This is a genomic window from Lysinibacillus sp. GbtcB16 (genome assembly GCF_019091145.1).
In the GTDB taxonomy this organism is placed as follows: domain Bacteria; phylum Bacillota; class Bacilli; order Bacillales_A; family Planococcaceae; genus Lysinibacillus; species Lysinibacillus fusiformis.
The window spans coordinates 461,372-519,042 of sequence record NZ_JAGXJV010000001.1; the positions used below are offsets into that span (position 1 = coordinate 461,372).

Below are 57,671 nucleotides of genomic sequence, written 5' to 3' on the forward strand. Positions count from 1 at the left end.
AAAAGACTAATCATCAGCAATTGTTTGTCAATATGCGAGGTGGGGAACTTACTCCACGAGGGGTACGTCATGTTTTAAACGAAATGATTGACAAGGCCTCACTCCATACGAAAATTTACCCACACATGCTTCGCCATACTTTTGCCACACATTTATTAAACAATGGCGCGGATTTGCGAACGGTGCAGGAGTTATTAGGCCACTCGCATTTATCTTCTACACAGGTTTACACACATGTAACAAAAGAGCACCTACGTCAAACATATATGAATGCTCATCCAAGGGCATAATAGAGTTAAGGAGGAAAGCAGATGGGACAAATTCATGCGACTACGATATTTGCAGTTCATCATAACGGAGGCTGTGCCATGGCTGGTGATGGTCAAGTAACATTAGGAAATGCAGTTGTGATGAAAGGTACAGCGAAGAAGGTCAGACGTCTGTTTAATGGGCAGGTTCTGGCAGGCTTTGCAGGCTCTGTTGCAGATGCATTTACACTATTTGAGATGTTCGAAGGCAAATTGAATGAATATAACGGTAATTTACAACGTGCTGCAGTAGAGGTTGCCAAGCAATGGCGCGGAGATAAAATGCTACGCCAACTAGAAGCGATGCTATTAGTCATGGATAAAACAACTTTACTACTTGTTTCTGGTACTGGTGAAGTCATTGAACCTGATGATGGAATTTTAGCCATTGGTTCTGGTGGAAATTATGCTTTATCAGCGGGTAGAGCATTAAAAAAATATGCAGGTGAAACGATGACTGCTCGTGAAATTGCTGAAGCAGCATTAGAAACAGCTGCTGAAATCTGTGTATTTACGAATCATAATATTATCGTGGAGGCGCTGAGCTAATGACGCAAAAAAATTTAACGCCAAGACAAATTACTGAGCATTTAGATCGTTATATTGTTGGGCAAAATGAAGCTAAGCGAGCTGTAGCCATTGCGTTGCGAAACCGCTATCGTCGTTCATTGTTAAATGAAGATATGAAGGCAGAGGTTATTCCTAAAAATATCTTAATGATTGGGCCAACTGGTGTCGGAAAAACGGAAATTGCCAGAAGAATTGCGAAGCTTACAAATGCACCTTTTGTAAAAGTGGAAGCGACAAAATTTACTGAGGTAGGTTATGTAGGTCGTGATGTTGAATCAATGGTACGTGACTTAGTAGAAGCTTCTCACCGTCTTGTGAAAGAAGAAATGATGGAATCTGTTAAGGAACAAGCAGAGCAATTAGCAAATGAAGCGATTGTGAAACTTTTAGTCCCGTCATTGCGTAAGAAACAGAGCATGCAAAATCCATTCGAAATGTTATTTGGTGGGAAAGAACAAACTCCAACGGATGATACATCGTCTGAGGAAACAGAAGTACGCTCTAAACGTGCACAAATTGCTATTGATTTACGAAATGGTAAATTGGAAAATGAATGGGTTACGGTTGAGGTAACAGAACAAACTCCATCCATTTTTGATGCATTACAAGGCACGGGAATGGATATGTCTGCTAATAATGGGATGCAAGATATGCTATCTAGCTTAATGCCTAAAAAACAGAAAAAACGCCGTGTGCAGGTAAAGGATGCACGTCGTATTTTAACAATAGAAGAAGCAAATAAGTTGATAGATGCAGATGAAGTGGCACAGGAGTCAATTGTTAGAGCGGAGCAAACTGGTATTATTTTTATTGATGAAATCGATAAAATAGCTAGTAAAGAAGGGAATTCTTCTGCGAATGTATCTCGTGAGGGTGTACAACGAGACATTTTACCAATAGTAGAAGGTTCAACTGTAACTACGAAGTATGGGGCTGTGAAAACGGATTACATGCTATTTATAGCTGCAGGAGCGTTCCATATGTCGAAGCCTTCAGATTTGATTCCGGAATTGCAAGGTCGTTTCCCAATTCGTGTAGAGCTTGAAAAATTAACAAAACAAGATTTTGTCCGTATTTTACAAGAACCAGATCAATCGCTCATTTTGCAGTATAAGGCATTGCTAGAAACGGAAGGTGTGGAAATCAATTTCACATCTGATGCCATTGAACGTATTGCGGAAATAGCCACAGAGGTTAATCAGGAAACAGATAATATCGGAGCTCGCCGTTTGCACACGATTTTAGAACGGTTACTAGAAGAGCTGTCGTTTGAAGCAGCTGAAATTGCACCAGCGAGTATACCGATCAACGCAGCCTATGTAGATCAAAAACTCGCAGGGATTGTAAAAAACAAAGATTTGTCACAGTTTATATTGTAAGATAAAGCTGATCAGTATCATTCAGTAGTAAAAAACTTTAGAATATTAAGTGAATACTCTTCGGATTATTTATAGGAGGAACATATAATGAATTTATTAGGAAAAACACGTAAAATTAACTCAATGCTACAAGCTTCTGCTGGTAAGCCTGTAAACTTTAAGGAAATGGCTGATACACTTGGAGATATTATTGATAGTAATGTCTATATTTTAAGCCGTAAAGGTAAGTTATTAGGTATTTCAATTCACCAACAAATTGAAAATGAGCGTATGAAAAAAATGTTTGAAGAGAGACAATTCCCTGAAGAATACACACATAGCTTATTTACAATCTCAGAAACATCTTCTAATTTAGATATCCATAACGAACATACTGCTTTCCCTGTGGAAAACAAAGATCTTTTCCAAAACGCATTAACAACAATTGTACCAATCGTTGGTGGTGGTGAACGTTTAGGAACATTAATCCTTGCACGTTTATCTTCTCAATTTGAAGATGATGATTTGATTCTTGCAGAGTATGGCGCAACAGTAGTTGGCATGGAGATTTTACGTGAAAAATCTGAAGAAATCGAAGAGGAAGCTCGTAGCAAAGCGGTTGTGCAAATGGCCATTAACTCACTTTCTTACAGTGAATTAGAAGCTATTGAGCATATCTTTGAAGAACTTGATGGTAACGAAGGTTTACTTGTTGCCTCTAAAATTGCAGACCGAGTGGGAATTACACGCTCAGTGATCGTCAATGCATTACGTAAACTGGAGTCAGCAGGTGTTATTGAGTCTCGCTCTCTAGGTATGAAAGGAACTTATATTAAAGTGTTAAATGATAAGTTCTTAAATGCATTAGCTGAAATTAAAATGAAATAATTCTTCTTAAAGAAGGTAATGAAGGCGTCTACGTAAAACTAGGCGCCTTTTTGTATGCATTTCACTAGATATTTAGCGATGTAATTGATTGTTCTTTTTTGTATAAATACAAATTTGGAGAATATTGATGTTTTTTGTTTCTTTTATCCTAATGTCGTTCATAAAATTGTCACTACAATTAGCATATAAAAATGAAATGTGTGTTACTTTAGAATAATGGTGAATAAACTGTTAATTGTCTATATTAGAATATTCAGCCATTTGTCGAACTAGTAAAATGGAACCTTAAATTAATTTCATTTTAAAAGGCGATAAAGCTCATAAAAAGGCAAATTTAATACTAAAATCGTAAACACTGTCGAAATAGTGTAAAATAACTAGATGTTAACCAACCTTTTATGAAGCCTAGAGCTACAAGGGATGCGGAAGTATTGTCCCGGTTGGGACGTTAAAAAAATAGGGCGTATATACTATTAAAAAGTGACAAAAGACAATAGACACTAGGTAGCATCTTAATTACAATTGTATTATTGAATATATTAACAAGTACATAGAATTTAATAAATTGAGGTGAACAGTTTTGAATTTATTTGGAGGAACTATTAGTAGCTTGGAAAATGGACTTTCCTATGCGACTTTGAATCATAAAACAATCGCAAACAATATTGCGAATGTCGATACACCTAATTATAAGGCGAAAAATGTTAGTTTTAAGGATATGTTGGCGGAACAAAAGGATATCTCTATTTCTGCTTATCGAACTGACAATAGACATTATGATTTCACAATTCGACAATCTACACCTGGTGTCAATAATATAGAAAATCTACGATACCGAAATAATGGCAACGCAGTAGATATGGATGCTGAACAGGCAAAATTAGCAGAAAATCAAATTTATTACAATGCTTTAATTGATCGTGTAAACGGGAAATTAAACACATTAAATACAGTTATTAAAGGAGGTAAGTAATAGATGTCTATTTTTCATGGGATGAATACCACTGCCTCAGCCTTAACTGCACAACGCCTACGCATGGATGTTATTTCTTCTAATATGGCAAACATGGATACAACTCGAGCTCGTCAAGTTAATGGGGAGTGGGAGCCATATCGACGGAAGTCCGTAACGTTTACAGCACAAGAAGGACAATTTTCAAAGTTTATGAATGTAGCACTTGGGAAAGACGCCAAAAGCGGTGTTGGTAATGGTGTGAAAGTAACTCGTATTGCAGAAGACCGAGAAACACCTTTCAAACTTGTTTATGACCCAACTCATCCAGATGCAAATGCAGATGGTTATGTCAATTTGCCGAATGTCGACCCATTAAAAGAAATGGTAGATTTAATGTCAGCCACTCGTTCTTACGAGGCAAACGTAACAGTATTTAACGCAAATAAATCTATGCTTACAAAGGCACTAGAGATTGGTAAATAAATAAGAAGAAAGGAAGATACATAATGACAATTTCGTCCGTTTCGCTAATGACACCTACTCAGGTTGTAAATGAAACAAATAAACTTAATACGACACCTTATGAAGCCCAACAAAGCTTCGCGAACTCGTTAAAAGAGGCAATAGCCAAAGTTAATGACCAGCAAATCACATCCGATAATTTTACTCAAAAGCTAATTAAAGGTGAAAATGTGGAATTGCATGAGGTAATGATTGCTTCACAAAAGGCGAGCATTACATTAAACGCAACAATTGAAGTTCGCAATAAGGTGATTGAAGCTTACCAAGAAATAATGCGAATGAGCGTTTAATCTTTTATTGAGAGGGAGAGCCCCTCTCAATGCAGATTAATGACTACCTAAATGGTAGGCTCTTGAAGTTCGCAAATTATTGATGGCTAGGTTATTCACTATAACCGGAGGATTCATAATGAATGAACGATTGACGAAAATAAAAAACGACACCAGTCAATTTTGGAAAAGTCGAAGTAAAAAGCAAAAAATAGTTATGATTGGCTCCTTGGTAGGCGTCATCGCTCTTGCGGCAATGGTAACGTTTTTCGCTTCAAAAACTACATATGTTCCACTTTATAAAGATTTATCAACAAGAGAAATTGGACAAGTAAAGGAAGCACTGGATTCACAAGGTGTAACATATCAAATTGCGCCAGGCGGAACATCTATTTTAGTGCCTGAGGAGCAAGTTGACTCCTTATTAGTGCAATTAGCATCAGAAGGATATCCGCAAACGGGTACGATTGATTACTCATTTGCAAACAGTTCAGGGTTTGGGATGACAGATAACGAATTTAATCTATTAAAAAAAGCAGCCACTGAAACTGAAATTGCTAAGCTTTTTAGAAACCTTGAAGGCGTTAAAGATGCAAAGGTAATGATTACTGTCCCTGAAGAAGGGGTCTTCGTAACAGATGTAAAAGAGGATGCAACTGCATCTATCGTATTAAATACAGATCCAGGATATAAATTTACAGAGCAGCAAATTACAACTATGTATAATTTGGTGTCAAAAAGTATTCCGAATTTAAAAACTGAGAACATCGTAATCTCTAACCAATTCTCAGAGTACTTTGACTTGAATGCAGCCACAACAGATGGAACATCTACAGCAACGGCTGAAGGTCAATTACAAATGAAAAAGTTAGTCGAACGTGATCTACAACGTCAAGTACAAAATATGCTTGGTACGTTGATGGGACAAGACAAAGTAATGGTTTCTGTCACTACGGATATTGACTTCAAGAAGGAAAATCGTGAAGAAAATCTTGTGACACCTGTTGATGAAGAAAATATGGAAGGAATCGCCATTAGTGCTCAAAGAATTACTGAGCAATATTCTGGAACAGGGGCGGCAGCAGCTACTGGAACACCTGAAGCTGAAACAACAACTGATAACTTTACTACCTATAATGAAGGTACATCGGGTAACGGTGATTATGAACGTACAGAAGAAACGATTAACAATGACGTGAATCGTATACGTAAAGATATTCAAGAAGCTCCTTATAAGGTGCAAGATATTGGAATTCAAGTAATTGTTGAACCACCAACAGCAACAGATGCAGCGTCATTACCAGACGGTGTTCGCGAAGATATTGAGAAAATTTTAAGCACGATCGTTCGTACAACGATTTCTAAAGACGTAGCAGCTGAGCTTACTCAAGAGCAAATTGATGAGAAAGTAGCCGTATCTGTACAGCCTCTATATGGTAAGGCCACACAGGTTGCTGATGAAAAACCAATGATCCCTTGGTGGGTTTGGGTTATTGGCGGTATCTTATTAGCTGTTATTGTATTGTTAGCATTCTTCATTATCCGTTCTCGTAAACGTGCACAGGAAGAAGAAGAGCTAAGTATCCTAGAAGAACAAGAAGATTTAATGATTGACGATATTAATGAAGAAATTGAAACGGAAGCTACAATGCGTCGTAAGCAGCTAGAAAAAATGGCAAAAGATAAGCCAGACGATTTTGCGAAGTTACTGCGTAGTTGGATTGCTGAAGACTAACTAGGAGGTTCGGCTGTGTCCAAGAAAGATAAGGAATTAACCGGAAAACAAAAGGCCGCTCTCTTGTTAATTTCATTAGGACCTGAAGTTTCAGCTTCAGTCTATAAACATTTAACAGAGGAAGAAATAGAACGTTTAACATTAGAAATTTCAAGTGTTAAAAAAGTAGAATCAAACGTCAAGGAAGAGATTATAGAAGAATTCCACAATATTGCGCTAGCTCAAGACTATATCACGCAAGGCGGTATTGGTTATGCGAAAACAGTATTAGAAAAAGCGCTTGGTGTAGAACAAGCTCAGACGATCATTAATCGTCTGACATCTTCGTTACAAGTGCGACCGTTTGATTTTGCACGGAGAGCTGATCCGGCACAAATTTTTAACTTTATTCAAAATGAACATCCACAAACAATTGCCCTCATTCTTTCTTATTTAGAAGCAGGGCAAGCGGGAGTGATTTTATCTTCATTACCACAGGAAGTACAGGCTGACATTGCAAAACGTATAGCTGTTATGGAATCGACTTCACCAGAAGTAATTAGTGAAATTGAATCGGTGTTAGAGCGTAAATTATCATCTACGGTTACCCAAGATTACACTGAAACTGGTGGTATTGATGCAGTCGTTGAAGTACTGAATGGTGTTGATCGACAAACTGAGAAAACGATCCTTGATGCACTTGAAATTCAAGATCCAGAGCTTGCAGAAGAAATCAAAAAACGCATGTTTGTATTCGAAGATATCGTTACACTCGACAATCGTTCCATTCAACGTGTTATTCGTGATTGTGAAAACGAAGACTTACTGCTTTCAATGAAAGTGTCAAGCGAAGAAGTAAAAGATATTATTTTCCGCAATATGTCTCAACGTATGGCTGAAACATTTAAAGAAGAAATGGAAATTATGGGACCTGTACGTTTACGTGACGTAGAGGAGGCACAATCTCGAATTGTTGCTGTTATTCGTCGCCTAGAGGATGCTGGTGAAATCATTATTGCACGTGGTGGAGGAGATGACGTCATTGTCTAGAATCATCCGTTCAATTTACACTCAATCAGATACCGATAATGTAAAAGAGATACAAATTCGCGATATGTTTGAAGGATTTGATTTGGAAGATGGTGATGATGCTTCATCCCAACATCAATTAACAATAGAAGAAATAATGGCTGAGCGAGACCGTTTGCTTGCAGAGGCTAGAGCTTCTTTACAAGCAGAACGTGAAGCATTTGAGCAAGAAAAGCACATGCATTATCAAGAGATTGAGCATTTGAAGTTAAGTTGGGAAGAAGAAAGACCGAATCGAGTTCAAGAAGCCTATGATGAAGGCTTTGGACAAGGATATGAAGACGGTGTGAATAAATCCACTGAAGCAATGGCCGAGTCACTTCAAACTGCGAATGAAGTCATTAATCAAGCAAAAGAAAACGCAAAAAAATATATTGATGAACAAGAAGCTGTGGTGCTAGAGCTTGGCCTAACGACAGCAGAACGAATAATGGGCATTTCTTTAGAACGTGATCCAGATCTATTTGTGTCGATTGTTCGTAGAGGCTTAAAAGAAGCTAGAGAGATGAAAGAAATTAAAATTTATGTGTCGCCAACCTACCACGCTTTAATTACTGCTAATCGTGATGAATTAGCGGAAATGTTCCCGGTTGATGTACCATTTATGATTTTTGTTAATGAAGATTTAAACAATGAAACAGATTGCTATATCGAAACAAATCATGGACGTATAGTAGTGAGTATCGATGAGCAATTGAACGAACTAAGATTAAAGCTTCATGAAATATTAGAAAGTAGGGAATGATCTAGATGAAGACGGCTCAATTAATCGAACATATTCCTCATATGCCAACTTTTAAAAAGTTTGGTAGAGTCACTAGAGTTGTCGGCTTGATGATTGAGTCGCAAGGTCCAGATAGTTCCATAGGTGATGTTTGTAAAATTCATGTGGAAACTGTAAACAATGGTCACCAAATCATTTTAGCTGAAGTGGTGGGCTTTAAAGATGAAATTGTTGTTTTAATGCCTTTCACTTCTTTAAGAGAAATATCTATTGGCTGTCTTGTTGAAGGGACGGGGGCTCCGCTAGAAGTAAAAGTGGGCCCAGAGCTAATAGGAAAAGTGTTGGATTCAATGGGAAATCCTATTGATGGCACCTTATTACCAAAAGGGCTAATGACGGTTCCGACAGAGCAAGATCCGCCAAATCCACTAACACGTCCGCCAATTAATGAAAGACTTGAGGTCGGCGTTAAAGCTATCGATGGAATGCTAACGGTTGGAAATGGCCAACGCGTCGGGATTTTCGCTGGTTCAGGGGTCGGGAAAAGTACGCTTCTTGGAATGATTGCGAGAAATACGCAGGCAGATTTGAATGTAATTGCGCTGATCGGAGAACGTGGGCGTGAGGTTCGTGAATTTATTGAACGTGATTTAGGTCCTGAGGGTCTAAGTCGCTCTATTGTTGTTGCTGCTACCTCTGACCAACCAGCATTAATGAGGATAAAAGGGGCGTTTACTGCAACAGCAATTGCCGAGTATTTTAGAAATCGTGGATTAAATGTCATGTTGATGATGGACTCTGTAACACGTGTTGCCATGGCTCAACGTGAAATTGGACTTGCTACAGGTGAACCACCAGCACAGAAGGGGTATACACCATCTGTATTTGCGATTTTACCTAAATTATTAGAACGTACAGGTACTAATGAAAAGGGCTCTATCACTGCGTTTTATACGGTCCTAGTAGATGGTGATGATATGAATGAACCAATCGCTGATACGGTGCGAGGGATATTAGATGGTCATATTGTGCTTGATCGAAATTTAGCTAATAAAGGTCAATACCCTGCTATAAACGTCTTAAAAAGTGTTAGTCGTTTAATGAACCATGTAGCAGAGCCAGAGCATAAAAAAGCTGCAGAACGATTAAGAGAACTTTATTATACATACGACAAATCTGAGGATTTAATCAATATAGGTGCTTATAAACGAGGGACATCTAGAGAAATTGATGAAGCCATACATTATGAACCGCTTATTACTACTTACCTTAAACAGGGCTATTTGGATAAAGTGACCTTGGAAGAAAGTGTAAATGAGCTAATATCCTTATCGAACGGTGGTGTGAACTAGATGGTCAGCTATGTGTATCGTTTTGAAAAAGTATTAACAATTCGTGAGCAAGAAAAAAACGAAACTGAAATGGCCTATAAAGAATCTGTCCGATCTTTTGAGGAAGTGGCTACGAAGTTATATGACTTGCTTAAAAAGAAGGAAGATTTAATTGCCTTCCAGCAGGATCGTTTAACGGTTGGTTCATCTATTGATGAAATTCATCACTACGCACGTTTTATTGATAGTCTGGAAAAAACAATTGCAGATGTTCAGCAGAAAGTGATACAAGCTCGTGCAAAAATGAATTGGCACGAAGATAAATTATTAGAAAAAAACTTGGAAGTACGTAAATTTGAAAAAATGAGAGAAAAGGATTTTAAGCTTTTCCAACAAGAGCAGGATCGTATAGAAAGCCTTTTTTTAGATGAAATTTCATTATTAACGTATAACAAGAGAGAAATCAGGTGATTTCATGGTGAGAAAAGACAATCGATTGAAAGCGGAATTAGTAGAACAGCCGCCTAAGAAAAAAACGGGAGGCTTTCTAAAGTTTTTTACTTGGATCGTACTGCCACTTATGTTTGTCGTAGCAGTTTTACTTGTTGTGGCTACATTAATGAATACAAATGTTTTTGACTTAGGTAAAAAGGCAATTGGCAGTTTACCTTTTGTTCCGTCAGAAGAACAGCAAGCAAAAGATGCTGTCGTAAACAATGACTCGAAAATAGTTAATTTACAGGCAGAAATTCAAGAAAAAGAAGCAGAAATTACACAGCTGCAAAAAAAGCTAGATACGACAACAACTGAAAAAGAGAAGCTCACGATAGAAAAAGAACAGCTTCAATTTGAAATTGAAAAATTAAATCGACAGCAAGATGATGTGAAGCGCGATTTCAACGATATTCTATCGACTTTCGATAAAATGTCTCCGAAATCTGCAGCACCTGTATTAATCAATATGAGTGATACAGAAGCATTACGAATTTTAACTAATTTGAAACCTGATAAACTAGCAGCAATTTTAGAGAAAATGGATGCTAAAGATGCAGCGAAATATACGGAACTCATGGCTAAACAATAAAGTTCATGAAAGGAGGTGAAAAGAGTGGATATAGCAATGATGAAAATGATCACTCAATCAGTACCAACTAAAAATGCGGCAGCAAAGCCAACAACGGCAGCTAGTAGCACTGATGGGAAGATCAACGGAACTTCGAAGCAGGATAATTTATCGAAATTCGGCTCTGTTTTTGGACAAGTCCTATCTTCCTCAACTCAATCAAATCAATCTGCTCAAACTACGCCAAATAATGAGCTAGCTGATTTACAGCAGGTTTTAAACGCTGATTCATTGGAAGAGGTACTCGATTTATTAGGAATCCCCCACGATGATGGTTTGTTAATCCTACAACTGGGAGAAGACGGTAAAGCAGTATCTATGGACGAAATGCTGGATCTGGACAATATATTAAATGCATTAGGTATTGATGATGAACAGCTTCAAAAAATAGTCCAGCAGCTATTAGGAGAAGAAAAAGAGGCTAGTGATGTTTGGGAGCTATTATCCTTAGTAGATGCCCAAGCGCCAATACTTCAAGCGCAAATAGGTGCTGCATTACAAGGAGAAGGTCAAGTAACACCAAAAGAAGCAACACAATTACTGCAAGTGTTAAAGCTAGCACAATTAGTAGGACAGAAATCGGACTTAACAGCGCCACAAGAAAATTTGTTAACAACCGTTAAAAGTCTTTTAACGACATTACAAGCCCAAGTAGAAACAATACAAGTAACAACAACCAAATCAACAGGAACATTGTCATTACAAGGCTTCCAGCAAGTCCAAATGACGAAGCAAAGTGAGACAAGCTCTAATGAAGTGGTAACACCACAAACGGTGCAAACCAAACCGGATACGTTCCAAGTAACATTACCGACTGCTAAACCTGCACAGTCAGAGGCTTTATTAAAAGAAATGCAAGCCATTATCAATAGAGCTCAAATTTCTAATGCACAGGGGATTACACGATTAACGATTAAGTTGTATCCAGAAAATTTAGGAACAATTCGTATAGAGCTTGTGCAAAATGATGGTGTACTGACAGCTCGTCTACTAGCTTCTACAGCTCATGGACGTGAAATGCTTGATAGTCAAGCACATCAGCTAAAGCAGGCGTTTGTGCAGCAAAACATTCAAGTAGACCGTCTTGATATTGCCCAATCATTACAGGATGCAGATCGCCAGCAACGTGATCAAAACTTCTTTAATAATTTCTTTAGACAGCAACAGGATGAAGATCAGCAACAAAAAGCTGAGGATGACGATGAAGAGATGTCATTTAGTGACTATTTATTAAACGAGGAGGTGTAATTGATGGCGGATGCAACATCTAAAGCAACCAATACATCCATAACGGACGATCTTTACTATTCTAATTATAGAAAACCAACCAAACAAACTGGGAATAGTGAACTTGGTAAAGATGCCTTTCTTCAACTGTTAATTACCCAATTACAGCATCAGGACCCAACGAATCCGATGAATGACCGAGAATTCATTTCTCAAATGGCACAGTTTTCTTCTTTAGAACAAATGCAGAACATGACAAAGGCAGTAGAATCATTATTAGCATCACAGCAACAAACGCAAATGATGAATTATGCAACCTTTGTTGGTAAAGAAGTCAAATGGCATGAAATTACAGATAAAACAGATGAAAAAGGAGATCCAGTTGTAAATGAAGGATCAGGTGTGATCGAATCCTTGAAATTTGTAGATGGTAGTGTTGTCTTCAAATTAGCAGATGGAAAAGAAATAACGCCTGGTAATATTTCTGGAATCCTTGGCTCTGGAGCAAATGGGAATAATCCTGTGCCAGAAACGCCACTTGTTCAGGCGAGTAAATTGATAGGTAAAAAAGTTACATATCAAGATGGCGAGCAGGAATTACAAGGAAGAATCGTCTCTGTTTCCAATAAAGATGGCGTTATTTATTACGTATTAGATAATGATAAAAAACTTACGGATAAAGATTTTACAGTTATTAGCGAATAAAGGTGGGGAAAAGTGATGGATAAATTTTCAATTCATCGTGTACCCTTGCATCCATCTATTCGTGCAACTCAACCTACGCCCATTCATTCACAGCAATCCTTTAAAGCCCATTTACAGGAAGCATCAAAGCAAGAGCTGAAGGTGAGCAAACATGCGCATGAACGTATTATGGAGCGTAAAATTGACATCTCTGAACAAGAATGGCAGGTTGTCTCGGATAAGGTATTTGAAGCTCACTCAAAAGGTGTTAAACAGCCATTAGTCTTGATGGATCAAGCAGCTTTAATTGTCAGTGCTAAAAACGCTACTGTCATTACAGCAATGGATCGCACGGAAGCAAAACAACAATTATTTACAAATATTGATGGCACAATCGTGCTTTAAAGGCTGGACCTTCTTATGAAAGGAAGCCTTCGTGATGCTGATTGATAGAAGCACACAAATAAAAAATGAAGGGAGAACGAAAACTTATGTTACGTTCTATGTATTCAGGTATTTCAGGTCTTAAAAACTTCCAAACAAAGCTAGATGTTATTGGTAACAATATTGCAAATGTTAATACTGTTGGCTTTAAAAAAGGACGTGTTCTTTTTAAAGATTTAATGTCTCAAACGCAAGCCGGTGCATCTGCAGCAACAGCTACACGAGGTGGTGTGAATCCACAACAAGTTGGTTTAGGTACACAATTAGCTGCCATTGATACGATTCATGGGGGCGGTTCCTTACAAAGTACAGGACGTGGTCTTGACTTAGCAATTGAGGGTGATGGCTTTTTCATGGTAGCTGATGCAAATGGTGCACCTGATCCAGATAGTGGTTTCATCGACGAAGAAGGCTTCAACAATACTCTATTTACTCGTAATGGTGTTTTCTATATGGATAGCAATGGCTATTTAGTGAATGCTGATGGTAAATATTTAGTAGGTGTTTCTGCTGGAGATGAAATCGTCATGGAAGCGGATGATGATGGTATCATTCCAGAGGATGCACCAAATACTTCAGGAGATGAAGGTGCAAACTTATTTGATGATGATGGTGTACTAGCACCTGGTGAGGGAACTGTGGGACCAATTCGTATCCCAACAACTGCTAAAGAGATTAGCATTGGACCTAATGGTACGGTTGAATATGTAGACCTAAACGGTGAACGTAAATGGGCAGGGCAGTTGGTTATGGCTAAATTCCCTAATGCTGGTGGTCTTGCTAAGAATGGTGGGAATTACTATCAACAAACAGCGAACTCTGGTGCTGCGTATGCACAAGTAGCAACTGTAGCAGGGATGGGGAAAGTAGTACCTGGAGCTGTAGAAATGTCGAATGTTGATTTATCTGAAGAGTTTACGGAAATGATTGTTGCTCAACGTGGTTTCCAGGCGAATACTCGTATTATTACAACTTCAGATGAAGTGTTACAAGAGCTAGTAAACTTAAAACGTTAATGATTGAATAGTCCTTTCATTCATAACGGACGTTTTAACAAACATATTTTCATATGAGGGAGGGTCGGGCCGGCTCTCATGCTAGACCCGGCCCTAATTCAATGATTGAACTAACACGTCTTAATGGCAAAGCATTTACATTAAATGCTTTATACATAGAAACAGTCGAATCATTTCCAGATACGACTATTACTTTAACAACTGGAACAAAATTAATTGTTTTAGAGAGTGAAGATGAGGTGCGACAAAAGGTAACTGCCTTTTATAACAATATACAAATACTATCCAACCCGCATCTACGAGGTGAAAAAGATGAAGAATAATAAAATGTTAACAATGATTATTATTTTGCTAGTAGCAGTCATACTGATCGGGGTTATCTTGTTTGTATTGCTTACACAATTTAATAAACCGACAGGAGCTATTGAACCAACCATTGATGAAATTGTAGAGGCAACAGTGGAGATTCCGGAAATCACAACGAATCTTGCAGATAAAAGAGTAGTACGCTTGTCATTAAAAGTTCAAACGACAAGCAAAGATGCTGCTGCAGAATTAACAAAGCGTGTTTTCCAAGTGCAAAACATTGCTATACAAGAGCTTTCTGAAATGGAGCAAAAAGATTTAGAAGGTAAGCAAGGGAAGCAAATTTTCCAAAAATCATTAAAAACTAGAGTAAATGAATTGATGCAAGAGGGAGAAGTCCAGGAAGTATATTTTACCTCCTTCATCACTCAATAAAATAGAAACTGCTTGAAATGGAGGTGGGCAAATGGCAGGAGATGTGTTATCTCAATCCGAGATAGATGCGCTGCTTTCCGCTATATCGACTGGGGAAATGTCAGCAGATGACATAAAAAAGGAGGATGAGGGACGTAAGGTTAAAGTTTATGACTTTAAACGAGCGCTTCGATTCTCAAAAGATCAAATCCGAAGTTTGACCCGAATACACGAAAATTTTGCACGACTATTGACAACCTTTTTCTCTGCACAGCTTAGAAGCTATGTGCAAATTACGGTTGCATCAGTAGACCAAATACCATTTGAAGAGTTCGTTCGTTCGATTCCGAATATGACGCTCATTAATGTGTTTGAAGTGCCACCATTAGATGGTAATATATTGATGGAAATAAATCCGAACATTGCCTATTCCATGCTAGATCGTTTAATGGGCGGTAGTGGGGCGAGTCATAGTAATGTAGATAATCTAACAGAAATTGAAACAAAAATTATGACAAACCTTTTTGAACGCTCATTCGACAATTTACGCGAGGCGTGGGAAAATGTAGCGGAAATTGATCCGATTTTAGTGGAGCTTGAAGTTAATCCACAATTTTTACAAATGATCTCACCTAATGAAACAGTAGTTGTCATTTCATTAAATACGATCATTGGTGAAACAAGCGGTATGATCAATATTTGTATTCCGCATGTTGTATTGGAGCCGATTGTTCCAAATCTTTCTGTTCGCTACTGGATGCAAACAAATACGAAAGAAATGTCTCCAGAGCAAACAAAAATGCTTGAAACACGCGTAAAACAAGCAAAATTACCGCTTTCGGTTGAATTAGGGCTAACGGATATCACGATCGAGGATTTCCTTACAATGCAAATTGGTGATGTTATACAGTTAGAGCAAAAAATTAATGATCCACTTCTATTAAAGGTAGGAACATTACCAAAATTCACTGTTCAACCAGGTAAGCAAGGCAAAAAATTAGCAATCCAGATTATCGACCCTTTGAAAGGAGGAGACGAAGATGAGTGATGAAATGCTCTCCCAAGAAGAAATTGAAGCGCTATTAAGGGGCGAGACGTTGGAAGATAAAAACAGCGGCACTGAAGCTTCTTCAATTGATGAAACAAATGATATACGAGTAGAGGATTACCTTGATTCGTTTGCACAAGATGCACTAGGTGAGGTAGGCAATATTTCCTTTGGTAGCTCTGCCACTGCACTTTCGGCATTATTAGGACAAAAAGTAGATATTACTACCCCAAGTATATCAATGATTAATCGAAATAAATTAGAAGAGGAGTTTCCACATCCTTATGTAGCTGTACAAGTGGAATATACGATTGGCTTAACAGGTATGAATTTACTTGTTATTAAACAATCGGATGCAGCAATTATTGCAGACCTTATGTTAGGTGGCGATGGATTAAATCCGAAACCTGACTTAGGAGAAATTCAATTAAGTGCTGTTCAAGAGGCCATGAATCAAATGATGGGCTCAGCAGCTACATCTATGTCGACAGTATTCAACAAAAAAGTGGATATTTCGCCACCGACAATAGATTTAATGAATATTTCTCAAAATGAAGGTCGAGAAAATATCCCTGAAGATGATTTACTAGTCAAAGTATCGTTTAGATTAAGAATTGGTAATTTAATTGATTCGAATTTAATGCAATTATTACCGCTTAAATTTAGTCAAAACATCGTAAAATCTCTACTAGGTGAAACTGAATCAATAGAAGAACCTGTGGCTGCAACGATTGCGCCTGAGGCACCCCCAATTGCAGCACCACCTGTTCAACAACAAGCGCCAGTTATGCCACCGCCTGCACAGCCTGTTTATCAGCAGCCGGAAGCAACTATGCAGCAACCAGTTTATCAGGAACCACAGCAGTTTGCGCAACCAGCGAGACCTGCACAGCCAGTGAATGTTCAACAAGCACAATTTGCTAGCTTTGATTCAAATGTAATCTCTCAATCTGAAGCTAGAAATTTAAATATGCTACTTGATATTCCATTGCAAGTTACTGTAGAGTTAGGACGTACGAAACGTTCTGTTAAAGAGATTTTAGAACTATCAAGTGGTTCGATTATTGAGTTAGATAAATTAGCTGGGGAGCCTGTTGATATATTAGTTAATAGTCGTTTAATCGCTAAAGGTGAAGTCGTTGTTATTGATGAAAACTTTGGTGTACGTATTACAGATGTTTTAAGTCAAGCAGAGCGTTTAAATAATTTAAGATAGTTTCAATTGGAGGAGTTAACCATGTCTAAAAGAATTTTGATTGTAGACGACGCTGCATTTATGCGTATGATGATCAAGGATATTTTGTCGAAAAATGGATTTGAGGTTGTTGGAGAAGCGGCAGATGGATTACAAGCTGTTGAAAAGTACAATGAATTAAAACCAGATTTAGTAACAATGGATATCACAATGCCAGAAATGGATGGTATTGCGGCTCTTAAAGCAATTAAGGGGTCAGATCCAAGTGCAACTGTAATCATGTGTTCAGCAATGGGACAACAAGCAATGGTAATCGATGCAATTCAAGCTGGTGCGAAAGACTTTATTGTTAAGCCTTTCCAAGCAGATCGAGTAATTGAAGCGATCCAAAAAGCGCTAGGATGATTGCATGAAAATGTTAAAATCATTTCGTTTCACGATGATTTTTGCATTTCTTGTATCCTTCCTGTTTTTGTACCCGACACCAACTTCGGTCTATGCAGACTCTGATACGAATAGCGTGACAGATTGCATTAAAGACCCAGAAGCTTGTTATGGAGATACTACCGATCCAGCTGCTAAACAAGAACCAAGTGTATCAGCAGCTGGAGATATATCTGCATGGGAATACATAAAAATGGTTTTAGCGCTTATTTTTGTTGTAGCTTTGTTTTATGGTTTAATGAAGTTTTTAAATAAACGAAATTTAAACTTTCAACGTAATCAACTGATACAAAATTTAGGCGGTTTATCGTTGGGTGCACAAAAATCAGTACAGCTTTTACAAGTAGGTAAAACCATGTACTTAGTGGGTGTCGGTGAAGACGTTCAGCTATTACGTGAAATTACTGATCCTGAAGAAATAGAAGCACTGTTAGCACTTTATAACGAAAGGCAAGAACTTGCAGCAACATCACCGTATATCGCAGAAGTATTTTCTAAGTTTAAGAAAAAAGATAGAGTGAATATGCAAAATGAACAAAAGCAAGAGACATTTGGCAAACTCTTTGAAAAAAAGATATCCGAAATTAAACAGGAGCGCAGTGAAGAGATTGAGCGATGGAAGCAAAAGGAGAAGGATGATAAATGAATGATTTAGTCAATATTTTTTCCAATAGCGATCCAACCAACGTCTCAACATCCGTTAAGCTCTTACTACTATTAACCGTTTTATCACTGGCACCAAGTATTTTAATTTTAATGACATCCTTTGCTCGTATTGTCATTGTTTTATCCTTTGTGCGTACAGCACTGGCTACACAACAAATGCCACCTAATCAGGTGATTGTTGGTTTAGCCTTATTTTTAACGTTCTTTATCATGGCCCCAACCTTTCAAGAGGTCAATAAAGAGGCTTTGCAACCACTATTTTCTGAAGAAATTGGTTTAGATGAAGCTTATGATCGGGCAAGCTTGCCATTTAAAGAATTTATGAGTAAGCATACAAGACAAAAAGATCTTGACTTGTTTTTATCGTACAATCAAGCAGAAAAACCAGCATCAGTGGAAGAAATCCCACTGACAATGCTTGTGCCAGCATTTGCTTTAAGTGAAATTAAAACAGCATTTCAAATAGGTTTTATGATTTTTATTCCATTCCTAGTGATCGATATGATTGTTGCGAGTACATTAATGTCGATGGGGATGATGATGTTACCGCCAGTAATGATTTCATTGCCATTCAAAATCTTATTGTTTGTTCTGGTCGATGGCTGGTATCTCGTCATGAAATCGCTACTACAAAGTTTTTAGGGGATGATACAGTATGACAGGTGAATTGGTTATTTCCGTTGCAGAACGTGCCATTATGATTATCCTTCTAACAAGCGGTCCGTTATTATTAGTAGCTTTAATCACTGGTTTGGCTGTAAGTATTTTTCAAGCTACCACTTCGATTCAAGAGCAAACATTAGCATTTGTACCGAAAATTATCGCCGTCTTTGTGGCCATTGTGTTCTTTGGCCCATGGATGTTATCTCAAGTTACTAGCTATGCGAGAGACATTTTTGAGAATTTAACACGTTATATAGGGTGAGTCCATGAATGAATTAATTCCGCATTTAACGGTTTTCTTATTGGTGCTTGTGCGTGTTTCAGCATTTTTTGTTACGGTTCCTTTTTTTTCCTATAGAACCATACCACCACAAGTCAAAATTACTCTCGCACTGGTTTTAGCTTGGATGATGTATTATACAATTGATGTTGAGCCATTTGCATTCAATGATGAATACATATTATTAGTGATGAAAGAAGCACTTGTTGGGCTGTTACTCGGTCTAGTAGGTTATATAATCATGTCTGCCATTCAAATTGCAGGGAGCTTTATTGATTTTCAAATGGGTTTTGCCATTGCCAATATTATTGATCCGCAAACAGGAGCTCAAAGTCCATTAATCGGTCAGTTTTTTAATATGTTAGCATTCCTTTTACTGTTAGCAATTAATGGCCATCATATGATTCTTGATGGAATTTACTATAGTTATCAGTTTTTGCCTATGGATCAATTCCCTAGTTTTACAAATGAGGGCTTTCCCCAATTTATCATCACAACATTTACAGCTGTTTTTGCTATTGCATTTCAGATGGCTGCACCTGTTGTGGCTACCTTATTTTTAGTCGATTTAGCTTTAGGAATAACTGCGAAAACAGTACCACAATTAAATATATTTGTTGTTGGTTTTCCTATTAAAATAGCCGTTAGTTTTTTAGTGTTATTTACAATGATGGCTGTAATGATTCAAGTCATTCAAAAGTTGATCACTATTATGATTTACGGCATGCGTGATTTAATGGCCATTTTAGGTGGTGGATAATATGAAACTACTACTGAATTTAGATATCCAGTTTTTTTCAGGTGAAAAGACTGAGAAGGCGACGCCAAAGAAACGTCAAGATGCTCGAAAAAAGGGACAAGTTATTAAGAGTCAAGATGTAACTAGTGCCATCGTTATGCTGATGGTCTTTATCTTCTTAATTTTCTTTGCAGGTTCTTTACGGGATGAGCTATTAGCGTTTTTTAGACAAACCTTTATCCATAACATACGCATTGAAACACTAACGATTGATAGTGTGATGCACTTATTTATAGAAACATTAATACAAATGGCTTTCATTATTGTACCGATTATGGCGATAGCTGTTGTTGGAGCACTTGCAGGTAACTTTTTGCAGTTTGGCTTTTTATTTACCCTGGAGCCAATGAAGTTTGATTTGAAAAAGATGGACCCTATCAAAGGGTTGAAAAGGATTTTTTCGGTTAAGGCAATTGTTGAGTTGCTGAAATCGGTGTTAAAGATTGGCTTTATCGGTAGTGTAACGACAATTATTATTTGGACAAACTTGCCAGAAGTTTTAGCTTTATCCTTTAAAAGTCCATGGATGACGCTCATTACTGTCGGAAAGCTAGTCGGCATTATGGGCATAGCGGCATCTTTAGTTTTACTTTGTGTATCCATTTTGGATTGGATGTATCAAAAATTTGATTATGAAAAAAATCTTAAAATGTCTAAGCAAGATATTAAAGATGAATATAAAAATAGTGAGGGTGACCCGCTCATTAAATCGAAAATCAAACAACGTCAGCGCGAAATGGCGATGCGTCGTATGATGTCAGAGATTCCAAGTGCAGATGTGGTAATTACCAACCCTACTCACTATGCGATTGCGCTCAAATATGACGAGGAAAATATGGATGCACCTCGCGTAATTGCAAAGGGTACAGACTTTATCGCTCAAAAAATAAAGCTGATTGCCAAAGAGCATGACGTCATTATGGTGGAAAATAGACCTTTAGCTCGCGCCATGTACGATCAAGTTGAAATTGGTGATCCCGTACCAGAAGAATTTTTCAAAGCAGTAGCAGAAATACTCGCTTATGTTTACCGTATTAAACGTAAAATTTAAAGCTTTTTAGTAGGAGGGACACAAATGAAAGTTCGCGATATTGGGGTTTTAGGTGCGGTTATTTTAATCGTTGCGATGCTCATCATCCCTCTTCCTCCGTGGATGTTAAGTTTCTTAATTGTCATTAATATTACTTTAGGATTAATTGTACTGCTAACAGCAATGAGTATGAAGGAAGCATTAGACTTTTCTATTTTTCCTTCTGTTATTTTACTGTTAACCTTATTCCGATTAGGACTGAGTGTTTCCACAACCCGTGCGATCTTAGCAACTGGGGACGCGGGCTCTGTCGTAGAAACGTTTGGTGATTTCGTAGTCGGGGGAAATATTCTCGTAGGTTTAGTTGTCTTTTTAATTCTAGTATTAATTCAGTTTATTGTTATTACAAAGGGTGCAGAGCGGGTAGCTGAAGTAGCAGCTCGTTTCACACTTGATGCGATGCCAGGTAAACAAATGAGTATTGATGCTGATTTAAATGCAGGAGTAATTTCCGAAAAGGAAGCACGCGAACGACGTGAAAAAGTAGCGGGTGAAGCGGACTTCTACGGAGCGATGGATGGTGCCACGAAATTCGTAAAAGGGGATGCCATTGCCTCAATGGTCATGGTTATTATCAACTTATTATTCGGAATCATCATCGGGGTAGTACAAATGGGACTTCCATTTGCTGAAGCAGCAACTCATTTTTCTAAGCTAACCGTTGGGGATGGTATAGTTTCGCAAATTCCTGCCTTGCTTATTTCAACAGCAACAGGGATTGTGGTAACTCGCGCCTCTTCTAAAGGAAGTCTTGGTCAAGATATAACAGGACAATTATTTGCTCAAGCAAAGTTACTCTATGTAGCTGGAGGTACCATAGTATTACTAGGGCTATTTACACCAATCCCTAACTGGGTAACACTTCCAATAGGTCTTTCCCTAATTGCTGGGGCTTATATGATGGAACGTAAGAAACCAGAGGATGAAGAGGAATTACTTGAAATTGAAGAAGAAGTGGCAACAGATGGCATGAAGAGCCCTGAAAATGTTGTGAATTTATTAAATGTGGACCCAATCGAATTTGAATTTGGTTATGGATTAATTCCGTTAGTAGATGCTGCTCAAGGTGGGGACTTATTAGATCGTGTCATTATGATTCGTCGACAGTTAGCACTAGAATTAGGAATTGTCATCCCGGTTGTTCGTATTCGAGATAATATTCAGCTTCAACCAAATGAGTATCGAATAAAAATAAAAGGGAACGAAATGGCAAGAGGCGAACTTTTACTAGATCATTATTTAGCGATGAGCCCAGGTGATGATGATTCTATTGAAGGAATTGATACAGTGGAGCCATCATTTGGATTACCAGCTAAATGGATTACTGAGCAAGTGAAAGAGGATGCTGAAATTTATGGCTACACCGTTGTAGACCCACCAAGCGTGGTATCCACGCATTTAACTGAAATAATCCGTGCGAATGCTCATGAATTATTAGGTCGTCAAGAGACGAAGCAGTTAATAGATCACTTACGTGAAACCCATCCTATTTTAGTAGAAGAGCTGACACCGGCACCTTTATCAACTGGAGAAATCCAAAAGGTACTTGGTAAATTACTACGTGAAAATGTTTCTGTTCGTAATTTACCCATTATTTTTGAAACGTTAGCAGACTATGCAAAGGTAACTAGCGATACAGATATTTTAACTGAGTATGTTCGTCAATCATTGGCTCGTCAAATTACTGCCCAATATGTGGGAGATAGTTCGGCATTAAAAGTTATTACAGTTTCAGGTAAAGTAGAAAAAATGGTTGCTGATAGTATACAGCAAACAGATCACGGAAATTATTTAGCAATGGATCCTCAAGATTCTCAAACGGTACTAGAGACGATTGCAGCAGAAATAGAGCGTGTGTCCTTTATGGAACAATCCGCTATTATTTTATGTTCTCCGGCTGTGCGCATGTATTTACGACAACTGACGGAGCGTTATTTCCCGCAGATTCCAGTTCTCTCATATAATGAATTGGATGCTTCTATTGAAATTCAAAGTGTTGGGGTGGTGAATGTTTAATGAAAATGAAAAAATATTATGCATCTTCCATACCAGAGGCTATGAAGCAAGTGCGTGCAGAACTAGGCGAGGACGCTGTTATTTTGAATTCTAAAGTAGTCATCACGAAGAAATTTTTCGGTATGATTAAACAGAAAAGTTTTGAGGTAGTTGCAGGAGTGGATGGAGTGGAGCCAAATCAAGTGGCTCCAGTACCAACGCCTGTAGAATTACCTATCGCAACTAAGGAAAATGCGAGACTACAAGATATTACAAATGCGATTCAAGAGAAAATTCATCAAGATCAATCATCGCATGATGTAGTTAAACACGAGGACACTGGCATTTCTGAAGAATTGAGGAAGGAAATTGCAGATTTAAAATCTTTAATGCAATCGATGCATAAAAAGACTACCCAAGCTCAATATCCCGATGAACTCTTCCCCTTCATTGAATACTTAAGACAGCAAGAGCTAAATGAAGAGCTCATCACAACGATAGGTGATGAGCTTTTTATGCATTTCAAAGAAGCATCAGAAATCAATTTCTCACAATGTAAAATGGTCACGAAAAATTTACTTCGTAAGAGATTAGAAAGCCTACCTATCGGAGGATTGTCCTATGAAAGAAAATACATCAACGTATTAGGTCCTACAGGTGTGGGTAAAACAACGACGATCGCCAAAATGGCAGCTAGAGCAGTTTTAGAAAAGAAGAAGAAAATCGGATTTATTACGACAGATACGTACCGAATCGCAGCAATTGAACAGCTAAAAACGTATGCGGGTCTTTTACAGGCACCCGTTGAAATTGCTTACAACGCAACAGATTTCGAACAAGCTATCCAAAGATTATCGCATTTAGACTTAGTGTTTATCGATACAGCTGGTCGAAATTATAAAGAGGTCAAGTATGTAGATGATCTCCAACGTCTCATAAAATTTGATGATCAAGCAGAATCCTACTTAGTACTCGCGATGACTACAAAAGAAAAGGATATGGCGAACATTATCGACCAATTTAATCAGCTACCAATTGAAAAATTTATCTTCACGAAAATTGATGAAACAAATTCTATTGGCACAATGCTCAATTTAATGATTAAATATAATAAAGGACTTGCTTACTATACGAATGGTCAAGAAGTACCAGAAGATATTGAAGAAGCTGATTTAGAAGCAGTGCTTAATTTGTTTTTTCAAGGTGAAGAGAAATGAGAGACCAAGCTGAAACATTACGCTTGAAAATGATGAGGCAGCAAGGCGATTTAGGTCGAGCAATTGCAGTGGTTAGTGGCAAAGGCGGGGTTGGAAAAAGTAACTTCACGATGAATTTCGCCTTGTCTTTGGCCCAAAAGGGAAAAAAAGTTGTCATTGTAGATATGGATATTGGGATGGGAAATATCCATATTTTAATTGGGAAAAATGCTTCCAATAGTTTGAAAGATTACTTAGAAGGAAATAAACTACTAGATGAGGTAATATTTGAGGGACCCCATGGTTTAAGGTATATATCAGGTGGGTCGGGTATGACAAATATTTTTAATTGGTCAGAGACGATGTTTGAACAGCTTATACATGCATTTGAACAGCTTCAGAAAAACTATGATTATATTTTATTTGATATGGGGGCGGGTGCGACAAATTGGTCGCTAGATTTACTCACATCAATAGACGAAATTATCGTTATTTCAACTGCAGAGCCGACCGCAATTACGGATGCCTATTCGATGATGAAATATATTCATATGCGGGATGCTGATAAGCAATTTTATGTCCTTTGTAACCGTGCATTTAGTAAAGAAGAAGGCATCGAAACAAACGAGCGTTTAAAGTTAGCCATGAAACGTTTTTTAGACAAAGAAGTCACGATACTCGGTTCATTACCCGAAGATTCGATTGTGCGGAAGGCTGTGCGTGAGCAAGTCCCATTTTCACTTGCTTATCCAGACGCACTGATTTCTAAAACATTACAACTCATAGTGATTCGTTTTATGGAGCATCGTGTGGAGGAAGTACATGCACATGATCAGACAGCAAAGAAATTTTTAACGAAACTAAGAAGTATTTTTTCGAAAGGGCGTGATTAATTGGACTTTTTACATAAAAGCAAGCTATTAGTTGTGGATGATTCTGCTTTTATGAGAAAGCTAATTAGTGACTTTTTTGTTGGCAACTCGAAGGTGGAAGTAGTTGGAACTGCACGAAATGGAAAAGATGCAATCAAAAAGATACAATCATTGAAGCCATCAGTTGTGACAATGGATATTGAGATGCCTGAAATGAATGGGCTAGATGCATTAAAAGAAATAATGATACAATGTCCAGTTCCTGTAATCATGCTCTCTAGTACCACTCAGCGTGGAACAGAAAATGCTATAGCAGCTATTGAAAGTGGCGCTGTAGATTTTGTCGCAAAGCCAAGCGGAACAATATCTCTTGATTTACATAAAATCCAAACTGAGCTTGTCCATAAAGTAGAGCAAGCTGCAATGGTGCCAATATCCAAATTGAAAAAACCTTCTGGTAGTAAACGACAACAAGATTCAGTGACAAAAGTGAGTACCGTAATAAAGGATTTACAACAACATGGTCAAATGCCTATTCCCGTGAATGCTACTGCTACTAAAGTAGCTGTAACAAAGGCGCAAAATGAATGGAATAAAGTAGGTAAAAAGATTGTGCTAATAGGTACATCTACAGGAGGACCTCGTGCGCTTCAGGAGGTCATTACAAAAATTCCTAAGTCTATTCAAGCTCCTATCCTCATTGTTCAGCATATGCCTGCTGGATTTACGAAATCACTCGCTACACGTCTCGATCAGCTCAGTGAAATTGTTGTGAAGGAGGCTGAACAAGGTGATATTTTACAAAATGGGGTTGCCTATATTGCCCCAGGTGGCTATCACTTAAAGCTTAGGAAAGTAGGGACAACTTTTGGTATTGTTCTTGATAATCAAGAAGCACCAAGGTCAGGCCATAGACCATCTGTAGATGTAATGTTTGAAGATGTTAGTCAATATAAGGATTTTGATAAAGTAGCTGTGATTATGACAGGTATGGGGCATGATGGTTCAAATGGACTAAAAGCACTAAAAAAGACCGGTAATGTCATGGCCATAGCTGAGTCAGCAGAAACTTGCATTGTATATGGTATGCCAAAAGCAGCGGTAGAAACGCAACTAATTGATGAAGTTGCCGATGTAGATGATATAGCACTAACAATAATGAAATATTTGCCTTAAAAGGGGTGTCCTCTTATGGAAGTCAATCAATATTTAGAGATGTTTATCGAAGAAAGTAAAGAGCATTTACAAGCATGTAGTGAACATTTATTAGAATTAGAAAAAAATCCAGATGATTTGGCAATTGTTGGGGAAATATTCCGATCTGCCCATACTTTAAAAGGTATGTCTGCCACAATGGGTTTTGAAGATTTAGCCGATTTAACTCATAAAATGGAAAATGTGTTAGATGCGATTCGTAATGAAAAAATCCACGTAACACCAGAAATTTTAGATGTGGTCTTTGAATCTGTTGACCATCTGGAAGAAATGGTCATGGATATTGCGAATGGTGGAGATGGCAAGCGTGATGTGTCAGCAACAGTTGCTCAACTTAAGCGCATAGAATTAGGTGAGGAAGCAGTACCTGAGGTGGCAGCAACCGTTGCAGGACCAGCAGCCGTGGAAAGTGTTTTAGAATATGATAGCTTTGAACAAACAGTTATTGCACAATCATCTGAACAAGGTTTCCATGCCTATGAAATTTCAGTGAAATTACGAGAAGATTGTCTTTTAAAGGCTGCACGTGTATTTATGGTCTTCGAAATTTTAGAAAAAGACGGCGAAGTTATTAAATCGAGCCCATCTGTTGAAAAGCTAGAAGACGAACAATTTGATCAACAGTTTTATGTAGCCTATGTGACAAAAGAATCAGCAGAAGATATGCAGAAAAAGATCATGAAAGTTTCTGAGGTTGAAGAAGTTGTTGTCACAACAATAGACCAAAAGAAATTTAGTGAAAGAGAGTATGAATCACAGCAAGAAGTAGCTGCTACTGCATCGGCTGTAGCGGAAGTAGAGTCTACACCTGCTACTGTACCTTCTAAACCTGAACCAGCCACACAGCCTGCAAAAACAGCCGCACCTGCAAAGGCTGAAAAAAATCACGCGCCTGTTGGAAATAAAACGATTCGTGTCAATATTGAACGTCTTGATATTTTAATGAACTTGTTTGAAGAACTTGTTATTGACCGTGGTCGTTTACAATCTATTGCTACAGAAGTAAACCATGGTGAGCTAAACGAAACTGTGGAGCGAATGAGCCGTGTAATGGGTGACCTGCAAACCATTATTTTAACAATGCGCATGGTGCCAGTTGAAACAGTGTTCAACCGCTTCCCAAAAATGATTCGTCAGCTATCCCGAGATTTAAATAAGAAAATTAATCTTGAAATCATTGGTGCTGAAACAGAACTAGATCGTACAGTTATCGATGAAATTGGTGATCCACTTGTCCACTTAATCCGAAATTCTGTGGACCATGGCATTGAAAATCCAACATCTCGTCGTGCAAAAGGCAAACCGGAGGAAGGAACGGTTGTCCTACGTGCTTATCATAGTGGAAACTATGTCTTTATTGAAATTGAAGACGATGGTGCAGGAATTAATCGTGACAAAGTACTAGCGAAAGCTATTGCAAAAGGCATTGTGACACAAGAACAGTCTTATTCAATGTCTGATAATCAAATCAATGAGCTTATTTTAGCTTCAGGCTTCTCGACTGCAGATGTCATTTCGGATGTATCTGGCCGTGGAGTAGGGTTAGATGTTGTTAAAACAACAATTGAATCACTTGGTGGTAATATTTCAATTGAATCCACACAAGATGTTGGTTCCATCTTTTCTATCCAATTACCGCTGACATTATCGATTATTTCTGTCATGCTCGTGGAAATTGAAAAGGAAATTTATGCAATTCCATTATCATCTATTATTGAAACATCTATTATCCGTTCATCGGAGATTATGAATGCGCATAATCAAAAAGTAATCGACTTCCGTGGCAAGGTTGTACCATTGGTATTCTTAGAGGAAATCTTTGAAGTACCTCGTACAGAGTCGCAAGATGAAGAATTCCATTCAGTAGTCATTGTTCGTAAAGGTGAAAAACTTGCTGGTTTAGTGGTGGATTCCTTCATCGGACAACAAGAAATTGTCTTGAAGTCTTTAGGAAATTACTTAACAAATATTTTTGCTATTTCAGGTGCAACTATTTTAGGAAATGGTAAAGTAGCCTTAATTGTAGATTGTAACGCATTAATAAAATAAGGTGAATGAATAAGAGAGGTGTAAAAGATGACAAACGCAGTGGAACAAGAAAGTATTAAAGTAATTGTATTTCAACTAGCGAATAAGGAATATGCTATTCCGGTGTCCCATGTTCAAGGTATAGAAAAGCTAATGCATATTACGCGCGTACCAAAAACGGCGAAATATGTAAAAGGTGTTATTAATCTTCGTGGTGTCGTAACGCCGATTGTGGATTTACGTGAACGCTTTGAATTACCTATTTCAGAACATGAGGAAACAACTCGCATTATCATTATCTCACTAGAAGATATGGAAGTAGGCTTTGTTGTTGATTCAGCAAACGATGTAATTGATATTCCTGCAAGTTCGATTGAACCACAACCAGAAGTTGTTGGCTCCCTTGAGGAAGAATTTATTTCAGGTGTTGCTAAAGTAGAAAAACGATTATTAATCTTATTACATTTAGAAAAAGTATTAAATCCACTAAAGTAGGGATCGATCATGACATTTAATCAAAAGATTACCTCGCTACATTTAGATGTATTAAAGGAAATTGGCAATATTGGTGCTGCGCATGCCGCGACAGCACTTTCCAATTTACTTGGGAAAAAAATTGATATGCGTGTCCCAAAGGTAGAAATGGTGTCCTTTAACGATATGATGGAATTGGCTGGCGGATCAGAAAATGTCGTTGTTGGTATTTACCTTCGCATTGAAGGTGATGCAGAAGGAAGTATGTTCTTTATACTACCTATTGAACAGGCAAACCGTTTTATCCGTCGTCTCATTTATGATGAAACATTTGATTTTAAAAAACGACCTGTTTCTGAACTAGGATTATCTGCTATGCAAGAAATGGGAAATATCTTATCAGGTTCCTATTTATCTGCCTTATCGGACTTCACTAATTTGAAAATTTATCCAACTGTCCCAGGGCTAAGCGTCGATATGTTTGGTGCAATTATAAGTATTGGTTTAATAGAATTATCACATGTAAGTGATAATGTCATTGTTATAAATACATCCATTTTTGAAGAAGGTGTAGAAGACCATGAAACTGTGAGAGGTCATTTCTTCCTATTACCAGATCCCGACTCATTTGATGCTATTTTTAAAGCATTAGGGGTTTCCTAATGATGCTAAGTAGTAGCAGTGGGCAAGTGGTTAAAGTAGGAATTGCACAAATGGATGTAGTAAAGCTACCTAACACGATTCGAACTTCTGGTCTGGGTTCTTGTGTTGGCGTTATTTTATATGATGAGTCAAAAAAAATTGCTGGTTTAATCCATGTGATGTTACCAGATTCAAGCTTGGGAAGATCTGAGTCAATCAATGTAGCCAAATTTGCGGATTCTGGAATAGCAGCAATGATTGATCTATTAAAATTAGAGGGCGTTCAAAAGTTTAAACTAAAGGCAAAAATTGCTGGGGGCGCACAGATGTTTCAATTTACTTCGGACAAAGATTCGATGCGCATCGGTCCTCGTAATGTAGAAGCTGTCAAAAATGAATTGAAAAGGCATGGAATTCCTTTAGTAGCCGAGGATACTGGTGGAAACAGTGGTAGAACGATAGAATTTAATCCTGCCACATCATCATTACATATTCGAACAGTTAACCAAGGAGTGAGCGAAATCTAATGTTTGGTTCCATATTTTATAATCTATGGGGAGCATTAATGGCTTTTACTATTTATTTTTTTAGTACATTTCTAAAGCCCTACACGCCCCTTCGAATCATTATCGGATCTTTTGTTACAGCAATCATTGTATTCCTTGTAATGTATATTGTACGTTTTTTAATAGCATACATTTTGTATACGCCAGAGGTAGATGAGGAAGCAGTTGAAGGTGAACTAGCAGAAAATGAACAAACTACTCCTGAAGGCACGAATCAAGAAGCAGCTTCGGCTCAATCAACCGTTGAATTTCAAGATGAGAACTCAGAGGAGATTGCACAAGTGGTTCGAACGATGATGAATCGAGAAGAAGAACAACAAGTGAATGCTTAAAACAAAGAGTCGCTAAGAGCGGCTCTTTTTTATTTTGCCATTCAAGAAACTTTAATATAGGGAAAACTTAAGTGAAATTTACTTTTTTTATATTATTCATATAGTAGTCTTCATGTTAGCATATTTGTATAAAGGAAAAGTAATGAAGGAACTCTTTTATGTGAAATTGCAAGGGGAAACCTAGATACATTATTAATGTCTCATAGAATTAGTTAAAAAGACTGAATATTCTGTTTGTGATATAGTGTTGCCACAACGCTAAGTCTAGAAGGCTCGTAATGATTGCTGAAATAACTAGTCAATAAGAGCAAAGTTAGTATAGTCACAACTCCGAATACGTTGGGTAAAATGGATTTGGCTACTGGACATCATTCAGTTTATATTACAGCTATTAACGTGATATATCTGCTTTTACTAGGAGGAATAGAATATGAATCAACATGAATTTATGAGAAAAGCGCTTGATTTAGCAAATGAAAATGCACGATCAGGACATGGTGCGCCATTCGGAGCGCTTGTAGTAAAAAATGGGCAAATTATTGGTTCGGGTGTTAATGAGATAGCCAAAACAAATGATTTGACGAATCACGCAGAAATTCAAGCAATTCGCCAAGCTTGCCATACTTTGCAAACAACTCATCTCGAAGGCTGTGAAATGTATGCAAGTACAGAACCTTGTCCGATGTGTTTAAGTGCCATCTATTATGCCAAATTAACAACAGTCTATTACTTTCATGCTAGCAATACTAGCCAAGACTATGTTTATCATCAACTGTCCCTACCACATATAGAGAGGGATATTCAGATGGTTCAGCTTGAAGAAAAATAAAGGAGGTTCATATAATGACACCATTAGCATATTGGCTCATTAACGTACGACTAGAAACAGGTTTTCATTACAATCATACTACTGTAATTGGAACACAAACCGAGCTTTTTAATGTACAAATTGAAAAGGGGATAATACAGCAAATTAAACGTGGACATCAACCACTAGAGACGGATTTACCTCAATTGGATGCACAAGGCTACCTCATGCTACCATCTTTTAGGGATATGCATATTCATCTTGATAAAACATATTTTGGTGGGCCATGGAAGGCACCTACCATTCCAACAGAGGGTCTTATAACTAGATTAAAAGAGGAAGAATTACTCCTTCCTAGTTTATTACCGGTGACAGAGGAAAGAGCAAAAAAACTAATAGACCTACTATTAAATGCAGGCTCCACACATATTCGTACACATTGTAATATTGACCCGTTTATCGGTTTGAAAAATTTAGAGGCAGTCTTAAGAGCAAAAGAGGCTTACAAAGATAAAGTTGCTATGGAGATTGTAGCATTCCCGCAGCATGGGCTATTACGTAGTGATTCGGTTTCTTTAGTAAGAGAAGCATTGCGTAACGGGGCATCTCTCGTAGGAGGTGTTGATCCAGCAACAATTGATGAAAATATTGAGAAATCATTAGAAACCGTGATGGAATTAGCGGTAGAAGCAAATGCAGATGTAGATCTTCATATTCATGATCCTGGCCATCTCGGCATTTTTACGTATAAACGACTAGCAGCGTTAACAGAGGCAGCTGGTTGGCAAGGAAGAGTGACAATTAGTCATGCCATGGCTCTTGCAGATATTCCTACTAGTGAAGCGAGTGAAGTAGCAGAACTACTTGCACATCTTGGCATAGCTATTACTTCTACTGTGCCTATTGAGCACACTATCCCTATTCCTCTCTTAGATCATAAAGGGGTAAACATATCACTTGGCGATGATAGTATTACCGACCATTGGTCACCATTCGGCCAAGGGGATAGTCTAGAAAAAGCAGGAACGCTTGCAGAACGATTTGGTTTAAGTGATGAGCGTTCACTTGCTCAAAGCCTAAAATACATTACAGGTGGTATTACACCTCTAAATAAGGATGGTCATCAAATATGGCCGAATGTAGGAGATGAAGCAAATATTGTTTTTGTTGAAGCAACTTGTTCGGCAGAAGCAGTGGCTAGAAGGGCGAAAAGAGTGGCAGTGCTCTTTAAAGGAAAAATAGTTTCTGGTGAACTTTAAAATTGAAAATAGAAAGGATACATTTAAAATGCATGCTACTTTTTGGTTAACCAATGTACGACTTGAAACAGGCTATCATGTTGAAAATGGTATGGTTGCACAGACAAGAACGGCCTGCTCACATCTCCTCATTAAGGATGGGAAAATTGTAGATATTGTTTCAGCAGAAATGCAATTGAATGATCATTTTCCTAAAAAAGATATGAAGCAACTATTAGCGCTACCATCTTTCATCGAAAAACATTGTCATTTGGATAAAACACTTTTAGGCGATCAGTGGCGTGCTGTCACACCTGTGAACAATATTTTTGAACGTCTTGAAATAGAAAAAAAGGTACTTCCTACTTTACATACCACTACACAACAACGTGCAGAAGAGTTGCTTTCAGGTTATGTACAATCTGGGGTTACCCATGTTCGTACCCATGTGGATTTGTATCCCGAGGTGGGCTTAAAAAATTTAGAGGAAGTTCAAAAGGCTTTACAAACTTTTGAAGGAAAGTTGTCATATGAAATCGTAGCCTTTCCGCAGCACGGACTATTGCGAACGAAGGCGACAAATATTATCAGAGAAGCCCTTCGTATGGGCGTAGGCTTAGTAGGTGGTGTTGATCCAGCTACTGTGGATGGCGATATTGAGGCATCCTTACAACAAATGGTGGAGCTCGCTGTGGAGGGAAATGCTGGGATTGATTTGCATTTACATGACCCGGATCAATTAGGTACCTTTACAATGAAAAGATTGGCTCAATTAACAAAGGAGGCTGGTCTGCAAGGTAAAGTGGCGATAAGCCATGCATTCGGACTTGGAGATGTTTCACGAGCTGAAGCAGAAGAAATGGCTGACATATTAAGAGATTCAGGGATTACGATAGTGACTAGTGTACCTATTCGCAGAAAGTTTCCTCCAGTTGGATTATTACATAGCAAAGGGGTACCGGTTGCAATTGGTTGTGATAATATTTTTGATGTTTGGTCACCATTTGGGAACGGAGATCTTTTAGAAAGAGCAGGTCGTTTAGCTAATAGTTCAGGGTGGAGAGATGAATATTCATTAGCGCAAACCTTGCAGTTTATTACAGGTGGGAAAACACCGCTGAATCAAGCAGGTGAACAAATCTGGCCAAAGGTTGGAGATAGTGCCAATCTAGTTTTAGTGGATGCTTCTTGCGCTGCAGAAGCAATCGCCCGCAAAGGTCAACGTAAGGCAACCATCTTTAATGGTAAAATGGTTTTTAGTTCCTTTTAAAACAATATTTTCAAGAGGGTGGTATTGTTTGACTTCGGTCAAATAGCCATCCTTTTTTATGCTAAAAAAGGTGGAGAAAATAAGACCAGAGTTGAACTAGTATCATTTAGGTTGAAAGAAGATGTTGTGAATTTCTTTGGACAAATGGTGAGAATGCTACTTTGTTAGGTGTATTTATACCTAGTAACCTTGGTGAAGAAAGAGCAAAAGCACGCTATATAAGATTCATAATTCCTACAAAAAAACCTAGTGAAAATAAAAAGTAAAAGCTTAATAATTTAGACATATTTTAAAACTGTATCCTAGGTTAATGTATAGCTAGGGTACAGTTTTAATTTGTTTGTACAAAATAAAGAGAGACGAACAGAAACAAATGAAATTATAGTCGATTTTTGTTATAATAGTAGGAAAGATGGCAATAGTTTATCCATTTATTTACTCTATTCGGTAATAGTAAGAGTAACCCGGATATAGATTTTTTTTAAAACTATGGAGAAATCCTGATGAAAGAAAAGTTTTATGAGCGCAAGTAGTCAGTAGCAAACGGGCGCGTAAAGGCGTTTTTTAGAGAGGTGGATTTCATGACACAACCAATTCTGAACGATGAGCAAAAACTGTGGAATCGCTGGATACATGAGCGTGATCCAGATGCTGGTGATTTACTCATAAAAAAATATATTTCTTTAGTATCTTACCATGTTCAACGTATTAGTGCGGGATTACCAAAAAGTGTATCGCGAGACGATTTAACGAGCTTAGGTATGATAGGACTTTTTGATGCATTAAATAAATTTGATATTAATAGAGATTTGAAATTCGATACATATGCTTCATTTAGAGTAAGGGGAGCCATTATAGATGGGCTTCGTAAGGAAGATTGGCTACCACGCTCAGCGCGAGAAAAAGCCAAAAAATTAGATGCTCAGATTGAGCAATTAGAGCAAAAATATATGCGTCATGTGACACCTGAGGAACTTGCGAAGCATATGGAAGTACCTGTGGAAGACGTTTATCAGACAGTACAAGAGCATTTTTTTTCCAATGTTCTTTCCATTAATGAACAACAAGACCAAGAAGAGGTAGATGGAAAGTCGTTTGTCATTCGAGATGATACGACAAAAACTCCTGAACAATCGGTGGTTAAATCTGAATTACTAGATGATTTAGCAGAAAATATTCAGAAGCTAAATGAAAAGGAACAGTTGGTTCTAAGTTTATTCTACACGGAGGAACTGACGCTGACTGAAATTGGTGAAATGCTTGAATTATCGACATCACGTATTTCTCAAATCCATTCCAAAGCGCTTTTAAAATTACGTAAATTATTATCTAGCGAAATGATGAATGCGTAAAAATCCTTGAGGGAGAGATTCCGATGAGTTTAAAAGGGGTTGAATTGCAAATTGCGATTCCTAAAACATTTGAAGCTGGGAAAATGGCTGATCAAGTACAGCAACAAGCTTTAGCTCAACAAGCACATGCTAATGAAGCGTTAAAAAAAGAAATAGAGCGCAAGCAAAAAATTGTAAATACATCAGAAGGTATGGATGAAATAAGTGAGGATGAAGATGCAGGTGGCGAATACGTAACGGATCCTTACAAAAAGAAGAAAAAGCAACAGGATCAACAAGAAAAACAGGCACAACATCCGTTTAAAGGCAATTTTGTGGATTTTAGTGGATAGGAGCTTATAATGACAACCATACTAATAGCGGCGCTATTCTTTTTACAGCTACTTACATTTTACTTCCTTATTATTTTAAATACTAAGTTAGCAAAATTTAAGGATTTAGAAAAGAAGCAAGAACGCTTAATGAGCGAAATGGACGATACCATTAGTGTCTATTTAACAGAAATGAAAGATGAAAACGACCGTCTTATTAAGGAGCTACAAAATGTCTCATCATCAGACTTAGCGGCGACTCGCGTTCAACAAACCGTAAGCAATGAGCCTCAACAGGAGCAGGCTCCTTCGCCCGCAGAGCAAGTGCTGAAAAATGACAGTCCATTAAGCTTAGATAAAGATGCTCGTATCTATGTACCTAAAAATATAGTAGCCAATGCCTATTCTCGTCAGCAACAGACAACGGCGACAGCAGTATCCTCACCAACGCCTTTGAAAGTAGAGCAAAAGGAGCAGGTTAAAGAGCTTACAATCGAGCAACAGGCATTAAATTTAGCAAAGCAGGGTAAATCAATTGAAGAAATAGCGAAACAGCTGCAAAAGGGAAAAACAGAAATCGAGCTTTTACTGAAATTTCATCACTAAATTGTTGCTAAGCGGCAAAAGCTATGATATAGTTGCAAATGGTGTTATTACTACACACGCATTTTGATGTAGTAAGTGGTGCTCTAAGATTAGGGTAGCTTGTTGCAAAAGATAAATGCGGAGGATAAAAACCAAACATACTAGGAGGAAATTCACATGTCAGTAATTTCTATGAAACAATTACTTGAAGCTGGTGTACATTTTGGTCACCAAACTCGTCGTTGGAACCCAAAAATGAAGAAATATATCTTCGTAGAACGTAACGGGATCTACATCATCGACTTACAAAAAACAGTTAAAAAATTAGAGGAAGCTTATGACTTCATGCGTCAAGTTGGTCAAGACGGTGGTAAAGTTCTTTTCGTTGGTACGAAAAAACAAGCACAAGAAGCGATCAAAGATGAAGCTGAACGTTCAGGCAACTACTACATCAACCAACGTTGGTTAGGTGGTACTCTTACTAACTTCGGTACAATTCAAAAACGTGTTGCACGTATGAAACAAATCGAAAAAATGGAAGAAGAAGGTACTTTCGAAGTTCTTCCTAAAAAAGAAGTAATCCAACTTAAAAAAGAACACGAACGTCTAATCAAATTCTTAGGCGGTATCCGTGATATGCACGATCTTCCAGACGTAATGTTCGTGGTTGACCCACGTAAAGAACGTATTGCGGTTGCTGAAGCTCGTAAATTAAACATCCCTCTAGTAGGTATTGTTGATACAAACTGTGATCCAGATGAAATCGACTACGTAATCCCTGCTAATGATGATGCTATTCGCGCTGTTAAACTTTTAACTGCTAAAATGGCTGACGCTTTAATCGAGTCAAAACAAGGTGAAGAAGAAGCTCCAGCTGTAGAAGCTGCTGCTGAGTAATTCACGTTTACAAAAAGGTGATAAGTGGCTCAAAACCCTTATCACCTTTTTTAGAACCTATCATTAAAACTATGTTCAAACAATTTGAGGAGGAAACACTAAATGGCAAACATTACTGCACAATTAGTAAAAGAATTACGTGAAAAAACTGGCGCTGGTATGATGGATTGTAAAAAAGCACTAGTACAAACTGATGGTAATCTAGAAGCTGCAATCGATTTCCTACGTGAAAAAGGTCTTTCTTCAGCTGCTAAAAAAGCTGACCGTATCGCTGCAGAAGGTACAACTTACATTTTAGAACAAGGTAACGAAGCAATCATTATTGAAGTTAACGCTGAAACTGACTTCGTTGCAAAAAACGACAAATTCCAAGTATTAGTTTCATCTTTAGCAGAGCAATTACTTACTGCTAAACCTGCATCAGTTGAAGCTGCACTAGAGCTTACAAATGCTGATGGCGTAAAAATTGAAGATCAAATTTCTACAGCTGTAGCAACAATTGGTGAAAAAATCACACTTCGTCGTTTTGAAATCAAAACAAAAACTGATGCAGATTCATTCGGCGCTTACTTACACATGGGCGGCCGCATTGGAGTATTAGTAACTTTAGAAGGTTCTACTGATGCATCAGCAGCTAAAGATGTAGCAATGCACATTGCTGCTATCAACCCAACTTATGTTTCTCGCGATGAAGTTTCTGCTGAAGAAGTTGAACGTGAGCGTAAAGTATTAACTGAGCAAGCTCTTAACGAAGGTAAACCAGAAAACATCGTTGCTAAAATGGTTGAAGGTCGTCTTGGTAAATATTTCGAAGATGTTTGCCTACTTGATCAATCATTCGTTAAAAACTCTGATCAAAAAGTACGTGATTTCGTAGCTTCTACTGGTGGTTCAGTAAACGGCTTTGTACGTTACGCTGTTGGTGAAGGTATCGAAAAACGTGAAGATAACTTTGCAGAAGAAGTAATGAGCCAAGTTAAAGGTAACTAATTTAGCGGGCATTTGATCCTAATCAAATAATATCTAGATTTTCTAGACAAAAAATGGGGAACACAACATAGCGTGTTCCCTATTTTTCCGAAATGAACGAAAATAGCAATAGAATTTTCTATTCTGCCTTATTCACAACTAGCAATTATTGTTAGATATACTATAATGGAAAAGGGAATAGAGATTTTTTAAATAAAGTCTTACGGAGGTTTACAATGAGTGTACCGCAATATAAACGAGTAGTTATTAAACTAAGTGGTGAAGCGTTAGCTGGAGAAGCGGGCTTCGGTTTATCACCAAAAATAATCAAGTCTGTTGCAGAAGAAGTAAAAGAAGTAGTGGATCTTGATGTAGAAGTTGCTGTTGTTGTAGGTGGCGGTAATATATGGCGTGGAAAAATAGGTAGTGAAATGGGGATGGATCGTGCTGCAGCTGACTATATGGGCATGCTTGCAACAGTCATGAACTCCCTAGCGTTACAAGATGCTCTTGAAAAATTAGGCATTGAAACACGTGTTCAATCTTCTATCGTGATGACTCAAGTAGCGGAGCCATACATTCGTCGTAAAGCAGTTAGACATCTTGAGAAAAAGCGTGTCGTTATCTTTGCAGCAGGGACAGGTAATCCGTTCTTCTCAACTGATACGACGGCGGCATTACGTGCAGCAGAAATTGATGCAGATGCGATTTTAATGGCTAAAAATAATGTTGATGGCGTTTATTCAGCAGATCCAAAAGTGGATCAAACAGCCGTTAAATATGATACACTCACATACTTAGACGTTATCCAACAAGGCTTACAAGTAATGGATTCAACAGCTTCTACCCTATGTATGGATAACGATATTCCACTAATTGTTTTCTCAATTACGGAACAAGGCAACATTAAACGTGCTGTACTAGGCGAAAAAATCGGAACAGTTGTTAGGAGGAATGCATAATGGCAAAACAAGTATTAGAACAAGCAAAAGATAAAATGAACAAAACAATTGCAGCTTTCACACGTGAACTATCTTCAATTCGTGCAGGCCGTGCAAACGCATCATTATTAGATCGTATTATGGTTGATTATTATGGAGCTCCAACACCAATCAATCAACTTGCGGGTGTTTCTGTACCAGAAGCTCGTTTATTAGTGATTACACCTTACGATAAAACAATTTTAGGTGAAATTGAAAAAGCAATTATGAAATCTGATATCGGTATTACACCAACAAATGATGGCTCTATCATTCGCTTAATGATCCCTGCCCTTACTGAAGAGCGTCGTAAAGATTTAGTGAAGCAAGTGAAAAAAGAAGCAGAAGACGCAAAAATTGCTGTACGTAATGTGCGTCGTGATGCGAATGATGATTTGAAAAAACTTGAAAAAGCTGGCGAAATCACAGAAGACGATCTACGTGGATATGGTGATGATATTCAAAAATTAACAGATGAATTCATTGTCAAAGTGGATCAAGTAACGAAAGATAAAGAAAAAGAAATTTTAGAGGTGTAAAACAAACGTTTTACATGTCTATGATGGAACTTTTTGATGAGATGAAGGCGTCCTATACTTTACAGGACGTCTTTTCTCTTTACCGTTCGAATATGAGCTGAATCATAGAGAAAAGCATAGATGAAATATACAATATTATACATCACATAAATATTGATACATTTTTTAACAAACTTATTCTTTAAGAATGTGTATAGTTCTAAAATACGCTAGTACATACATAGTCAATTTAGAGGGGAAAAAAAAGACAAAAAGCGCTTTTGTTTGTTATGATAGGTTAGTATACGTCCGATTAGTTGTAGTGGGGGAGTTAGCATGTTTAAAAAGCTATTAGGTAAACAAATAAATATGGATACACTATCATTGGAGGAGCGTGTGGCCCTAACTAAAAGCGAGCCGATTCCTGCCCATGTAGCGATTATTATGGACGGAAATGGACGTTGGGCAAAAAAACGAGCTATGCCACGTGTTGCTGGTCATCATGAGGGAATGAAGACAGTACGTAAGGTCACGAGATTTGCGTCTGATTTAGGCATAAAGGTATTAACCGTATATGCATTTTCCACTGAAAACTGGAAACGCCCAAAACCTGAAGTAGATTTTCTCATGCGGCTACCAGTCGAGTTTTTAGGTTCTTTTTTACCCGAGATGATGGAACGCAATGTACGTGTCGAAATGATTGGAGATCCATCTTTATTACCTGCCCATACACAAAAAGCGTTGTATGAGGCAATGGAAGAAACGAAGCATAATACAGGCCTTATTTTAAATTTTGCGCTGAATTATGGAAGTCGTTCTGAGATGGTTAATGCCATGAAAATGATGCTTCAAAAAGTGCAGGACGGTCAATTAACAATGCAAGACCTAACAGAAGAATGCTTAACGTCTCATTTAATGACGGCCCATTTGCCTGAACCGGATTTATTAATTCGTACAAGTGGTGAAGTACGCTTAAGTAACTTTATGCTTTGGCAGCTTGCCTATACAGAATTTTGGTTTACAGATACATTGTGGCCAGATTTTAGTGAGGAAACCTTACTGGAAGCGGTGGAAAACTATCAAAAGCGTAATCGCCGTTATGGTGGGTTGAAGGGAGAAGAAACAACTTGAAACAACGAATTATTACCGCAATAATTGCAGCAGCACTTTTCATTCCATTCGTTATTTATGGAAAAGTACCATTTGCCATACTTGTGCTAGCAATGGCTATTGTCGGTTTTTATGAAATACTAAAGATGAAAGGTATTTCGATTTTTTCTGTGCCTGGCTTCTTGGGGTTGGTCACTTTAATTTTACTTGTCATACCGAAGGACTGGAGTGAAAAGGTTGTAGATTTAATAGGCTATTCGTCTAATCTAATGGTAGTCTATGGTCTAATGATGTTACTCCTGATTTACGTCGTTTTAGTAAAAAATAAAATAACTTTTGATGAAGTTGGTTTTATTTTATTAGGCGCATTTTATGTAGGCTTAGGATTCCATTACTTAATTGAAACAAGGAATGTAGGCTTAGAGTACGTTGTCTATTGTTTATTAGTCGTTTGGACAACGGATTCAGGTGCCTATTTTGTCGGAAGAAAATTTGGTAAGAATAAGTTATGGCCTGAAATCTCACCAAAGAAAACGATTGAAGGCTTCATCGGTGGAATTGTCATTGCCGTTATTTTCGCTGTTGGTATGCAACTCATTTACCCATTCGCAAATGGTTATATATCACTTGTAGTCGTAACAATTTTCGCTTCCATTATTGGTCAGATGGGCGACTTGGTAGAATCTGCTATTAAGCGTCATTTTGATGTAAAGGACTCAGGTAATATTTTACCGGGGCATGGCGGGATATTAGATCGCTTCGATAGTCTATTGTTCGTCGTGCCTTTGCTTCATTTTTTACATTTATTTGGTAATTAATCCGAACTTTTAAGGACATCTATTCATACATTTGCATAGATAGAAAAAGGGGACAATGTGTTGTGAAAAAGATTAGTTTATTAGGTGCAACTGGTTCAATCGGTTGGCAAACCTACGATATTTTAAAAGAACAACGTGAAGCTTTTCAATTAGTAGCTTTCTCTTCAGGGAAAAATATAGAGAAAACGCGAAAAATGATTGATCACTTAAAGCCTGAATTAGTTTCTGTGCAGCTAGAAGAAGATGCGCTGCTACTTGCTAAGGAGTATCCGACAATCCACTTTACATTTGGCGCAAAAGGCTTAGTGGAGGTTGCTACACATCCAGATTCGACGGTTCTTGTCAATGCTGTACTCGGAAGTGTTGGGCTGGAATCCACTTTAGCAGCCATTCGAATGGGCAAAACAATTGCTATTGCTAATAAAGAAACACTTGTGACAGCTGGACATTTAGTAATGGCTGAAGCGAAAAAATACAACGCAACTATTTTACCTGTTGATAGTGAGCATTCCGCCATCTTCCAATCGATGAATGGTGAAAACCCAAAAAATATTGAACGTTTAATTATTACTGCTTCAGGTGGTAGCTTCCGTGATAAAACAAGGGACCAATTAAAACATGTCACTGTCGCTGACGCACTGAATCATCCGAATTGGTCGATGGGTGCAAAAATTACAATAGATTCTGCCACAATGATGAATAAAGGGTTAGAAGTTATTGAAGCGCATGTTTTATTTGATATGCCATATGAAAAAATAGATGTACTTTTGCATAGAGAAAGTATTATTCACTCTCTAGTTGAGTATCATGATACTAGTGTGATTGCTCAATTAGGTACACCAGATATGCGCGTTCCGATCCAATATGCCTTAAGTTACCCTGATCGAATCCCGTTACATAATGGTCAGCGATTGAATTTAGCGCAAATTGGTCAGTTACATTTTCAAGAAATGGACTTTGAACGTTACCCAGCATTGCGATTAGCCTATGAGGCTGGCCGTACTGGTGGTACCATTTTAACTGCCATGAATGCAGCGAACGAAGCAGCAGTTGCAGCTTTTTTACAGGGGAAAATAACATTCCTTCAAATTGATGAGACAATTGAACGTGTGATGCAAGCACACCAAAACATTGCAATACCAGATTTACAAACGATTTTACAGGTGGACAGTGAAACAAGAAAAATAGTGTTAGACATGGTAAAATAACGAGAGCTATATATCGTTAACTAATCGCTTTTAAAGGTGGGGTATTATGCAAACAGCCATTGCATTTATTTTAATATTTGGTTTGCTCGTCTTCTTCCATGAACTTGGACACTTCTTATTCGCCAAACGAGCAGGTATTCTAGTACGTGAGTTTGCCATTGGAATGGGACCCAAAATTTATGGGAGAACACATGGAGAAACAATGTATACTGTTCGTTTATTGCCTATCGGGGGATATGTACGAATGGCTGGCGAAGATATGGATGGCACTGAATTACAGCCAGGATATCGAATAGGGCTTGTTGTCAATGAAGATAATGTTGTTAAGAAAATCATTTTCAATCAAAATAATAAGCAATTACCAGATTTATTATTTTTAGAAGTTGAACGTGCTGATTTAGAAAAAGATTTGTTTGTAGAGGGCTATGATGAAGAAGAAAGACTAGTTCGTTATCAAGTAGCGAGGGATTGTGTCCTTGTGGAAAATGGACGAGAGCTTGTCATTGCACCTCATGATCGTCAATTTAATTCTAAAACGGTTGGCCAACGAGCGATGACTATTTTTGCAGGACCATTTTTTAACTTTATTCTAGCTTTCGTGATTTATTTAGTTATTGGATTAATTCACGGAGTTCCAACATATGAACCAGTAATCTCTGAAGTAGTAGAAAATAATCCGGCTGCGGAGGCAGGGATGCTTGCAGGGGATAGAGTTACAGCCATTGATGGACAAGCTGTTGAAAAGTGGCAGGATTTAGCTGCAATTATTCAGGATCATCCAAACGAAGAGATTATGGTGACCGTAGATCGAGATGGACAATCTATCAACTTAAATATGACTGTGAAGGAAGTCCAACAGGATGGAGAAAAGTATGGTCAAATTGGTGTGCTTTATGATAGCCCGAGAGAATTTAATCCACTAAAGGCTGTTGTCTATGGGGCACAAGAAACCTATAATATGACTGTCAAAATATTTGAGCTTCTAGGTATGCTGATTACTGGTAAGTTTACAATAGACGCTTTATCGGGTCCTGTAGGTATTTATAAAGCAACCGAGCAAGTAGCTCAATACGGTATTATGAACCTAATGAATTGGGCTGCAATGTTAAGTATAAATCTAGGAATTATGAACTTACTTCCATTACCTGCTTTAGATGGTGGTCGCTTATTATTCTTTGGTTTTGAAGCTTTACGTGGGAAACCAATTGACCGTCAAAAAGAAGGAATTGTTCATTTTGTAGGTATTGTTCTACTTATGATTTTAATGGTAGTTGTCACATGGAATGATATACAGAGATTTTTCTTTTAATCAATGACTAGCAAATTCTAGCTTTACAATTAAAAGGAATTTTATTTATAGCTTTGGGCGCAATTTCTACGAAACATTGCGCTCAAAGCTAAATTTGTTTATGCTATTGAGAGTATAAACTTATCTATTAAAAAAGGTGGAACACTGAATGAAGCAAAGTAAAACATTTATCCCAACATTACGTGAAGTACCTGCTGATGCTGAGGTAAAGTCACATAAGCAATTACTACGTGCAGGGTTTATTCGTCAAAATACAAGTGGGGTATACTCGTATTTACCGCTTGCAAAACGTGTGTTATCAAAAATTGAAACAATTATTCGAGAAGAGATGGAGGCCATCAATTCGATTGAGCTATTAATGCCATCTCTACAATCTGCTGAGCTTTGGCAAGAGTCAGGTCGCTGGGAAAAATACGGTCCAGAATTAATGCGCTTAAAAGACCGTCATGACCGTGATTTTGCATTGGGGCCAACACATGAAGAAGTAATTACAACTTTAGTACGTGATGAAATTAAATCTTATAAAAAATTACCGTTAACACTTTATCAAATTCAAACGAAATTCCGTGATGAAAAACGTCCACGCTTTGGTTTACTACGAGGAAGAGAATTTATCATGAAAGATGCGTATTCCTTCCATGCATCTCGTGAAAGCTTAGATGAAACATATGATGATATGTATCGTGCTTATTCTAATATTTTCTCACGTCTTGGCTTAAACTATCGTGCTGTTATCGCTGATGCAGGTTCTATCGGCGGAAAAGGTACACATGAGTTCATGGTTCTTTCTGAAATTGGAGAAGATACAATTGCCTATTCAGATACATCTGACTATGCAGCAAATATTGAAATGGCTGAAGTCATTGCAGATTACCAGACATCTGATGAAGCTTTAAAAGAAGTTGAAAAAGTAGCAACACCAGATCAAAAAACAATTGAGGAAGTTTCAGCATTCTTACAAGTAATGCCTGCTAATGTTATAAAGTCTCTTGTCTTTGATGTAGATGGAGAACTTGTTGTTGTTCTTGCACGTGGAGATCATGAAATCAATGATATTAAATTGAAAAATGCTCTTGAAGCGGGTTCTGTAGAGCTTGCAAGTGAAGCTGCGATTCGTGAGCTATTAGGTTGTGGTGTTGGCTCCATTGGGCCAGTGAAGTTACCAGTAGACGTAAAAGTAGTAGCTGATCATGCGATTAAATCTATTCGTAATGGTATTGCAGGTGCGAATGAAGATGGATTCCATCTAGTAAATGTTAATCCTGAGCGTGATTTTGCTGTGAATGACTACTTAGATATTCGTTTTATTCAAGAGGGTGATCCTTCTCCAGATGGACAAGGTACGATTAAATTCGCGGAAGGCATTGAGGTTGGTCATATTTTCAAACTAGGTACTACTTATTCTGCTAAAATGAATGGTACTTTCCTAGATGAGCAAGGAAAATCTCAACCATTTATCATGGGTTGCTATGGTATTGGTGTTTCTCGTATTCTAGCTGCGGTAGCTGAGCATTTCCAAGATGAAAATGGCTTTACATGGCCAACACAATTAGCTCCGTACGATATCCATGTTGTTCCTGTAAATACGAAAGATGAAGCGCAAGTAGCTTTAGCAGATGAGCTTTACGGCTTATTAAAATCATATCGCTATGATGTACTACTAGATGACCGTGCTGAGCGTGCTGGCGTTAAATTTGCGGACGCTGATTTAATTGGTTTACCTGTCCGCGTAACGGTAGGTAAAAAAGCAACAGAAGGTATTGTGGAAGTGAAGTTCCGACAAACTGGGGAAACATTTGAATGGAAAAAAGAAGAAGTGATTGACCGCTTAAATGAATTTTTCCGTAAAAATTAATAACCTCTTATGGTTGGTTTTAAATGGTAGTGAATGCTTCTAATAGAGGCTTTCATGTAATTTTGATAAAATAGGAATAAATAAATTCGCGACAATTCTGCGGGACAGTGAGCCAAGCAAAGAAAAACAGATAGTCTAGACTCTCTGTTAAGCTTGAAGAGCACCCGCAGTGAGGGAGCGAATTTTTTTCTGGCATTCTTGTCCTATGTTGAAGATGAATTAGAAAATGAGGCTGATAATGGAATGCCTCCTTCTGAAAGTAGGTGTCAATAGATTGGAACAGCAACAAGAGGCAAGAACGAGATTTCGAATGCTTTTACAGCAACTAGAGTTAACAGATGATGTGTACATGTCATTTTTTGAAGAAGGTGAGTTATCACGGCTAACGGTCCATAAAAAGGATAGACTATGGCATTTTACTATTCAATTACGTGATATACTGCCATTTCCGCTTTACCAGCTTTTCCGTACCCATTTAACAGATAAATTTTCAGCAATCGCACAGGTTTATACAACCATTGAGACACAAGAGAAAACTGTGACAGAGGAACTTGTCCAAGCTTATTGGCTAAATGTTGTTGAGCAAATTGATGAGATGGCACCAACATTGAAAAATTGCCTTATCTCTCAAGTGCCGATGTGGAATGGTCAGAAAATCACATTAGCCTGTATGCAGGAAATGGAATTTATGATGTTAAAAACGAAGTATGCCGACAAGCTAGCAGAAAGCTATTGTCAATTCGGTTTTCCAAAAATGGCGATAGATTTTGTGCTTCAAGAACAAACGGAAGAAATGATTGCTGCTCAGGAAGCGTTTATGGAACAAAAGCGCATGGAAGAAGCAGCTCTATCTCAGCAAGCGATGCAGGATTTCCAAAAACGAGAGCAAGAGAAGAAGGACAATCCAGCTATTGCGAACCTTGGTGATCGTCCATTCCAGCTTGGTATGCTTATTAAAGACGATGAAATTATGGAAATTAAACGGATTGTTGAAGAGGAGCGCCGTGTGATTGTTGAGGGCTTTGTCTTTGATGCAGAAATTAAAGTACTGAAAAGTGGACGTTCTTTATTACAAATTAAAATTACTGACTATACGGACTCTATCATCGTCAAAATGTTCTCACGTGATAATGACGATGCTGAATTGATGCAGCACCTAAAAAAGGGAATGTGGGTTAAAGTTCGAGGCTCCGTCCAAACAGATACATTTATTCGTGATTTAATCGTCATGGCTAATGATATTAATGAAATAAAAAAAGAAACACGTCAGGATCTAGCACCAGAGGGTGAAAAGCGAGTAGAGCTACATTTGCATACACCAATGAGCCAAATGGACGCTGTGACGCCCGTTGATCGACTAGTTGCACAGGCAGCAAAATGGGGTCATCCAGCAATAGCTATTACAGATCATGCTGTTGTACAATCCTTCCCTGAAGCCTATGCAGCAGGGAAAAAGCATGGTATTAAAGTAATTTATGGCCTGGAGGCTAATTTAGTTGATGATGGTGTCCCTATAGCTTATGCACCAGAGCACCGCTTATTAGAAGAAGCCACTTATGTTGTCTTTGACGTGGAAACGACCGGGTTATCAACTGCTTACGATACAATTATTGAGCTGGCGGCAGTAAAAATTAAAGATGGTCAAGTCATTGATAAATATGAAAGCTTTGCAAACCCACATCATCCGCTTTCAGCAACGACTATTGAATTAACAGGTATTACGGATGATATGGTTCGTCATGCACCGGAAGTAGAGCAAGTTATAAAAGAGTTTCATGCATTTATTGGAGATGGGATTGTTGTCGCTCATAATGCGTCATTTGATATTGGTTTTTTGTATACAGGCTATAAAAAATTTGGTCTTGAAGGAACAACACATCCAGTCATCGATACATTAGAGCTAGCTAGATTGCTGTACCCAACAATGAAAAATCACCGTTTAAATACACTTTGTAAAAAATTCAATATTGAATTAACACAACATCACCGAGCGATATACGATACAGAGGCGACAGGCTATTTACTATTACAATTATTAAAAGATGCCGATGAATTAGTCATTAAATACCATGATGATTTTAATAAGCATATTGGTGGTGGGGACGCCTATAAAAAAGGTCGACCCATGCATTGTACTATTTTAGCTGTTGATAATGCGGGCTTAAAGAATTTATTTAAAATTGTTTCACACGCCCATACAAAAACATTCTATCGAGTTCCTCGTGTGACAAGAGCTGTTCTAGAGCAATATCGTGAAGGTTTACTAGTCGGTTCTGGTTGTAGTAATGGTGAATTATTTGAAACGATGATGAATAAATCACCTGAGGAAGCCGAACAGGTGGCAAAATTCTATGATTATATTGAGGTACAACCGAAAGCGGTATATGCCCCATTAATTGAGCGTAATGTCGTACGTGATGAATGGACACTAGAGGATATCATTCGAAAGCTCGTTAAGTTAGGGAAGAAGCTCGATAAACCAGTTGTCGCAACGGGAAATGTTCATTATTTAGACCCCACTGATGCTATGTTTAGACAAATACTTGTTGGCTCTCAAGGTGGTGCAAACATCTTAAATCGATCTAAGCTACCTGAGGTGCATTTTAGAACAACGGATGAAATGCTAAAAGAATTTGATTTCTTAGGACCAGATCTGGCTAAAGAAGTTGTTGTAACGAATGCACAAAAAGTAGCTGATAGCATTGGAGATGTTAAACCGATTAAGGATGATTTATATACACCCAAAATTGAAGGCTCTGATGATGAAGTAACCAATTTAACATATGAAATGGCTCATCATATTTACGGTGAGGAGCTACCCGAAATTGTAAAAGCTCGCATTGAAAAAGAACTAAAATCTATTTTAGGACATGGTTTTGGTGTAATTTATTTAATTTCTGCGAAGCTGGTGAAGAAATCTTTAGCTGACGGTTATTTAGTAGGTTCTCGTGGTTCCGTAGGCTCTTCATTAGTGGCAACCTTTATGGAAATTACGGAGGTTAACCCATTGCCTCCGCATTATGTTTGTCCAAATTGCAAGCATTCGGAGTTTTTTGATGATGGTTCGGTTAGCTCGGGCTTTGACTTACCGAATAAAGACTGCTCAGAATGTGGAACACCTTATAAAAAAGATGGACAAGATATCCCATTCGAAACCTTCCTTGGCTTTAAAGGGGATAAGGTACCCGATATCGATTTAAACTTTTCTGGTGAATACCAGCCGAAAGCCCATAATTATACCAAGGTATTGTTTGGTGAGGATTATGTGTACCGTGCAGGAACAATCGGTACGGTGGCGGAGAAAACAGCATATGGTTATGTCAAAGGCTATGCGAATGATCACAACTTACATTTCCGTGGAGCTGAGGTGGATCGTTTAGTGCAAGGATGTACAGGGGTCAAGCGAACTAGTGGGCAACACCCAGGGGGAATTATCGTAGTACCTGATTATATGGATATTTATGATTTCTCGCCAGTACAGTTCCCAGCAGATGCTCAGGATGCAGAATGGCGCACAACCCATTTCGACTTCCACTCGATTCATGATAATATTTTAAAACTAGATATACTTGGACACGATGATCCGACGGTTATTAGAATGCTACAGGATTTATCAGGAATAGATCCGAAAACGATTCCTACTGATGATCCTGTCGTCATGCAAATTTTTAGTTCACCTGAAACGTTAGGTGTCACTGAAAAACAAATTGGCTGTAAGACCGGAACATTAGGTATTCCTGAATTCGGTACTCGCTTCGTACGGCAAATGTTAGAGGATACAAAGCCTTCTACATTCTCAGAGCTTGTGCAAATTTCCGGATTATCTCATGGAACAGACGTCTGGCTAGGTAACGCACAAGAATTAATTCATAACGGGACATGTGTCCTGAAAGAAGTAATTGGTTGTCGTGACGATATTATGGTGTATTTAATTTACCAAGGTTTAGAGCCATCGTTAGCATTTAAAATCATGGAGTCTGTACGTAAAGGAAAAGGCTTATCAGAGGAATTTGAAGCAGAGATGCTCGCCAATAAAGTACCAGGCTGGTATATCGAGTCATGTAAAAAGATAAAATACATGTTCCCGAAAGCCCATGCTGCCGCATACGTATTAATGGCGGTTCGTATTGCTTGGTTTAAGGTCCATTTCCCAATCCTGTACTATGCAGCATATTTCACGGTACGTGCGGATGACTTTGATTTAATTTCTATGGTTCAAGGTTCACAAATGATTCGTGCACGTATTGACGAAATCAATTTAAAGGGTCTAGATGCTTCTACAAAAGAGAAGAACTTATTAACAGTAATGGAGCTAGCACTGGAAATGTGTGAACGAGGCATGAGCTTCCAGAAAGTTGATTTGTACCGTTCGCAGGCAAGTGAATTTGTCATTGAAGGCAATACACTAATTCCACCTTTTGATGCGATCCCAGGACTTGGTACGAACGTGGCCAAAACGATAGTGGCTGCTCGAGAAGATGGGGAGTTTTTATCGAAGGAGGATTTACAGCAACGTGGCCGTGTTTCGAAGACACTAATCGAATACATGGATCAGCTGGGCTGTTTAGAAGGTATGCCTGATGCCAATCAGTTATCACTCTTTTAAGATGTTGATTCATTTAAAGTATAATCTTTGAAAACATTGTTATTTCAAAATCCTGTCACAATATGGTTATCTTGAATGAAGGAAATTTGCATTATACCAAGAACTATGCTATTCTAATGGTAATAATTTGTTGATATTTTTCCAGCAAAAGAGTGGGGCTTACCCGCTCTTTTCTGTTGTTATACCGTAGCAAAACAAATTTTGACTAACAGCAGGTAAGACCGTAAAATTTCACCAAAGCAACTGGTGGAATTTCTGTTTTATTATGGTTCATTACACCACCAATACTGTAATGAATGATTGACACGCTAGAATAGATACAGGAGGAAATAATGAGCAAAGTACCATCTTTAATTGAAGAGCTCGCTAAACCAATAGTAGATGAGTTAAATCTGGAGTTAGTGGATATTGAGTTCGTAAAAGAAGGGCGTAACTGGTTTTTACGCGTCTATGTTGATACACCAGAGGGTGGCATCGACATTGATCAATGTGCTCAAGTCAGCGAACGACTAAGTTTGTTATTGGATGAAAAAGATCCAATTACACAAAACTATTATTTAGAAGTTTCATCACCTGGAGCGGAGCGTCCATTAAAAAAGGATGCTGATTTTGAAAAGGCAATTGGTAAGTTTATTTATGTAAAAACCTATAAGCCCATTAAGGACATGAAGGAATTCCAAGGCTACTTAACATCCTACGATGAACATACATTAGTGATGGAAGTGCGCGTTAAAACGCGTAAAATTACAGTAACAATAGAACAAGAAAAGATCGCATTGGCACGACTAGCCATCGATTTTTAAGCATAATGCATATTTAGGAGTGAAAACAAAATGAGTAGTGATTTGTTAGATGCGCTGAATGCGCTAGAAGAACAAAAAGGAATTTCAAGAGATGTGTTAATTGAAGCAATTGAGGCGGCATTAGTCACAGCTTACAAACGCAACTTCAACCAAGCACAAAATGTTCGAGTGGACTTAAATTTAGATAAGGGCTCTATTCGCGTGTTTTCACGTAAAGATGTTGTGGAAGAAGTAGAAGACGATCGTCTACAAATTTCTTTAGAGGACGCAAAGGTTATTAACCCAGCTTATCAATTAGAAGATATCGTGGAACAAGAAGTAACGCCACGTAACTTCGGCCGTATTGCTGCTCAAACAGCTAAACAGGTAGTAACACAACGCGTACGTGAAGCGGAACGTGGTTTAATCTACGAGCAATATGTCGATCGTGAAGATGATATCGTAACAGGTGTTGTGGAACGTTTAGATGCGCGAAATATTTATGTAGGTTTAGGGAAAGTAGAAGCGGCATTGCCAGTTAATGAGCAAATCCAAGGCGAAACTTATCATCCACATGATCGCATCAAAGTGTATATTACAAAGGTTGAACGTACAACACGCGGTCCACAAGTGATTGTATCTCGAACACATCCTGGCTTATTACGCCGATTATTTGAGATGGAAGTACCTGAAATTTACGAAGGAATTGTAGAGATTAAATCGATTGCTCGTGAAGCAGGAGATCGCTCAAAAATTTCTGTCTATGCACATAACGAAGAAGTAGATCCAGTAGGTTCTTGTGTTGGAGCTAAGGGTGCTCGTGTACAAACAATTGTTAACGAATTAAACGGCGAAAAAATCGATATCGTAGAATGGTCGGAAGATCCTGTGGTATTTGTTGCCAATGCACTTAGCCCATCGAAAGTTTTAGATGTTCAAGTAAACGAAGAAGAAAAGTCTACAACAGTTGTTGTACCAGACTATCAATTATCGCTAGCTATTGGTAAACGTGGACAAAATGCACGTTTAGCTGCAAAACTTACTGGCTGGAAAATTGATATTAAGAGTGAGACAGATGCTCGTGAATTAGGTATCTATCCATCTGCTACAAGCACTTTCGTACCTGCTGAGGATGAAGAAAGTGATTTTGACGAAGTGGCAGTAGATTTATATCAAGACGACGAAGAATAAGTAAGGAAGCCCGTGTGACGAGTTACCTGACAGTATTCAGTGGGCCCCCTACGCCGACTGAATACTGTCAGAGCGTCAAGTAGAGCACGACTTGTCCACCTCTTACGACAAGCTTCAGAGAGGAATGGTGATTCTTATGGCTGTTAACAAAAAAATACCTCTTCGTAAATGCGTAGCGACTGGAGAAATGCTACCAAAGAAAGAAATGATACGTGTTGTTCGTTCAAAAGAGGGCGAAGTAAGTGTAGATATCTCCGGGAAAAAACCTGGGCGTGGTGCCTATGTCTCTAAATCAGAGAAGGCAATTGATATCGCTCGTAAGAAAAATGTATTGGGGCACCAACTTGATGTGAAAATTCCTGAAGAAATTTACGAGGAGCTTATTTTGCTAATTCGTAGGGAGTCAATTTTATGATTAATCAAGCAATATTTAATTTGCTTGGAATTGCGGCGAGAGCCCGTAAAGTGATTTCAGGAGAAGAGTTAGTAGTAAAGGAAGTCCGCAATGGCAATGCTAAGTTAGTACTGCTTGCAAACGATGCTTCTAAAAACTCAAGTAAGAAAATTCAAGATAAGTGCACGTACTACAACGTTGAGTATCATGTAATTGGAGATCGTTACGATCTAGGACATGCTACAGGTAAGGAGGCCCGAGTGGCTTTAGCGATTACCGATAAAGGTTTTGCAAGTAAATTGTCTAGTCTACTCAACGAAAAATAATCGGGGGTGAGCAGATGACCAAAATCAGAGTTCATGAATATGCGAAACAAGTGAATAAAACGAGTAAAGAGGTTATTGAAGCACTTAGTAAATTAAATGTGAGTGTAACTAATCATATGTCTATGTTAGAGAAAGACATCGTGTCAAAGTTAAACCATACATTTAAAGCAACACCTGAGAAAAATGTAGGAAAACAAGCAACTCAAAACATATCACAAAAACCTCAATCGAACGGTCAACAAAACCATTCGGTGAAAAAGCAAGAAGGTCAAAGGCAGCAATCTGCTACTTCTAAGCCTAAAGCAAATAATCAGCAACACACTCAGCAACACTCAAATTCGTCTAACGAAAAATCTAAGAATACAAAAGGTAATCAAAACAGAAATATGACACAAAATAATAATAACAATAATAATAATCGTAGAGGTGGCGGTGGTTACAACCAACGTCCAAAACCAGGGATTCATGGAGGCAAACGTCGCCATCCAAAAACGCATCAACCATCAATACCAGTTAAACAAAAGGAACTACCAGAAAAAATTACTTTTGTTGAATCATTATCAGTGGCAGAATTAGCAAAAAAATTACACCGTGAGCCATCTGAAATTATTAAAAAATTATTCATGCTTGGGGTAATGGCAACAATTAACCAAGAATTAGATAAGGATGCAATTGAATTAATTTGCGCAGACTATGGTGTAGAAGTGGAAGAAGAGATCCGTGTAGATATTACGGACTTAGAAACACACTTCGAACAAACAGAAGAAGTAAATGAAGCTACATTATCAGAACGTCCGCCAGTTGTGACAATCATGGGTCACGTTGACCACGGTAAAACAACATTATTAGATTCAATTCGTAATACTAAAGTAACTGCTGGGGAAGCTGGGGGCATTACGCAACATATCGGTGCCTACCAAGTAACAGAAGGTGACAAAAAAATCACTTTCCTTGATACACCAGGACACGCTGCTTTCACAACAATGCGTGCACGTGGTGCAAAAGTAACGGATTTAACTATTTTAGTTGTAGCTGCTGATGATGGTGTAATGCCACAAACAGTAGAAGCAATCAATCACGCTAAAGCTGCAGAAGTACCAATTATTGTAGCTGTGAATAAAATGGATAAACCGTCTGCAAATCCAGATCGTGTGATGCAAGAATTAACTGAACACGGCTTAGTTCCTGAAGCATGGGGTGGCGAAACAATTTTCGTACCAATTTCTGCATTAAAAGGTGAAGGCATTGACACATTACTAGAAATGATTTTACTTGTAGCAGAAGTAGGAGAACTAAAAGCAAATCCTGACCGTTTAGCTCTTGGAACAGTAATTGAAGCGCAGCTAGACAAAGGACGCGGTTCAGTAGCTACGCTGTTAGTGCAAGATGGTACATTAAAAGTGGGTGACCCAATCGTTGTCGGTCATACTTTTGGTCGAGTTCGTGCAATGGTGAATGATAAAGGCCGTCGTGTGAAAGAAGCTGGACCATCAACACCAGTAGAAATTACAGGTTTAAATGATGTACCTCAAGCAGGGGACCGTTTTGTTGTCTTTGAAGACGAAAAAACAGCTCGTCAAGTTGGTGAAACTCGTGCGATGTCAGCTATCCAAGCACAACGTTCTGAAAAACAACGTGTAACGCTTGATAACTTATTTGAGCAAATGAGCCAAGGCGAAATGAAAGAGCTGAACTTAATCGTTAAGGCAGACGTACAAGGTACTGTAGAAGCAATGGCTGCATCATTAATGAAAATTGATGTAGAAGGCGTAAATGTGAAAATTATTCACACTGGTGCAGGTGCCATTACGGAATCTGATATTTCTCTTGCTGCCGCTTCCAATGCTATTGTTATTGGTTTTAATGTACGTCCAGATGTCAATGCAAAACGTGCTGCAGAAGAAGAAGGCGTAGATATTCGTTTACACCGTATCATTTACAAAGTAATTGAAGAGATTGAGCAAGCAATGAAAGGTATGCTTGATCCTGAATTTGAAGAAAAAATTATTGGTCAAGCAGAAGTTCGCCAAACAATTAAAGTATCAAAAGTTGGTACAATTGCTGGTTCGTATATAACTGAAGGAAAAGTAACACGCGATTCAGGCGTTCGTGTAATTCGCGATAACGTAGTTATTTTTGAAGGTGAATTAGATACGCTTAAGCGTTTCAAAGACGAAGTAAAAGAAGTAGCAAGAGGATACGAATGTGGTATTACGATTACAAACTTCAACGATATTAAAGAAGGCGACATTATTGAAGCCTACATTATGGAAGAAGTTAAACGAGTATAATGATTGTATACGCAGAAGTTGAATTTATCATTCAAACTGCCCATTCGTTAAAAGAAAAACGTGCTGTCTTACAGCGTATGATTACCCGCACTAAGCAGAAGTTTAATGTTTCTATTGCGGAAATTGACCATCAAAACGTATGGCAGCGCACCAAATTAGCACTTGTAGCTGTTTCTTCATCGAAAGAGGCAGCTGAACGGGAAATTAATCACGCGCTCCACTATTTAGAGTCAAATCCGTCATGGGAACAGCTTAATGTGTGGCGAGACTATTTATAAGGAATAGTAGGTAGTTGAGATAGCTAAGTAGCATGAAAAGATCAACTATCTGTACATCGAAATAGAGGTGACAAATTATGTCTCTACGTTCAAACCGTGTTGCTGAGCAAATGAAAAAAGAGCTTGGTGATATTCTTGGCCGTAAAATTAAAGATCCGCGTGTTGGTTTTGTTACTGTTACAGGTGTTGAGGTAACGGGTGATTTACAGCAAGCGACTATTTATATTACATCTTTAGGCAATGAACGTGAACGTGAGGAAACGATTAAAGCTTTAGTAAAAGCTTCTGGTTTCATTCGATCAGAAATTGGTTCACGTATTCGTTTACGACGCACACCAGAATTAATCTTTGAATTCGATTCATCGATTGAGTACGGAAACCGTATTGATACATTGCTGAGAGATTTACACAAAGAATAAGCTAGAAAAGTCTGCCACTTGCATGTTTATGCAGGCAGGCTTTTTATCTTCATAAAGAAGATTTTCGATCTAGTAATAATGCTAGGTAAATTTTATTTTAAAGGCAATTTGGGAGGATGTATATGAACGGTATTTTACCGCTTTGGAAAGAAAGAGGCATGACAAGCCATGATTGTGTCTTTAAGCTACGTAAAATTTTACGTACAAAAAAGGTTGGACATACAGGGACTTTGGATCCAGGTGTGGAAGGAGTACTACCAATTTGTATTGGCCAAGCCACTCGAATTGCAGAATATTTAACAGATGCAGGGAAAACCTATGAAGCTATTATTTCCATTGGTCGTACAACGACAACGGAGGATGCAGAGGGCGAAACGGTTGCAGAGGATCCTTCAGTTAAGAAGGTTTCTCGTGAGCGGTTGCAAGAGGTTTTAGCTTCATTAACAGGTGTTATTGAGCAAACTCCACCAATGTTTTCAGCGGTCAAGGTAAATGGTAAACGTCTCTATGAATATGCTCGAAAAGGTGAAACAGTTGAAAGACCTACTCGTCAAGTTACCATTTATGCTTTAGAGCTTCTCGATGACAATGAATCCTACGAGGGGCAGGAGATAACATTCCCAGTTCGTATCGATTGTAGTAAAGGCACTTATATCCGTACATTAGCTGTCCAAATTGGAGAGGCTCTTGGTTATCCAGCGCATATGAAAGAGCTCGTACGTACTGCTTCAGGTACCTTTACGCGCGATAACTGTTTTACGCTAGCACAGGTGGCGGAGCTTATGGATGCAGAGCAGGTAACTACTTGTATTTTACCTGTCGAGTATGCATTAACAGACTATCCATATATTGAGATTACTTCTGCCAATGAAAAAGAAATTTTCAATGGACAAGTGCTTCCAGCAGATACATTGTTAAAGATACATGATAAAATTGTCTTTGGAATCAATGGAAAGGCAGTTGCGGTTTATCAAGCTCACCCTACAAAGGCAGGTTTGATGAAACCACACAAGATGTTTCCGACGATAGAGTAGGAGGATTTTTCAATGGAGGTCATTCATTTAAAATACCCACATCAATTACAGCAAAGAGAAAGCATGCAGCCCTATTCATTAGCGCTTGGCTTTTTCGATGGTGTACATAGAGGGCATCAGGCTGTTATCAAGGCGGCAAAGGAAGAGGGAGAAAAGCGTCAAATTCCAAGTGCAGTAATGACATTTGACCCGCATCCATCATTAGTCCTTGGAGGGCGTAACGAAAAGGTTTTTTATATTACACTCTTACAGCAGAAATTACAGCTTTTTGAAGAACAAGGCGTGGATACAGTATTCGTTGTCCATTTCACATCTGATTTTGCTAAGCTATCTCCAGCCGCATTTATTGATACATTTATTCGTGGATTAAATATTCAACATGTGACGGCTGGCTTCGATTATTCATTTGGGGCATTCGGTAAAGGGACAATGGAAGATATGCGTGCATTAAGCAATGGTGATTATGGTGTGACAATTGTTGAGAAGAGAACGGATGATGTGGAGAAAATCAGCTCAACCCGTATTCGCCAACTTTTACAAGAGGGTGATATGGAAGCGGCGAGAACATTATTAGGACGGCCATTTGAAATTAACGGAATGGTTGTACATGGTGATAAACGTGGTCGAACAATTGGCTTCCCAACTGCAAATGTCCAAGCTTTAGAAGGCACCTTT

The 57,671-nt window shown here is 38.2% G+C and carries 61 protein-coding genes (2 of these 61 running past the window's edge); all 61 read left to right on the forward strand.

All coding sequences use genetic code 11. The annotated features are described in order from the left end of the window. A protein-coding gene (xerC, locus tag KVT27_RS02240) for a tyrosine recombinase XerC (RefSeq protein WP_008181273.1) crosses the window boundary here: on the forward strand, positions 1-290 show its 3' end. It extends 610 nt beyond the left edge of the window; only the last 290 of its 900 coding nucleotides appear in the window; its start codon lies beyond the left edge, outside the window; it ends in the stop codon at positions 288-290. Between the two features lie 21 nt (positions 291-311). Continuing rightward, positions 312-857, forward strand: a complete 546-nt coding sequence (gene hslV, locus KVT27_RS02245) for an ATP-dependent protease subunit HslV (RefSeq protein ID WP_008181271.1) — start codon at positions 312-314, stop codon at positions 855-857. Continuing rightward, complete coding sequence (gene hslU, locus KVT27_RS02250; protein WP_025113927.1) at positions 857-2,257, forward strand: ATP-dependent protease ATPase subunit HslU; 1,401 nt, start codon at positions 857-859, stop codon at positions 2,255-2,257. Before hslV ends, hslU begins: the two co-directional genes overlap by 1 nt. Positions 2,258-2,344: 87 nt before the next feature. Further along, on the forward strand, positions 2,345-3,124 hold the full coding sequence (gene codY, locus KVT27_RS02255) for a GTP-sensing pleiotropic transcriptional regulator CodY (protein ID WP_025113928.1): 780 nt from the start codon (positions 2,345-2,347) through the stop codon (positions 3,122-3,124). Positions 3,125-3,704: 580 nt separating this feature from the next. Continuing rightward, entirely contained in the window at positions 3,705-4,097 is a 393-nt protein-coding gene (flgB, locus tag KVT27_RS02260; protein ID WP_008180790.1) for a flagellar basal body rod protein FlgB, read from the forward strand. A 3-nt stretch (positions 4,098-4,100) separates the two neighbouring features. Beyond that, positions 4,101-4,562, forward strand: coding sequence for a flagellar basal body rod protein FlgC (gene flgC, locus KVT27_RS02265; RefSeq protein ID WP_008180788.1), 462 nt, complete (start codon positions 4,101-4,103; stop codon positions 4,560-4,562). A 23-nt stretch (positions 4,563-4,585) separates the two neighbouring features. Beyond that, the gene (fliE, locus tag KVT27_RS02270) at positions 4,586-4,891 is read left to right on the forward strand and encodes a flagellar hook-basal body complex protein FliE (protein WP_025113930.1); all 306 of its coding nucleotides are present in this window, start codon (positions 4,586-4,588) and stop codon (positions 4,889-4,891) included. Positions 4,892-5,009: 118 nt separating this feature from the next. Next, the gene (gene fliF, locus KVT27_RS02275; RefSeq protein ID WP_217580592.1) at positions 5,010-6,605 is read left to right on the forward strand and encodes a flagellar basal-body MS-ring/collar protein FliF; all 1,596 of its coding nucleotides are present in this window, start codon (positions 5,010-5,012) and stop codon (positions 6,603-6,605) included. A gap of 15 nt (positions 6,606-6,620) precedes the next feature. Beyond that, the gene (fliG, locus tag KVT27_RS02280; RefSeq protein ID WP_008180783.1) at positions 6,621-7,634 is read left to right on the forward strand and encodes a flagellar motor switch protein FliG; all 1,014 of its coding nucleotides are present in this window, start codon (positions 6,621-6,623) and stop codon (positions 7,632-7,634) included. After that, entirely contained in the window at positions 7,627-8,418 is a 792-nt protein-coding gene (fliH, locus tag KVT27_RS02285) for a flagellar assembly protein FliH (RefSeq protein ID WP_254636036.1), read from the forward strand. The genes fliG and fliH overlap by 8 nt, the downstream gene beginning before the upstream one ends. 5 nt (positions 8,419-8,423) lie before the next feature. Beyond that, the gene (fliI, locus tag KVT27_RS02290; protein WP_008180778.1) at positions 8,424-9,749 is read left to right on the forward strand and encodes a flagellar protein export ATPase FliI; all 1,326 of its coding nucleotides are present in this window, start codon (positions 8,424-8,426) and stop codon (positions 9,747-9,749) included. Beyond that, the gene (fliJ, locus tag KVT27_RS02295; protein ID WP_008180776.1) at positions 9,750-10,199 is read left to right on the forward strand and encodes a flagellar export protein FliJ; all 450 of its coding nucleotides are present in this window, start codon (positions 9,750-9,752) and stop codon (positions 10,197-10,199) included. Positions 10,200-10,203: 4 nt separating this feature from the next. Further along, positions 10,204-10,812 carry a MotE family protein gene (locus KVT27_RS02300; RefSeq protein WP_008180774.1) on the forward strand — a complete coding sequence of 203 codons (609 nt, stop codon included), beginning with the start codon at positions 10,204-10,206 and terminating at the stop codon, positions 10,810-10,812. 24 nt (positions 10,813-10,836) lie between these two features. Beyond that, the gene (locus KVT27_RS02305) at positions 10,837-12,099 is read left to right on the forward strand and encodes a flagellar hook-length control protein FliK (protein WP_208704587.1); all 1,263 of its coding nucleotides are present in this window, start codon (positions 10,837-10,839) and stop codon (positions 12,097-12,099) included. Positions 12,100-12,102: 3 nt separating this feature from the next. Further along, complete coding sequence (gene flgD, locus KVT27_RS02310; protein ID WP_036123985.1) at positions 12,103-12,783, forward strand: flagellar hook assembly protein FlgD; 681 nt, start codon at positions 12,103-12,105, stop codon at positions 12,781-12,783. 15 nt (positions 12,784-12,798) lie between these two features. Further along, positions 12,799-13,167 carry a TIGR02530 family flagellar biosynthesis protein gene (locus KVT27_RS02315; RefSeq protein WP_025113938.1) on the forward strand — a complete coding sequence of 123 codons (369 nt, stop codon included), beginning with the start codon at positions 12,799-12,801 and terminating at the stop codon, positions 13,165-13,167. 86 nt (positions 13,168-13,253) lie between these two features. After that, the gene (gene flgG / locus KVT27_RS02320; RefSeq protein ID WP_217580596.1) at positions 13,254-14,222 is read left to right on the forward strand and encodes a flagellar basal body rod protein FlgG; all 969 of its coding nucleotides are present in this window, start codon (positions 13,254-13,256) and stop codon (positions 14,220-14,222) included. Positions 14,223-14,323: 101 nt separating this feature from the next. Beyond that, the gene (locus KVT27_RS02325; protein ID WP_008180764.1) at positions 14,324-14,545 is read left to right on the forward strand and encodes a flagellar FlbD family protein; all 222 of its coding nucleotides are present in this window, start codon (positions 14,324-14,326) and stop codon (positions 14,543-14,545) included. After that, the gene (gene fliL, locus KVT27_RS02330) at positions 14,535-14,963 is read left to right on the forward strand and encodes a flagellar basal body-associated protein FliL (protein WP_008180761.1); all 429 of its coding nucleotides are present in this window, start codon (positions 14,535-14,537) and stop codon (positions 14,961-14,963) included. The genes KVT27_RS02325 and fliL overlap by 11 nt, the downstream gene beginning before the upstream one ends. 31 nt (positions 14,964-14,994) lie before the next feature. Continuing rightward, complete coding sequence (gene fliM / locus KVT27_RS02335) at positions 14,995-15,990, forward strand: flagellar motor switch protein FliM (RefSeq protein ID WP_036123990.1); 996 nt, start codon at positions 14,995-14,997, stop codon at positions 15,988-15,990. Continuing rightward, the gene (fliY, locus tag KVT27_RS02340) at positions 15,983-17,206 is read left to right on the forward strand and encodes a flagellar motor switch phosphatase FliY (protein WP_008180757.1); all 1,224 of its coding nucleotides are present in this window, start codon (positions 15,983-15,985) and stop codon (positions 17,204-17,206) included. Before fliM ends, fliY begins: the two co-directional genes overlap by 8 nt. Positions 17,207-17,227: 21 nt before the next feature. Next, positions 17,228-17,590, forward strand: a complete 363-nt coding sequence (locus KVT27_RS02345; RefSeq protein ID WP_008180756.1) for a response regulator — start codon at positions 17,228-17,230, stop codon at positions 17,588-17,590. A 10-nt stretch (positions 17,591-17,600) separates the two neighbouring features. After that, a complete protein-coding gene (locus KVT27_RS02350; protein ID WP_235213797.1) occupies positions 17,601-18,275 on the forward strand; it encodes a flagellar biosynthetic protein FliO in 675 nt (224 codons plus the stop codon). Next, positions 18,272-18,937 (forward strand): flagellar type III secretion system pore protein FliP, encoded by a 666-nt coding sequence (fliP, locus tag KVT27_RS02355; protein WP_008180752.1) that lies wholly within the window; start codon positions 18,272-18,274, stop codon positions 18,935-18,937. Before KVT27_RS02350 ends, fliP begins: the two co-directional genes overlap by 4 nt. Positions 18,938-18,950: 13 nt before the next feature. Next, a complete protein-coding gene (gene fliQ, locus KVT27_RS02360; protein ID WP_008180750.1) occupies positions 18,951-19,220 on the forward strand; it encodes a flagellar biosynthesis protein FliQ in 270 nt (89 codons plus the stop codon). A 4-nt stretch (positions 19,221-19,224) separates the two neighbouring features. Further along, positions 19,225-19,998, forward strand: coding sequence for a flagellar biosynthetic protein FliR (gene fliR, locus KVT27_RS02365; RefSeq protein ID WP_008180748.1), 774 nt, complete (start codon positions 19,225-19,227; stop codon positions 19,996-19,998). A 1-nt stretch (position 19,999) separates the two neighbouring features. Further along, entirely contained in the window at positions 20,000-21,088 is a 1,089-nt protein-coding gene (gene flhB / locus KVT27_RS02370) for a flagellar biosynthesis protein FlhB (protein WP_036123995.1), read from the forward strand. Positions 21,089-21,112: 24 nt separating this feature from the next. After that, positions 21,113-23,143 carry a flagellar biosynthesis protein FlhA gene (flhA, locus tag KVT27_RS02375; protein ID WP_036123998.1) on the forward strand — a complete coding sequence of 677 codons (2,031 nt, stop codon included), beginning with the start codon at positions 21,113-21,115 and terminating at the stop codon, positions 23,141-23,143. Beyond that, positions 23,143-24,339: a flagellar biosynthesis GTPase FlhF gene (flhF, locus tag KVT27_RS02380; RefSeq protein ID WP_036124001.1), complete on the forward strand. Its 1,197-nt coding sequence runs from the start codon at positions 23,143-23,145 to the stop codon at positions 24,337-24,339. The genes flhA and flhF overlap by 1 nt, the downstream gene beginning before the upstream one ends. Continuing rightward, positions 24,336-25,211, forward strand: a complete 876-nt coding sequence (locus tag KVT27_RS02385; RefSeq protein WP_036124003.1) for a MinD/ParA family protein — start codon at positions 24,336-24,338, stop codon at positions 25,209-25,211. The genes flhF and KVT27_RS02385 overlap by 4 nt, the downstream gene beginning before the upstream one ends. Further along, entirely contained in the window at positions 25,212-26,366 is a 1,155-nt protein-coding gene (locus tag KVT27_RS02390; protein WP_217580598.1) for a protein-glutamate methylesterase/protein-glutamine glutaminase, read from the forward strand. Positions 26,367-26,381: 15 nt separating this feature from the next. Next, entirely contained in the window at positions 26,382-28,454 is a 2,073-nt protein-coding gene (locus KVT27_RS02395; RefSeq protein ID WP_217580600.1) for a chemotaxis protein CheA, read from the forward strand. A 27-nt stretch (positions 28,455-28,481) separates the two neighbouring features. Next, positions 28,482-28,928 carry a chemotaxis protein CheW gene (locus KVT27_RS02400; RefSeq protein WP_036124011.1) on the forward strand — a complete coding sequence of 149 codons (447 nt, stop codon included), beginning with the start codon at positions 28,482-28,484 and terminating at the stop codon, positions 28,926-28,928. A 9-nt stretch (positions 28,929-28,937) separates the two neighbouring features. After that, positions 28,938-29,570, forward strand: coding sequence for a chemotaxis protein CheC (locus KVT27_RS02405; RefSeq protein ID WP_008180732.1), 633 nt, complete (start codon positions 28,938-28,940; stop codon positions 29,568-29,570). Beyond that, positions 29,570-30,076: a chemotaxis protein CheD gene (locus KVT27_RS02410; RefSeq protein ID WP_008180730.1), complete on the forward strand. Its 507-nt coding sequence runs from the start codon at positions 29,570-29,572 to the stop codon at positions 30,074-30,076. The genes KVT27_RS02405 and KVT27_RS02410 overlap by 1 nt, the downstream gene beginning before the upstream one ends. A 38-nt stretch (positions 30,077-30,114) precedes the next feature. Further along, on the forward strand, positions 30,115-30,447 hold the full coding sequence (locus tag KVT27_RS02415; protein WP_225316248.1) for a hypothetical protein: 333 nt from the start codon (positions 30,115-30,117) through the stop codon (positions 30,445-30,447). Positions 30,448-30,877: 430 nt separating this feature from the next. Continuing rightward, complete coding sequence (locus KVT27_RS02420; protein ID WP_036147453.1) at positions 30,878-31,276, forward strand: nucleoside deaminase; 399 nt, start codon at positions 30,878-30,880, stop codon at positions 31,274-31,276. Positions 31,277-31,290: 14 nt separating this feature from the next. After that, positions 31,291-32,514 carry an amidohydrolase gene (locus KVT27_RS02425; RefSeq protein WP_208704584.1) on the forward strand — a complete coding sequence of 408 codons (1,224 nt, stop codon included), beginning with the start codon at positions 31,291-31,293 and terminating at the stop codon, positions 32,512-32,514. A gap of 28 nt (positions 32,515-32,542) precedes the next feature. Continuing rightward, positions 32,543-33,763, forward strand: a complete 1,221-nt coding sequence (locus KVT27_RS02430; RefSeq protein ID WP_217580602.1) for an amidohydrolase — start codon at positions 32,543-32,545, stop codon at positions 33,761-33,763. A gap of 581 nt (positions 33,764-34,344) precedes the next feature. Then, the gene (locus KVT27_RS02435) at positions 34,345-35,115 is read left to right on the forward strand and encodes a FliA/WhiG family RNA polymerase sigma factor (protein WP_008180720.1); all 771 of its coding nucleotides are present in this window, start codon (positions 34,345-34,347) and stop codon (positions 35,113-35,115) included. A gap of 23 nt (positions 35,116-35,138) precedes the next feature. Then, the gene (locus tag KVT27_RS02440; protein ID WP_036124022.1) at positions 35,139-35,447 is read left to right on the forward strand and encodes a hypothetical protein; all 309 of its coding nucleotides are present in this window, start codon (positions 35,139-35,141) and stop codon (positions 35,445-35,447) included. A 9-nt stretch (positions 35,448-35,456) separates the two neighbouring features. After that, entirely contained in the window at positions 35,457-36,032 is a 576-nt protein-coding gene (locus KVT27_RS02445) for a hypothetical protein (RefSeq protein ID WP_150908023.1), read from the forward strand. A 156-nt stretch (positions 36,033-36,188) separates the two neighbouring features. After that, entirely contained in the window at positions 36,189-36,908 is a 720-nt protein-coding gene (rpsB, locus tag KVT27_RS02450) for a 30S ribosomal protein S2 (protein WP_004269262.1), read from the forward strand. Positions 36,909-37,010: 102 nt separating this feature from the next. Next, positions 37,011-37,898, forward strand: coding sequence for a translation elongation factor Ts (gene tsf / locus KVT27_RS02455; protein WP_008181406.1), 888 nt, complete (start codon positions 37,011-37,013; stop codon positions 37,896-37,898). Positions 37,899-38,113: 215 nt separating this feature from the next. Then, positions 38,114-38,839: a UMP kinase gene (gene pyrH, locus KVT27_RS02460; protein ID WP_008181404.1), complete on the forward strand. Its 726-nt coding sequence runs from the start codon at positions 38,114-38,116 to the stop codon at positions 38,837-38,839. Then, positions 38,839-39,396 carry a ribosome recycling factor gene (gene frr, locus KVT27_RS02465; protein ID WP_008181402.1) on the forward strand — a complete coding sequence of 186 codons (558 nt, stop codon included), beginning with the start codon at positions 38,839-38,841 and terminating at the stop codon, positions 39,394-39,396. Before pyrH ends, frr begins: the two co-directional genes overlap by 1 nt. Positions 39,397-39,711: 315 nt before the next feature. Then, complete coding sequence (locus tag KVT27_RS02470; protein WP_008181400.1) at positions 39,712-40,506, forward strand: undecaprenyl pyrophosphate synthase; 795 nt, start codon at positions 39,712-39,714, stop codon at positions 40,504-40,506. Further along, entirely contained in the window at positions 40,503-41,303 is an 801-nt protein-coding gene (locus KVT27_RS02475; RefSeq protein ID WP_208704581.1) for a phosphatidate cytidylyltransferase, read from the forward strand. The genes KVT27_RS02470 and KVT27_RS02475 overlap by 4 nt, the downstream gene beginning before the upstream one ends. Positions 41,304-41,365: 62 nt before the next feature. Then, a complete protein-coding gene (gene dxr, locus KVT27_RS02480) occupies positions 41,366-42,511 on the forward strand; it encodes a 1-deoxy-D-xylulose-5-phosphate reductoisomerase (RefSeq protein ID WP_217580604.1) in 1,146 nt (381 codons plus the stop codon). Positions 42,512-42,557: 46 nt separating this feature from the next. Then, positions 42,558-43,820 (forward strand): RIP metalloprotease RseP, encoded by a 1,263-nt coding sequence (gene rseP, locus KVT27_RS02485; protein ID WP_008181395.1) that lies wholly within the window; start codon positions 42,558-42,560, stop codon positions 43,818-43,820. A gap of 148 nt (positions 43,821-43,968) precedes the next feature. After that, on the forward strand, positions 43,969-45,675 hold the full coding sequence (locus tag KVT27_RS02490; RefSeq protein WP_036124032.1) for a proline--tRNA ligase: 1,707 nt from the start codon (positions 43,969-43,971) through the stop codon (positions 45,673-45,675). 274 nt (positions 45,676-45,949) lie between these two features. Continuing rightward, positions 45,950-50,281 carry a PolC-type DNA polymerase III gene (locus tag KVT27_RS02495; RefSeq protein WP_036127690.1) on the forward strand — a complete coding sequence of 1,444 codons (4,332 nt, stop codon included), beginning with the start codon at positions 45,950-45,952 and terminating at the stop codon, positions 50,279-50,281. Positions 50,282-50,613: 332 nt separating this feature from the next. After that, on the forward strand, positions 50,614-51,084 hold the full coding sequence (rimP, locus tag KVT27_RS02500) for a ribosome maturation factor RimP (protein WP_036124036.1): 471 nt from the start codon (positions 50,614-50,616) through the stop codon (positions 51,082-51,084). 30 nt (positions 51,085-51,114) lie between these two features. After that, complete coding sequence (gene nusA / locus KVT27_RS02505) at positions 51,115-52,254, forward strand: transcription termination factor NusA (RefSeq protein WP_036124039.1); 1,140 nt, start codon at positions 51,115-51,117, stop codon at positions 52,252-52,254. A gap of 136 nt (positions 52,255-52,390) precedes the next feature. Further along, complete coding sequence (gene rnpM / locus KVT27_RS02510) at positions 52,391-52,669, forward strand: RNase P modulator RnpM (RefSeq protein WP_036124041.1); 279 nt, start codon at positions 52,391-52,393, stop codon at positions 52,667-52,669. Continuing rightward, positions 52,666-52,974 carry a YlxQ family RNA-binding protein gene (locus KVT27_RS02515; RefSeq protein WP_008178997.1) on the forward strand — a complete coding sequence of 103 codons (309 nt, stop codon included), beginning with the start codon at positions 52,666-52,668 and terminating at the stop codon, positions 52,972-52,974. Before rnpM ends, KVT27_RS02515 begins: the two co-directional genes overlap by 4 nt. A gap of 14 nt (positions 52,975-52,988) precedes the next feature. Further along, the gene (gene infB, locus KVT27_RS02520; protein WP_217580606.1) at positions 52,989-55,265 is read left to right on the forward strand and encodes a translation initiation factor IF-2; all 2,277 of its coding nucleotides are present in this window, start codon (positions 52,989-52,991) and stop codon (positions 55,263-55,265) included. Next, entirely contained in the window at positions 55,265-55,543 is a 279-nt protein-coding gene (locus tag KVT27_RS02525; protein ID WP_008178987.1) for a DUF503 domain-containing protein, read from the forward strand. Before infB ends, KVT27_RS02525 begins: the two co-directional genes overlap by 1 nt. Before the next feature lie 77 nt (positions 55,544-55,620). Further along, positions 55,621-55,962, forward strand: a complete 342-nt coding sequence (gene rbfA, locus KVT27_RS02530) for a 30S ribosome-binding factor RbfA (RefSeq protein WP_025113968.1) — start codon at positions 55,621-55,623, stop codon at positions 55,960-55,962. 122 nt (positions 55,963-56,084) lie between these two features. Then, positions 56,085-56,996 carry a tRNA pseudouridine(55) synthase TruB gene (truB, locus tag KVT27_RS02535; protein ID WP_217580607.1) on the forward strand — a complete coding sequence of 304 codons (912 nt, stop codon included), beginning with the start codon at positions 56,085-56,087 and terminating at the stop codon, positions 56,994-56,996. Between the two features lie 12 nt (positions 56,997-57,008). After that, positions 57,009-57,671, forward strand: partial view of a riboflavin biosynthesis protein RibF gene (ribF, locus tag KVT27_RS02540; protein ID WP_150908020.1) — the 5' portion only. Its footprint extends 288 nt past the window's final position; 663 of the gene's 951 nt are visible here — the first part of the coding sequence; the start codon lies at positions 57,009-57,011; its stop codon lies off the right edge, out of view.

Bases quoted from the DNA above. Each gene is read 5' to 3' on its own strand.
- hslV (WP_008181271.1), top strand. From the start codon at position 312: ATGGGACAAATTCATGCGACTACGATATTTGCAGTTCATCATAACGGA.
- hslU (WP_025113927.1), top strand. From the start codon at position 857: ATGACGCAAAAAAATTTAACGCCAAGACAAATTACTGAGCATTTAGAT.
- codY (WP_025113928.1), top strand. From the start codon at position 2,345: ATGAATTTATTAGGAAAAACACGTAAAATTAACTCAATGCTACAAGCT.
- flgC (WP_008180788.1), top strand. From the start codon at position 4,101: ATGTCTATTTTTCATGGGATGAATACCACTGCCTCAGCCTTAACTGCA.
- fliE (WP_025113930.1), top strand. From the start codon at position 4,586: ATGACAATTTCGTCCGTTTCGCTAATGACACCTACTCAGGTTGTAAAT.
- fliF (WP_217580592.1), top strand. From the start codon at position 5,010: ATGAATGAACGATTGACGAAAATAAAAAACGACACCAGTCAATTTTGG.
- fliI (WP_008180778.1), top strand. From the start codon at position 8,424: ATGAAGACGGCTCAATTAATCGAACATATTCCTCATATGCCAACTTTT.
- fliJ (WP_008180776.1), top strand. From the start codon at position 9,750: ATGGTCAGCTATGTGTATCGTTTTGAAAAAGTATTAACAATTCGTGAG.
- KVT27_RS02300 (WP_008180774.1), top strand. From the start codon at position 10,204: ATGGTGAGAAAAGACAATCGATTGAAAGCGGAATTAGTAGAACAGCCG.
- flgD (WP_036123985.1), top strand. From the start codon at position 12,103: ATGGCGGATGCAACATCTAAAGCAACCAATACATCCATAACGGACGAT.
- KVT27_RS02315 (WP_025113938.1), top strand. From the start codon at position 12,799: ATGGATAAATTTTCAATTCATCGTGTACCCTTGCATCCATCTATTCGT.
- flgG (WP_217580596.1), top strand. From the start codon at position 13,254: ATGTTACGTTCTATGTATTCAGGTATTTCAGGTCTTAAAAACTTCCAA.
- KVT27_RS02325 (WP_008180764.1), top strand. From the start codon at position 14,324: ATGATTGAACTAACACGTCTTAATGGCAAAGCATTTACATTAAATGCT.
- fliL (WP_008180761.1), top strand. From the start codon at position 14,535: ATGAAGAATAATAAAATGTTAACAATGATTATTATTTTGCTAGTAGCA.
- fliM (WP_036123990.1), top strand. From the start codon at position 14,995: ATGGCAGGAGATGTGTTATCTCAATCCGAGATAGATGCGCTGCTTTCC.
- fliY (WP_008180757.1), top strand. From the start codon at position 15,983: ATGAGTGATGAAATGCTCTCCCAAGAAGAAATTGAAGCGCTATTAAGG.
- KVT27_RS02345 (WP_008180756.1), top strand. From the start codon at position 17,228: ATGTCTAAAAGAATTTTGATTGTAGACGACGCTGCATTTATGCGTATG.
- KVT27_RS02350 (WP_235213797.1), top strand. From the start codon at position 17,601: ATGTTAAAATCATTTCGTTTCACGATGATTTTTGCATTTCTTGTATCC.
- fliP (WP_008180752.1), top strand. From the start codon at position 18,272: ATGAATGATTTAGTCAATATTTTTTCCAATAGCGATCCAACCAACGTC.
- fliQ (WP_008180750.1), top strand. From the start codon at position 18,951: ATGACAGGTGAATTGGTTATTTCCGTTGCAGAACGTGCCATTATGATT.
- fliR (WP_008180748.1), top strand. From the start codon at position 19,225: ATGAATGAATTAATTCCGCATTTAACGGTTTTCTTATTGGTGCTTGTG.
- flhB (WP_036123995.1), top strand. From the start codon at position 20,000: ATGAAACTACTACTGAATTTAGATATCCAGTTTTTTTCAGGTGAAAAG.
- flhA (WP_036123998.1), top strand. From the start codon at position 21,113: ATGAAAGTTCGCGATATTGGGGTTTTAGGTGCGGTTATTTTAATCGTT.
- flhF (WP_036124001.1), top strand. From the start codon at position 23,143: ATGAAAATGAAAAAATATTATGCATCTTCCATACCAGAGGCTATGAAG.
- KVT27_RS02385 (WP_036124003.1), top strand. From the start codon at position 24,336: ATGAGAGACCAAGCTGAAACATTACGCTTGAAAATGATGAGGCAGCAA.
- KVT27_RS02395 (WP_217580600.1), top strand. From the start codon at position 26,382: ATGGAAGTCAATCAATATTTAGAGATGTTTATCGAAGAAAGTAAAGAG.
- KVT27_RS02400 (WP_036124011.1), top strand. From the start codon at position 28,482: ATGACAAACGCAGTGGAACAAGAAAGTATTAAAGTAATTGTATTTCAA.
- KVT27_RS02405 (WP_008180732.1), top strand. From the start codon at position 28,938: ATGACATTTAATCAAAAGATTACCTCGCTACATTTAGATGTATTAAAG.
- KVT27_RS02410 (WP_008180730.1), top strand. From the start codon at position 29,570: ATGATGCTAAGTAGTAGCAGTGGGCAAGTGGTTAAAGTAGGAATTGCA.
- KVT27_RS02415 (WP_225316248.1), top strand. From the start codon at position 30,115: ATGGCTTTTACTATTTATTTTTTTAGTACATTTCTAAAGCCCTACACG.
- KVT27_RS02420 (WP_036147453.1), top strand. From the start codon at position 30,878: ATGAATCAACATGAATTTATGAGAAAAGCGCTTGATTTAGCAAATGAA.
- KVT27_RS02425 (WP_208704584.1), top strand. From the start codon at position 31,291: ATGACACCATTAGCATATTGGCTCATTAACGTACGACTAGAAACAGGT.
- KVT27_RS02430 (WP_217580602.1), top strand. From the start codon at position 32,543: ATGCATGCTACTTTTTGGTTAACCAATGTACGACTTGAAACAGGCTAT.
- KVT27_RS02435 (WP_008180720.1), top strand. From the start codon at position 34,345: ATGACACAACCAATTCTGAACGATGAGCAAAAACTGTGGAATCGCTGG.
- KVT27_RS02440 (WP_036124022.1), top strand. From the start codon at position 35,139: ATGAGTTTAAAAGGGGTTGAATTGCAAATTGCGATTCCTAAAACATTT.
- KVT27_RS02445 (WP_150908023.1), top strand. From the start codon at position 35,457: ATGACAACCATACTAATAGCGGCGCTATTCTTTTTACAGCTACTTACA.
- rpsB (WP_004269262.1), top strand. From the start codon at position 36,189: ATGTCAGTAATTTCTATGAAACAATTACTTGAAGCTGGTGTACATTTT.
- tsf (WP_008181406.1), top strand. From the start codon at position 37,011: ATGGCAAACATTACTGCACAATTAGTAAAAGAATTACGTGAAAAAACT.
- pyrH (WP_008181404.1), top strand. From the start codon at position 38,114: ATGAGTGTACCGCAATATAAACGAGTAGTTATTAAACTAAGTGGTGAA.
- frr (WP_008181402.1), top strand. From the start codon at position 38,839: ATGGCAAAACAAGTATTAGAACAAGCAAAAGATAAAATGAACAAAACA.
- KVT27_RS02470 (WP_008181400.1), top strand. From the start codon at position 39,712: ATGTTTAAAAAGCTATTAGGTAAACAAATAAATATGGATACACTATCA.
- rseP (WP_008181395.1), top strand. From the start codon at position 42,558: ATGCAAACAGCCATTGCATTTATTTTAATATTTGGTTTGCTCGTCTTC.
- KVT27_RS02490 (WP_036124032.1), top strand. From the start codon at position 43,969: ATGAAGCAAAGTAAAACATTTATCCCAACATTACGTGAAGTACCTGCT.
- rimP (WP_036124036.1), top strand. From the start codon at position 50,614: ATGAGCAAAGTACCATCTTTAATTGAAGAGCTCGCTAAACCAATAGTA.
- nusA (WP_036124039.1), top strand. From the start codon at position 51,115: ATGAGTAGTGATTTGTTAGATGCGCTGAATGCGCTAGAAGAACAAAAA.
- rnpM (WP_036124041.1), top strand. From the start codon at position 52,391: ATGGCTGTTAACAAAAAAATACCTCTTCGTAAATGCGTAGCGACTGGA.
- KVT27_RS02515 (WP_008178997.1), top strand. From the start codon at position 52,666: ATGATTAATCAAGCAATATTTAATTTGCTTGGAATTGCGGCGAGAGCC.
- infB (WP_217580606.1), top strand. From the start codon at position 52,989: ATGACCAAAATCAGAGTTCATGAATATGCGAAACAAGTGAATAAAACG.
- KVT27_RS02525 (WP_008178987.1), top strand. From the start codon at position 55,265: ATGATTGTATACGCAGAAGTTGAATTTATCATTCAAACTGCCCATTCG.
- rbfA (WP_025113968.1), top strand. From the start codon at position 55,621: ATGTCTCTACGTTCAAACCGTGTTGCTGAGCAAATGAAAAAAGAGCTT.
- truB (WP_217580607.1), top strand. From the start codon at position 56,085: ATGAACGGTATTTTACCGCTTTGGAAAGAAAGAGGCATGACAAGCCAT.